Annotated in this window: 38 protein-coding genes, 1 tRNA gene and 1 other RNA gene; 17 read left to right on the top strand and 23 right to left on the bottom strand. The window is 64.7% G+C overall.

All coding sequences use genetic code 11. The features are described 5' to 3' along the window. Positions 1–173: 173 nt before the first annotated feature. The 6 genes from ACEWQZ_RS09875 (at position 174) to ACEWQZ_RS09850 (ending at position 7,033) form a co-directional block, all read left to right on the top strand. Positions 174–1,781 carry a carboxyl transferase domain-containing protein gene (locus tag ACEWQZ_RS09875; protein ID WP_476482924.1) on the top strand — a complete coding sequence of 536 codons (1,608 nt, stop codon included), beginning with the start codon at positions 174–176 and terminating at the stop codon, positions 1,779–1,781. Between the two features lie 55 nt (positions 1,782–1,836). Then, positions 1,837–2,631 carry an enoyl-CoA hydratase-related protein gene (locus ACEWQZ_RS09870; RefSeq protein ID WP_476482923.1) on the top strand — a complete coding sequence of 265 codons (795 nt, stop codon included), beginning with the start codon at positions 1,837–1,839 and terminating at the stop codon, positions 2,629–2,631. Between the two features lie 167 nt (positions 2,632–2,798). Further along, entirely contained in the window at positions 2,799–4,775 is a 1,977-nt protein-coding gene (locus ACEWQZ_RS09865; RefSeq protein ID WP_476482922.1) for an acetyl/propionyl/methylcrotonyl-CoA carboxylase subunit alpha, read from the top strand. Positions 4,776–4,850: 75 nt separating this feature from the next. Beyond that, positions 4,851–5,237 (top strand): 3D domain-containing protein, encoded by a 387-nt coding sequence (locus ACEWQZ_RS09860; protein ID WP_476482921.1) that lies wholly within the window; start codon positions 4,851–4,853, stop codon positions 5,235–5,237. A gap of 164 nt (positions 5,238–5,401) precedes the next feature. Further along, entirely contained in the window at positions 5,402–6,064 is a 663-nt protein-coding gene (locus ACEWQZ_RS09855; RefSeq protein WP_476482920.1) for a class I SAM-dependent methyltransferase, read from the top strand. Positions 6,065–6,166: 102 nt separating this feature from the next. Beyond that, complete coding sequence (locus ACEWQZ_RS09850; RefSeq protein WP_476482919.1) at positions 6,167–7,033, top strand: DUF3014 domain-containing protein; 867 nt, start codon at positions 6,167–6,169, stop codon at positions 7,031–7,033. Positions 7,034–7,042: 9 nt separating this feature from the next. Here ACEWQZ_RS09850 and parC read toward each other — a convergent pair whose 3' ends face one another. The 10 genes from parC to ACEWQZ_RS09800 form a co-directional block, all read right to left on the bottom strand. Further along, positions 7,043–9,292 carry a DNA topoisomerase IV subunit A gene (gene parC, locus ACEWQZ_RS09845; RefSeq protein ID WP_476482925.1) on the bottom strand — a complete coding sequence of 750 codons (2,250 nt, stop codon included), beginning with the start codon at positions 9,290–9,292 and terminating at the stop codon, positions 7,043–7,045. 309 nt (positions 9,293–9,601) lie between these two features. Next, positions 9,602–10,408 carry a class I SAM-dependent methyltransferase gene (locus tag ACEWQZ_RS09840; RefSeq protein ID WP_476482918.1) on the bottom strand — a complete coding sequence of 269 codons (807 nt, stop codon included), beginning with the start codon at positions 10,406–10,408 and terminating at the stop codon, positions 9,602–9,604. Continuing rightward, positions 10,386–11,063 (bottom strand): tRNA (guanine(46)-N(7))-methyltransferase TrmB, encoded by a 678-nt coding sequence (gene trmB / locus ACEWQZ_RS09835; protein ID WP_476482917.1) that lies wholly within the window; start codon positions 11,061–11,063, stop codon positions 10,386–10,388. Before trmB ends, ACEWQZ_RS09840 begins: the two co-directional genes overlap by 23 nt. A gap of 38 nt (positions 11,064–11,101) precedes the next feature. Continuing rightward, positions 11,102–11,176 (bottom strand) — tRNA-Lys (locus tag ACEWQZ_RS09830). Positions 11,177–11,229: 53 nt separating this feature from the next. Next, a complete protein-coding gene (locus tag ACEWQZ_RS09825) occupies positions 11,230–13,905 on the bottom strand; it encodes a bifunctional acetate--CoA ligase family protein/GNAT family N-acetyltransferase (protein WP_476482916.1) in 2,676 nt (891 codons plus the stop codon). A gap of 80 nt (positions 13,906–13,985) precedes the next feature. Further along, positions 13,986–14,804, bottom strand: coding sequence for a nucleoside triphosphate pyrophosphohydrolase (gene mazG / locus ACEWQZ_RS09820; RefSeq protein ID WP_476482915.1), 819 nt, complete (start codon positions 14,802–14,804; stop codon positions 13,986–13,988). Next, positions 14,801–16,171 (bottom strand): ATP-binding protein, encoded by a 1,371-nt coding sequence (locus ACEWQZ_RS09815; protein ID WP_476482914.1) that lies wholly within the window; start codon positions 16,169–16,171, stop codon positions 14,801–14,803. The genes mazG and ACEWQZ_RS09815 overlap by 4 nt, the downstream gene beginning before the upstream one ends. A gap of 9 nt (positions 16,172–16,180) precedes the next feature. Further along, entirely contained in the window at positions 16,181–16,858 is a 678-nt protein-coding gene (locus ACEWQZ_RS09810) for a response regulator transcription factor (RefSeq protein ID WP_476482913.1), read from the bottom strand. Between the two features lie 4 nt (positions 16,859–16,862). Further along, positions 16,863–17,096, bottom strand: coding sequence for a PepSY domain-containing protein (locus ACEWQZ_RS09805; RefSeq protein ID WP_476482912.1), 234 nt, complete (start codon positions 17,094–17,096; stop codon positions 16,863–16,865). A gap of 132 nt (positions 17,097–17,228) precedes the next feature. Next, positions 17,229–18,173, bottom strand: coding sequence for an arginine deiminase-related protein (locus tag ACEWQZ_RS09800; RefSeq protein ID WP_476482911.1), 945 nt, complete (start codon positions 18,171–18,173; stop codon positions 17,229–17,231). 131 nt (positions 18,174–18,304) lie between these two features. Between ACEWQZ_RS09800 and ACEWQZ_RS09795 the strand changes: the two genes are divergently transcribed. Together ACEWQZ_RS09795 and ACEWQZ_RS09790 are read left to right on the top strand one after the other, a co-directional pair. Further along, complete coding sequence (locus ACEWQZ_RS09795; protein ID WP_476482910.1) at positions 18,305–19,258, top strand: aspartyl/asparaginyl beta-hydroxylase domain-containing protein; 954 nt, start codon at positions 18,305–18,307, stop codon at positions 19,256–19,258. Between the two features lie 121 nt (positions 19,259–19,379). Continuing rightward, a complete protein-coding gene (locus ACEWQZ_RS09790; protein ID WP_476482909.1) occupies positions 19,380–20,639 on the top strand; it encodes an MFS transporter in 1,260 nt (419 codons plus the stop codon). A 21-nt stretch (positions 20,640–20,660) separates the two neighbouring features. Here the strand turns inward: ACEWQZ_RS09790 and ACEWQZ_RS09785 are convergent, their stop codons facing one another. Both ACEWQZ_RS09785 and dusA read right to left on the bottom strand, forming a co-directional pair. Further along, positions 20,661–21,623 carry a bile acid:sodium symporter family protein gene (locus tag ACEWQZ_RS09785; protein WP_476482908.1) on the bottom strand — a complete coding sequence of 321 codons (963 nt, stop codon included), beginning with the start codon at positions 21,621–21,623 and terminating at the stop codon, positions 20,661–20,663. 33 nt (positions 21,624–21,656) lie between these two features. Further along, positions 21,657–22,643 (bottom strand): tRNA dihydrouridine(20/20a) synthase DusA, encoded by a 987-nt coding sequence (gene dusA, locus ACEWQZ_RS09780; protein WP_476482907.1) that lies wholly within the window; start codon positions 22,641–22,643, stop codon positions 21,657–21,659. A 153-nt stretch (positions 22,644–22,796) separates the two neighbouring features. Here dusA and ACEWQZ_RS09775 point away from each other — a divergent pair, with 153 nt between their 5' ends. Further along, the gene (locus ACEWQZ_RS09775) at positions 22,797–23,831 is read left to right on the top strand and encodes a GGDEF domain-containing protein (RefSeq protein ID WP_476482906.1); all 1,035 of its coding nucleotides are present in this window, start codon (positions 22,797–22,799) and stop codon (positions 23,829–23,831) included. Positions 23,832–23,843: 12 nt separating this feature from the next. Here ACEWQZ_RS09775 and rpiA read toward each other — a convergent pair whose 3' ends face one another. From rpiA to ACEWQZ_RS09745, 6 genes are all read right to left on the bottom strand, one after another. Next, positions 23,844–24,497 carry a ribose-5-phosphate isomerase RpiA gene (gene rpiA / locus ACEWQZ_RS09770; RefSeq protein ID WP_476482905.1) on the bottom strand — a complete coding sequence of 218 codons (654 nt, stop codon included), beginning with the start codon at positions 24,495–24,497 and terminating at the stop codon, positions 23,844–23,846. Continuing rightward, positions 24,494–24,955 carry an EVE domain-containing protein gene (locus ACEWQZ_RS09765; protein ID WP_476482904.1) on the bottom strand — a complete coding sequence of 154 codons (462 nt, stop codon included), beginning with the start codon at positions 24,953–24,955 and terminating at the stop codon, positions 24,494–24,496. Before ACEWQZ_RS09765 ends, rpiA begins: the two co-directional genes overlap by 4 nt. Before the next feature lie 41 nt (positions 24,956–24,996). Beyond that, entirely contained in the window at positions 24,997–25,620 is a 624-nt protein-coding gene (locus ACEWQZ_RS09760; RefSeq protein ID WP_476482903.1) for a 5-formyltetrahydrofolate cyclo-ligase, read from the bottom strand. Positions 25,621–25,659: 39 nt separating this feature from the next. Continuing rightward, positions 25,660–25,844: non-coding RNA, 6S RNA (gene ssrS, locus ACEWQZ_RS09755), on the bottom strand. A gap of 13 nt (positions 25,845–25,857) precedes the next feature. Further along, a complete protein-coding gene (locus ACEWQZ_RS09750; RefSeq protein ID WP_476482902.1) occupies positions 25,858–26,157 on the bottom strand; it encodes a cell division protein ZapA in 300 nt (99 codons plus the stop codon). A 5-nt stretch (positions 26,158–26,162) separates the two neighbouring features. Further along, entirely contained in the window at positions 26,163–26,387 is a 225-nt protein-coding gene (locus tag ACEWQZ_RS09745) for a TIGR02449 family protein (protein WP_476482901.1), read from the bottom strand. Between the two features lie 128 nt (positions 26,388–26,515). Here ACEWQZ_RS09745 and ACEWQZ_RS09740 point away from each other — a divergent pair, with 128 nt between their 5' ends. The 5 genes from ACEWQZ_RS09740 to ACEWQZ_RS09720 are packed head-to-tail and all read left to right on the top strand — an operon-like array spanning position 26,516 to position 31,649. Then, entirely contained in the window at positions 26,516–27,055 is a 540-nt protein-coding gene (locus ACEWQZ_RS09740; protein WP_476482900.1) for a UPF0149 family protein, read from the top strand. A gap of 19 nt (positions 27,056–27,074) precedes the next feature. Then, positions 27,075–28,367 (top strand): aminopeptidase P N-terminal domain-containing protein, encoded by a 1,293-nt coding sequence (locus ACEWQZ_RS09735; RefSeq protein ID WP_476482899.1) that lies wholly within the window; start codon positions 27,075–27,077, stop codon positions 28,365–28,367. Then, the gene (locus ACEWQZ_RS09730) at positions 28,364–29,557 is read left to right on the top strand and encodes an FAD-dependent monooxygenase (protein WP_476482898.1); all 1,194 of its coding nucleotides are present in this window, start codon (positions 28,364–28,366) and stop codon (positions 29,555–29,557) included. The genes ACEWQZ_RS09735 and ACEWQZ_RS09730 overlap by 4 nt, the downstream gene beginning before the upstream one ends. Next, entirely contained in the window at positions 29,554–30,756 is a 1,203-nt protein-coding gene (locus ACEWQZ_RS09725) for an FAD-dependent monooxygenase (protein WP_476482897.1), read from the top strand. The genes ACEWQZ_RS09730 and ACEWQZ_RS09725 overlap by 4 nt, the downstream gene beginning before the upstream one ends. Next, positions 30,753–31,649: a DMT family transporter gene (locus ACEWQZ_RS09720; RefSeq protein ID WP_476482896.1), complete on the top strand. Its 897-nt coding sequence runs from the start codon at positions 30,753–30,755 to the stop codon at positions 31,647–31,649. Before ACEWQZ_RS09725 ends, ACEWQZ_RS09720 begins: the two co-directional genes overlap by 4 nt. Before the next feature lie 73 nt (positions 31,650–31,722). Here ACEWQZ_RS09720 and ung read toward each other — a convergent pair whose 3' ends face one another. Beyond that, positions 31,723–32,406 carry a uracil-DNA glycosylase gene (ung, locus tag ACEWQZ_RS09715; protein ID WP_476482895.1) on the bottom strand — a complete coding sequence of 228 codons (684 nt, stop codon included), beginning with the start codon at positions 32,404–32,406 and terminating at the stop codon, positions 31,723–31,725. Between the two features lie 123 nt (positions 32,407–32,529). Between ung and ACEWQZ_RS09710 the strand changes: the two genes are divergently transcribed. After that, positions 32,530–33,558 carry an NAD(P)/FAD-dependent oxidoreductase gene (locus tag ACEWQZ_RS09710; RefSeq protein WP_476482894.1) on the top strand — a complete coding sequence of 343 codons (1,029 nt, stop codon included), beginning with the start codon at positions 32,530–32,532 and terminating at the stop codon, positions 33,556–33,558. Here ACEWQZ_RS09710 and ACEWQZ_RS09705 read toward each other — a convergent pair. The 4 genes from ACEWQZ_RS09705 to ACEWQZ_RS09690 form a co-directional block, all read right to left on the bottom strand. Then, complete coding sequence (locus tag ACEWQZ_RS09705; RefSeq protein ID WP_476482893.1) at positions 33,555–34,121, bottom strand: YceI family protein; 567 nt, start codon at positions 34,119–34,121, stop codon at positions 33,555–33,557. The two genes, ACEWQZ_RS09710 and ACEWQZ_RS09705, sit on opposite strands and share 4 nt — an antisense overlap. Further along, the gene (locus tag ACEWQZ_RS09700; RefSeq protein ID WP_476482892.1) at positions 34,106–34,666 is read right to left on the bottom strand and encodes a cytochrome b; all 561 of its coding nucleotides are present in this window, start codon (positions 34,664–34,666) and stop codon (positions 34,106–34,108) included. The genes ACEWQZ_RS09705 and ACEWQZ_RS09700 overlap by 16 nt, the downstream gene beginning before the upstream one ends. A 93-nt stretch (positions 34,667–34,759) precedes the next feature. After that, entirely contained in the window at positions 34,760–35,653 is an 894-nt protein-coding gene (gene dapA, locus ACEWQZ_RS09695) for a 4-hydroxy-tetrahydrodipicolinate synthase (protein WP_476482891.1), read from the bottom strand. A 200-nt stretch (positions 35,654–35,853) separates the two neighbouring features. Continuing rightward, positions 35,854–38,736, bottom strand: a complete 2,883-nt coding sequence (locus ACEWQZ_RS09690) for a M14 family metallopeptidase (RefSeq protein ID WP_476482890.1) — start codon at positions 38,734–38,736, stop codon at positions 35,854–35,856. Positions 38,737–39,099: 363 nt separating this feature from the next. On the opposite strand from ACEWQZ_RS09690, the gene ACEWQZ_RS09685 reads away from it, so the two are divergent. Next, positions 39,100–40,344, top strand: coding sequence for an aminotransferase class I/II-fold pyridoxal phosphate-dependent enzyme (locus ACEWQZ_RS09685; RefSeq protein WP_476482889.1), 1,245 nt, complete (start codon positions 39,100–39,102; stop codon positions 40,342–40,344). Positions 40,345–40,367: 23 nt separating this feature from the next. Next, positions 40,368–42,377: M3 family metallopeptidase (locus tag ACEWQZ_RS09680; RefSeq protein WP_476482888.1), on the top strand; the 2,010-nt coding region annotated here is incomplete at its 3' end.

Here is a 42,377-nt window from a genome sequence, read left to right as displayed (position 1 = left end):
CAACCAGCCAACCAGCCAACCAGCCAACCAGCCAACCAGCCAACCAGCCAACCAGCCAACCAGCCAACCAGCCAACCAGCCAACCAGCCAACCAGCCAACCAGCCAACCAGCCAACCAGCCAACCAGCCAACCAGCAGGCTACAATAAAACGCTTTGACAAAACGGAGCCCACATGTCCCGTCTGGACAGTCAAGTCAACCGCAAGGACGCCGACTTTGTCGAGCGCGACCGGCACCACCGTCAGCTGGCCGACGAGCTGCGCAAGAAACTGGAGCGCACCGCCCTGGGCGGGCCTGAAAGATCGCGCCAGAGGCATGAAGACCGGGGCAAGCTGCTGCCGCGTGAGCGCGTTCGCACGCTGCTCGATCCGGGCAGCCCGTTTCTGGAAGTGGCCCCGCTGGCTGCCGACGGCCTGTACGAAGATGCCGCGCCGGGCGCCGGCATGATCGCCGGGATCGGTCGAGTCAACGGCAGCGAATGCATGATCGTGGCCAACGACGCCACCGTAAAAGGCGGCACCTACTATCCGATGACGGTCAAAAAGCACCTGCGGGCCCAGGAAATCGCGCTGGAAAACCACCTGGCGTGCATCTACCTGGTCGACTCCGGCGGCGCCTTCCTGCCGCTGCAGGACGAGGTCTTTCCCGACCGCGACCACTTTGGCCGCATTTTCTACAACCAGGCCCGACTGTCGGCGAAGAACATTCCGCAGATCGCGGTGGTCATGGGATCGTGCACCGCCGGCGGCGCCTACGTGCCGGCCATGTGCGACGAGGCAGTGATCGTCAGGGAACAAGGCACGATCTTTCTCGGCGGGCCACCCCTGGTCAAGGCCGCTACCGGCGAAGAAGTCGACGCCGAGACCCTGGGCGGCGCCGACGTGCACACGCGCCTGTCGGGGGTGGCCGACCACTTTGCCGAAAACGACACCCACGCCCTGGCCATCGCCCGCGACCTGGTCGGCAACCTCAATCGCCCGGCCCCGGCCTTTGGGCCGAGCACGACGCCGCAAGAACCGGCGTGGCCGGCCGCGGACATCTACGGCATTCTGCCCGACGACACGCGCCACCCTTTCGATGTCCGCGAAATCATCGCCCGCATCGTCGACGGTTCGGTGTTCGACGAATTCAAGGCGCGCTACGGCACCACCCTGGTCTGCGGCTTCGCGCGCATTCACGGCTACACCATCGGCATCGTCGCCAACAACGGCATCCTGTTTTCAGAATCGGCCCAGAAGGGCGCGCACTTCATTCAGCTTTGCAATCAGCGCAACATCCCGCTGGTGTTCCTGCAGAACATCACCGGCTTCATGGTCGGCAAGAAATACGAGCAATCGGGTATCGCCCGCGACGGCGCCAAGATGGTGACCGCCGTGGCCTGCTCGCACGTGCCCAAGTTCACGGTTGTCATCGGCGGATCCTTCGGTGCCGGCAACTACGCCATGTGCGGCCGCGCCTACCAGCCGCGCTTTTTGTGGATGTGGCCCAACGCGCGCATCTCGGTGATGGGCGGTGAACAGGCCGCCAGCGTACTGGCCACGATCAAGCGCGACTCACTGGAGGCACGCGGCGAAACCTGGCCAGAGGATGAGGAAGAGCAGTTCAAGGCTCCCATCCGCGACGAGTATGAACAACAGGGCCACCCCTACTACGCCAGCGCGCGCCTGTGGGACGACGGCATCATCGATCCCATCGACACCCGTCGCGTGCTTGGACTGGCCATCGCCGCCTCGGCCAACGCCCCGATCGAGCGCGAGCGCTTCGGCGTATTCAGGATGTAAAAAAGCAATTCTCTCCACAGATGAACACTTTCGATCTTGACTTTGAATTTCTGCCATGACTGAACTACTGAAACTCGATATTGACAACCGCGGCGTCGCCACAGTGACGCTCAACCGACCGGAGGTGCACAACGCCTTCAACGCCGAGCTCGTTGCCGGGCTGTCGGAGACGTTCGACAAGGTCGCCGGCAAGGATGCCAGGGTGATGATTCTGACCGGCGAGGGCCACAGCTTTTCCGCCGGCGCGGACCTCAACTGGATGCGCGCCATGGCCGAGGCTACCGAGTCGGAAAACCGCGACGACGCCAGGCGTCTGGCCGCGATGCTGCGCAAGCTCGACCGGATGCCCTGCCCGACCATCGCGCGGGTCAACGGCCATGCCTTCGGTGGCGGCGTCGGGCTGATCGCCTGCTGCGATCTGGCCGTGGCATTGGAGACCGCGAAATTCGGGCTCACCGAGGTCAGGCTCGGCCTGGCGCCGGCCACTATCGCACCGTTTGTCCTCCCGCGCATCGGTGTCAACAACGCCCGCCATTACATGCTCACCGGCGAGCGTATCGACGCCGAACGCGCGGTACATATCGGCCTGGTCAGCGACACCGTGCCCCCCGGGCAGCTTGATGGCCACATCAACGACCTGGTCGCCCTGCTGCTGGCCGGTGGCCCGCACGCCCAGGCCCACTGCAAAGAGCTGATTCAGGCGCTCGCAGGCGGCCGCCTTGAGGCGCCCGAGACCGATCGCCGCACCTCCGAACTGATCGCCGCCCTACGCGTCTCCGCCGAAGGCCAGGAAGGCCTCAGCGCCTTCCTCGAAAAACGCAAGCCGTCCTGGGTAACGGGCGACTCCTGAAAAACAAAGGACCACGGAAATCACGGAATGACACGGAATGAACAACAACAGCGCCTGACGCACTCGAATCGAGGCCTCCGACTTCCCTCGGACGCCGATATTCAAAAGGCTGTATCCATTTTTCCGCGTCTTCCCGGCCCTCCCGTGGTTACAGGGTTTAATTGATCATGTTCAAGACCATCCTCATTGCCAACCGCGGCGAAATTGCCTGCCGCATCATCGCCACCTGCCGCCGTCTTGGCGTGGAAACCGTGGCCGTCCATTCCGACGCCGACGCCGGTGCCCGCCACGTGCGGCTGGCCGACCGGGCCGTGCATATTGGCGCGGCGCCGGCGCGCGAGTCGTATCTCGATGGTGAGCGCATCATCGCCGCCGCCAGGGATGCGGGTGCACAAGCCATTCACCCCGGCTACGGCTTTCTGGCTGAAAACGCGGACTTCGCCCGCGCTGTGGGCCAGGCCGGCCTGACGCTGATCGGCCCCTCGCCCGAAACCATGGAGCTGATGGGCTCCAAGGCCGCGGCCAAGGAAAAGATGGCGGCCGCCGGCGTGCCGCTGATCCCCGGCTATCACGACGAAGATCAGAGCGACGACACGCTCGCCTCCGAAGCCGAGCGCGTCGGCTATCCACTGATGCTCAAGGCTGCAGCCGGCGGCGGCGGCAAGGGCATGCGCGTGGTGCATTCGGCCGATGACTTCGCCGAGGCGCTGACGGCCGCCCGGCGCGAGGCCTCGGGGGCCTTCGGTGACGAGCGCATGATCCTCGAACGCTATCTGCCCAGGCCGCGTCATATCGAAGCGCAGATCTTTGCCGACGCGCACGGCAACACCGTCCACCTGTTCGAGCGCGATTGTTCCAGCCAGCGTCGGCACCAGAAAATCATCGAGGAGGCCCCGGCCGCCGACCTCAGCGACAAGGTTCGCCGGAACCTGCTGCAAGCTGCGGTTCGCGCCGCCGAGGCGGTCGACTACGTCGGCGCCGGCACGGTGGAATTTCTGGTCGACGGCGACGACTTCTTCTTTCTGGAGATGAATACCCGCCTGCAGGTCGAGCATCCGGTCACCGAATGCATCACCGGCCTCGATCTGGTTGAGTGGCAGCTGCGCGTCGCCGCCGGTCAGGCGCTGCCGCTGGCGCAAGACGACATAAGCGCGCAGGGCCACGCCATGGAAGCGCGCATCTATGCCGAGGACCCCGATCAGGGCTTCGTGCCCTCGACCGGACGCATCGAGGCGCTGGCGCTGCCCGAATCCGGCTGGGTGCGCATCGATTCGGGCGTGGAAACCGGCGACGAGGTCAGCATGCACTACGACCCGATGATCGCCAAGCTCGTTGTTCATGACGCCAGCCGCGAAGCCTGCCTGGCACGGCTCAACCAGGCGCTGGCCGCCAGCTTTGTCGCCGGCCCCACGACCAATCTCGGCTTTCTGCAGGCTCTGGCCGGCTCCAGGGTCTTTGCGGATGCCGCCGTCGACACCGGCCTGCTTGACCGCGATCTGGCATCGATCCTGGCGGCCGGCGAGCCACCGCGCGAGGTCTTCGCCGCGGCCGCCGGATACTGGCTGCTGCAGCAGGAAGCGGCCGCGACCGGGCAGACGCCCTGGGACACCTGCGACAGCTGGCGCCTGGGTGACACCGCCACGCGCACGCTGGACATCGAGGCTGCCGGCCAGCGCATGACCGTGGAGGCCACCGGCTTTGGCGGCGACTACCAACTGCATATCGACGGCGAGATTACGCCCACGCGCGTGCGCCAGCTCACCGCCAGCGAGTTCAACCTCACGCTCAACGGGCAGGGGCGCCGCTTGCAGTTACACCTTGTCGGTGACCACGGGCTGGAAGTCTGTCTCGACAACCGTCGCTGGCCGGTCAGCCGCCATGCGCGCTTCGAGGCGGCTGTCGACAGCAGCGCCAGCGACGGTCGTCTGCTGGCGCCGATGCCGGGCAAGATCCTCGAAATCCGCGCCAAAGCCGGTCAGACAGTCGCCGCGGGCGACACCCTGATGATCATGGAAGCGATGAAGATGGAACTGACCATCAAGGCACCGATAAACGGCGAAATCGCCGCCATGGCTGTGGCAGCAGAAGATATTGTCGAAGCCGACACTTTGCTGCTCGCCATCGACCCGGCGACGGACTCCTAGCCCGTCTTGGCGCGGCTTTGCCAGGGCCTGAGGACACCGGGTTCTCGAGGCTCGCGAAAGTAGAGAGAGATCGGCATGCACAAGTTCGCGCTCGCCAGCGTGGCATGGTTGCTGACCCTGCCCGCCGCCTGCCAGGCGGAGCACTCGATGGAAGTATCTGCCAGCGCCTATACCCTGCGCGAGATTGAAACCAAGAAGGGCAACATCGGGCTGGCTGCCTGGGGCGATCAGCTCGAGCCGGGCATGAAGGCAATTGCCGTCTCGCGAGATCTGATCAGACGCGGCCTCGACCACGGCACCGAAGTGCGCATCGAAGGCCTGGAGGGCACCTACATCGTGCGCGACAAGATGAACAAGCGCTGGCGCAAGAAGATCGATATCTTCATGGGCACCGACGTCAAACGAGCCAGAAACTGGGGCCAGCGCGAGGTCACGATTCACTGGAACGTCGACGACGAGTAGCGCCTGCCCAAAACAATAGCGCAACACGAAAGTCGCGAGGCAGGGTACGAAGCGGACAAGGAAAAGAGCGAATCATGCGCGATCTTCGTGCCCTCTCCTGCCCTTCGTGTTATTCATGCAGCTGTCTGAATCGACACAAGACCAGAAGCCGGAACGACAACCCGATGACACGATCCGAAGCACTCCAGCGCATCCGTGCGCTGGACGACGACTTTCACGAGGCGGGCATCTTCGATCCAGACGCGCTCGATTACCTGATCGATCAGGCGAAAGCACGCCCGATCCGCCACTCGGCCGAGACCGGATGCGGCGTCTCGACGCTGGCGATGTCCTGGCTGAGCTCGGATCACAGCGTCTTTACCCTCTCGCACTACGGTGAGAAGACACCCTGCCGGAGCTACATAAACGTTCGCGACAGCGAGCTGCTCAAGCCCGACGTCGTGTCCTTCCAGCCGGGCCCGACGCAGTCGACGCTGCCGCGCCATGAGTTCAGGCACCCGCTCGATCTGGTCATCATCGATGGCCCGCACGGCTTTCCGTTTCCGCAGATGGAGTACTACTACTTCTATCCGCAGATGGCCGCCGGCGGGCTGCTGGTCGTCGACGACATCCACATCCCCACCGTTCGCTGGCTGCACGACTTCCTGTGCGCAGACGACATGTTCGATCTGCAGCGCTGTGTGGGCAACACCGCTTTCTTCCAGCGCACTCGGCACGAGATGTTCAACCCGCTCGGCGACGACTGGTGGAAGCAGGGCTACAACCGCAAATGGCTCCGGCAACGCCCGACATTGCGCGAGCGAGTGGCGCGGCTGTTGCGACGCTGAGGCGGCCACGGCCAGGGCCGCGCTCTTCCCAGCGGGCGCCAGGCCGCGAACCCGACGCCGACCAGACGGTCTGAAGCTGTAGGCTCGGATCGGGAATTTTCCATGCGGTGGATCGTCAGCGTCATCATCGTACTGATACTGGTCGGCGGACTGTGGTGGATGGAGCAACGGCGTCAGGCGGAGCTCGCGCCGCAACCCGACGCGAGCTCCCTGCCCCGAACCGCACCGCCAGAGCCGCGCTATCCACAGCCCGGAGCGCCGCCGTCGTCGGCCGGCACTGCCGACAAGACGCCCCGACAACCAGCGCAGGAGCAACCCGCGCTGCCGGCCGACAAGCTCGAACCGGACCACGAGCCACTGCCCCCGCTTCCGGAACTGGACGACAGCGACGCCAGCGCACTCGAGGCCATTGCCAACCTGTTTGACGGCTCGCTTGCGCGCCAGTGGATCAAGCCGGAATTCGTCATTCCCCGAACCGTGGCTATGGTCAACAGCCTCGATGGCCAGGCACCAGCACTCGAAAGCTGGCCCGTCAGCCCGGTGACCACAGCGCCCGTGGTCAACAAGCGCAAGGACAGCAAAACGCGGCTCTGGACGGAGGCCAACGCCCAACGCTATGCCGACCATGTTGCCGCACTCGGGTCGGTGCCGCCGGCACAGGCCGCGGCCGTTTACGCCCGCTACCACCCGCTCTTCCAGCAGGCCTGGCAGGAGCTGGGCGAGACCGAACCCTATTTCAACGATCGGCTGATCGATATCATCGACCACCTGCTGGCCACGCCGGAAGTCGAGCTGCCGATCGAGGTCGTACCCTGGGAGGGCCATCTGCGCTTTGCTGATCAATCGCTGCAGGATCAGTCCTGGGGGCGAAAGCTTCTGATCCGCACGGGGCCGCGACACGCCGCAACGATCAAACGCTGGCTGCGAGAGTTCAAGACCAGCATCACGGAAAGCACGCCCGGCACATAGGCGCCGGTATCACTCAGCGAGAGTCAGCCGGCTGATCTTCTGAAAGCCTCTGGGCAGCTTTCTGCCGCGCTGGGCGCGCTCGCCCCAGTAGTTTTCGGTGTCGGCCCAGCTCATGCGCAGGTAGCGCTGCCCCGCCCAGACCAGACAGTCCTCGCCGGCGGCGATGACGATCGCGCCGGCCATTTTTTCGCCAGCCTTGCTCGCCTTCGCCGGAATATTGATGAGCTTGTTGCCCTTGCCCTTGCTCAGCTCGGGCAGCTCGGTGAGGTAATAAGCCAGCAGATAGCCTTCGTTGGTAGCGCAGACGATGACGGCTTCATCATCTTCGGTAAACGGCGCAATCGGCAACACGCCAGAGCCGGCCGGCACGGTGAGCATCTGCTTGCCGGCCTTCTGGCGGGTGTGCAGGTTCTCAAGCCGGGTGATGAAGCCGTAGCCGGCGTCCGAGGCCAGCAGCACGCGATCTTCCGGCGCGCCCAGGGCCACGCTCTTGAAAACGGCATCCGGTTTCGGGCTGAATCGCCCGGTCAGCGGCTCGCCCAGGCTGCGCGCCGACGGCAGCTCGTGCGCGATCAGGGAATAGCTGCGGCCACTGGAATCGAGGAAACAGGCCGTTTGCGTGCTGCGGCCGCGGGCAGCGGCCAGGCAGGCGTCGCCGGCGCGGTAGTTGAGCTCCTCGGGCTTGATGTCATGGCCCTTGGCCGCGCGTACCCAGCCGTTTTCACTCAACACCACGGTCACCGGCTCGGACGGCACCAGGTCGGTTTCCTTCAGCGCCTGGGCGGCGGCGCGCTCGACCAGCTGTGAGCGGCGCTCGTCGCCGTATTTTTCCGCATCTTCAAGCAGCTCGTCGCGGATCAGGCGGGTGAGCCTCCTCGGCGAGCCGAGAATGGCCTCGATCTGCTGGCGCTCGGCCTCGAGCTCGTCCTTCTCGCCGTTGATCTTCATCTCCTCGAGCTTCGCCAGATGGCGCAGTTTCAGCTCGAGAATGGCTTCCGCCTGCGTCCCGGTCAGCTCGAAGCGCGTCATCAGCACCGGTTTGGGCTCGTCTTCGGTGCGGATGATCTGGATCACCTCGTCGATATTGAGATAGGCGATCAGCAGGCCGTCAAGAATATGCAGACGATCGACAACCTGATCGAGGCGGAATTCAAGCCGCCGGGTCACCGTCTGGCGGCGGAAGGCCAGCCACTCGATGAGCAGATCCTTGAGGTTGCGCACGCCCGGCCGACCGTCGAGACCGATGACGTTGAGGTTCATGCGCGCACTCTTTTCCAGATCGGTGGTCGCGAACAGGTGGTCCATCAGCTGCTCGATATCGACGCGGTTGGAGCGCGGCACGATCACCAGGCGGGTGGGGTGCTCGTGGTCGGATTCGTCGCGCAAGTCGGTAACCCAGGGCAGTTTTTTGGCCTGCATCTGCCCGGCAATCTGCTCGAGCACCTTGGCCGGCGAAACCTGGTGGGGCAGCGCGGTGATGATGATCTCCTCGCCTTCCTTCTCCCACTTCGCGCGCTGGCGAATGCCGCCCGAGCCGCTCTCGTAGAGCGCCAGCAGATCCTCGCGCGAGCTGACGATCTCGGGCCCGCCGGGAAAGTCCGGCGCGGGAATGTGCTCGCATAGCTCGGCGACCGTCGTTTTCTTCGGCGCCTCCAGCAGGCGGATACAGGCCGATACAACCTCGTTGAGGTTGTGCGGCGGGATGTCGGTGGCCATGCCCACGGCAATGCCCTGCCCGCCGTTGAGCAGCACGTTGGGCAATCTGGCCGGCAGCAGCGTCGGCTCCTTGAGCGTGCCGTCGAAGTTGGGCGCCCACTCGACCGTGCCCTGCCCCAGCTCGGCCAGCAGGGTTCTGGCATACGGTGCCAGCCGCGACTCGGTATAGCGCATGGCGGCAAACGACTTGGGGTCGTCGGCCGAACCGAAGTTGCCCTGCCCGTCGACCAGCGGATAGCGGTACGAAAACGGCTGAGCCATCAGCACCATGGCCTCGTAACAGGCCGAATCGCCGTGCGGGTGGAACTTGCCGATCACATCGCCGACCGTGCGCGCGGACTTCTTGTGCTTGGAGGCCGCGGAAAGCCCCAGCTCGCTCATGGCATAGACGATGCGCCGCTGCACGGGCTTGAGACCATCGCCGACGTGCGGCAGGGCGCGGTCGAGCACCACGTACATGGCGTAGTCGAGATAGGCGCGCTCGGCGTAGGTGCGCAAGGGTTGCTGTTCAAAATCGCCGGAAACAGGTTTGATGTCGCTCATGGCGGGGAATTGTCGCCGATGACGGGCCGTCTTGTCACAGTCATGCGCCCGCCGTGTCCATCCTGCCAGGCTCAAGCGCCCGGCAGTGGGCAGCGAGGCTGGCGCAGTGACCATGGCGCCGCTCCTTGACAGGTGCGGCGCCTGGCTTCGCCTTCAGCGCCTGAAGATTGCGCGCTCGGCGTTGTCGGGCAGGTCCCGGTACTTCGCGTTGTTTTGAGTGACTCCGATCGGGCGCTCTGCCTCATTGGGAAGGTCCCGGCTCTTCGCTTTGCTGCGGCCGGGACGCTGATTGGCTCGCGAGCGAGCCAATCAGCGCTTGATGAACCTCAGAGTGAAGCGGTCGCTTTCGCCGATCTGAAGATATTTTTCTTCGTCTTCACCCTCGGGCACGTTCAGGCTTGGCGGCAGAGTCCACACGCCGTTGGGGTGGTCGGCGCTGTCGGCGGGGTTGGCATTGATCTCGCTGGCCTCATCGAGCACGAAGCCTTCGGACTCGACCACGCCCACGACCCAGTCCTGCTTGACGTAGCCGCCGGCCATGTGCTGGTTGCCGGCGCGGTCTTCGGGCAGGCGGTGCTCGACGATACCGAAGATGCCGCCGGGCTTGAGCACCTGATAAGCAGCTTTGGCCATGGCGCGAAACCCGCCGTCGCCGGCATAGCTGTGCACGTTGCGGAACGTGAGCACCATGTCGGCAGATTCAGGCTCACCCAGGTCGGTCATTGCCGGCGGATCAAAAGCGATGATCTCGATATCGCCGAAGCGCTCGGCCGCAATGCGCTTCTTGAAAGTCGCCATGCCGGGCTCGTAATAGCCGGGCAGGTCTTCCTGGTCCATGTTCCAGTGCGCGGCGATCAGCTCGCCTTCATCGGCCAGGTAGGGGCCGAGTATTTCGGTATACCAGCCGCCGCCGGGCGAGATTTCCACCACGGTCATATCCGGCTCGATGCCGAAGAACATCAGCGTCTCGTAGGGATGGCGATACTGATCCCGCTCGGCTTCCGAAGACGGACGCTCCGAACTTTCGATCACGCCCTCGAGCTTGTCGTCGGCCAGCGCCGAAGCAGTCAGTAACAGCGCCGAAATCGCAAAACTACCTGCCTGCAGTGCTTTCATGATGTTTCCTCTGTACGTTGGCGGTGAGTTGGAACAAGCGATGCCCGCTACGCGCGTATTTGCGCTCGAACGGGCTGATCGGCTCGTCAGGCAGAAAAGATACCACGTTCACGTCTGCCACTCCGGCCAGCGCCAGCGCCCGGGCAAACTCGTCGACGTAGAGCTGGAAGTTGCTGCGCAGCTCCAGGCGACCCGCCAATGCGAGCAGATCGGGGAAAGCCGGGTGGCCATGCCAGCGCCGCTTGAGGTGCCCGGGCTTGGGCCAGGGGTTGGGATAGAGCAGATAGTGATACGCAAGCTGCCAGCCGGCCTGAACGGCCAGGCGCCAGAAATCGGCGAGTTCGGCGCGAATCAGACAGGCATTGGTTGGCAACTCAACCGGCCGGGCCAGGCGAGCGGCGCTCTTGTCGACACCGATGATCAGACTGTCAGGATGCCTGGACGCCAGCAGAGCGGTCGAAGCCCCGGTACCGCAGCCCGAGTCCAGCACCAGCGGGAGGTTGGGATCAATGGATACAGCCAGCTCGTTGAAGGCGCGGCGGCTGTAATCACGGATCGGTGACCGCCACTGGTGACGAAGATGGCGCAGCACGGTCTCCTCGAGCCGCCGGTGCGGGCCGGTCTGCGAGGTCTGCGGAATGCGTGAATCAGCCACGGGAATGACCTAGGTGGCCTGAAGGCAGGAACAAGAGATGGTGGGCCGTGAAGGACTCGAACCTTCAACCAATAGGTTAAAAGCCTACTGCTCTACCATTGAGCTAACGGCCCGTGAAAACCGAGCCGCATATAATACCCCGGGCACGGCCTGTGCTCAAGCCGCATTAATCATTTTCTTTCGCCAGCTCCAGAACAACCTCGCGGACGCCGTCTTCATCCACGGACCCGAGCCTGAAGCCCAGGTCCTCGGCCAGGCCGAGCATGCGCACATTCTGCTGCTGCACCTGGCCGACCACTTCACGCACGCCGGTTTCCCGGCAGTGCTCGATGAGCTTTTTCAGCAGGATGCGCCCGAGACCGCGGCGCTTGATGCGCGAGCGCACGACCACGGCGAACTCGGCGCGGTGGCCAGTGGAGTCCTTGGCGATACGCGCCACGCCCTGCGTGCGCTTGTCGTCGTCGGCGGCAATGAACGCCATCTCGCGCTCGTAGTCAATCTGGGTAAAACGCGCCAGCTGCGAGTGTTCAGGCTCGCGAATCACGCCGAAGAAGCGAAAGCGGACGTCGTCGGCCTCGAGACTGTTGAAGAAATCACGGTGGGCCGGCTCGTCCTCGGGACGAATTGGCCGGATCGTGATTTCACCGCCGGCGAAAGGTACGCGCTCGACCAGATGCGTGGGATAGGGTGCGATCGCCGGCTGCGGTCGCGGGCCGGCTTCAGGGGCCCGGAGTTCGATACGGGCGTCGAGGGCGACCACGCCCTCATCATCGGCCAGCAGCGGGTTGATATCGAGCGACTCGACCATGTCCAGATCGGTCATCAGGCGCGCGGCGCGAACCAGTACGTCGCAGACCAGGTCAGCGCGCGCGGCCGGCCGATGACGATAGCCGGCCAGCAGTTTCGCCACCCGCGTGCGATCGATCATCTGCCGGGCCAGGCTCATGTTCAGCGGCGGCAGACCGACGACGGTGTCGGCGACCACCTCCACCGAGGTACCGCCGCTGCCGAACAGCATGACCGGCCCGAAAACGGGATCGGTGCTGGCGCCGATGATCAATTCCACGCTGTGGGCGCGGCGAACCATCTGCTGGACCGAGAAGCCCTCCAGCTCGGCGTTGTCGTGGTCGGCCACGCGGCGGGCGATACCCTCGGCGGCCTCGCGCACGGCCTGCTCGGAGGCCAGGTCGAGCACCACGCCACCGACATCCGACTTGTGGGTAATATCGGCGGAAATCAGCTTCAGCGCCACCGGAAAACCGATCTCCGCGGCCAGCCGCGCCGCATCGTCCGGGGTCGGACTTGCCCTGCGCGTTTCCACAACCGGAATCCCATAGGCCGACAGTACGCGTTTGGCCTCGATTTCACTCAGCCAGGTGCGCTCCTCGTCACGTGCGCGCTCAAGCACCACCGCGACCGAGTCGGGATCCATTCGCTCGGAGGTGGGCATTTCCGACGGTGTTTCCATCAGCGCGACCTGGTTGGCGCGATACTCCTGCAAGGCCAGAAAGGCAGCCACCGCGTCGGTCGGCGACAGAAACCCCGGCAGGCCGGCGGCGGCAAAGGCCTCATAGGCCTCGCGGGCCGAGGCGCCGCCCAGCCAGCAGCCGAAAACCGGCCTCGACGCGGCCGCAGCGATTGGCGCCAGCCCTTCAGCGATCTCGCGGCTGCCGGCCAGGGCCGTGGGCGCATGCACCACCAGCACGGCATCGATCTCATCCGCCGCCAGCAGAATTTCCAGCGCCTTGACGTAACGCTGTGCCGATGCGTCACCGATGATGTCAACCGGATTGCCGCGCGACCAGTTGTGCGGCAACACCGCGTCGAGCTCTTCGAGCGTACCGGCATCCAGTTCAGCCAGCTGCCCGCCGCCAAGCACCAGCTCGTCCGTGGCCAGAATGCCCGGCCCCCCGCCGTTGGTCAGAATCGCCAGGCGCCCGCCCCGGTGCGGACGCACGCGGCCAAGAAACTCGGCGGCACGAAAAAGGTCCTCGATGCCGTCGACGCGCAGCGCACCGGCGCGGCGGATGGCCGCGGCGTAGACCTCGTCGCGGCCGGCCAGCGCGCCGGTGTGCGAGGCCGCGGCTTTGGCGCCTTCGGGCGCGCGCCCGGACTTGACCACCACCAGCGGCTTGTTGCGCGAAGCGGCCCGCGAGGCGGACATGAACTTGCGCCCGTCGGTCAGTGCTTCCATGTACAGCAGGATCGAGCGCGTGCGGACATCCGAGCCCAGGTAGTCAATGACGTCGCCGATGTCGACATCCAGGCAGTTGCCCATCGAGACGAACGACGAGAAGCCGATATCACGCTCGGCCGCCCAGTCGAGCACCGTGGTGGCCAGCGCGCCGGACTGGGTGACAAAGGCAACGCGTCCGGGCGCGGGCCGACCCGGTGCGAAGCTGGCGTTCAGGCCGCTGCCCGGCACCATCAACCCGACGCAGTTGGGGCCGAGAAAACGCAGCCCGTGGCGACCGGCATGCGCGAGCATTTCCGACTCGAGATCACGGCCGACGGCCTGACTGGCTTCGCTGAAGCCGGCGGTTATGACGACCGCAGCCCGCGTACCCAGCATGCCCAGCTCGTCAATGATGCCGGGGACAGTCGGCGGCGGCGTACAGATCACGCCCAGGTCGGGCGCCTCAGGCAGGTCGCGGCTGCTGCGAAAAGCACGCCGACCGGCCACCTCGCGATGATTCAGATTGAGCGGATAAAGTGCGCCCTTGAAGCCACCATCAAGCAGATTGGAAAACACCGCCTGACCGACGCTGCCGGACCGATCCGAGGCACCGAAGACCGCGATCGAGCGCGGTTGGAACATGCGGTCGAGATGGCGAATGGACATGCCCGGCTCCCTGGGAGGATTGGTTGTATCGGGGGCAGGTTAGCACGGTCGCCGCCGGGGGCGGCGCAGCGGCTGCAGGCTCAATCCCGCTCGTTGAGCCTCGCCTTGGCCGCCTTGTAGACCGCCTCGAGTTCGGGGTGGTCAAGATCAGCCAGGTCGAGCGCGCGCTCGTGCGCCAGCGATTCCATGGTCCGAAAACGCCGCTCGAACTTGTGGTTGCAGCGCCGAAGTGCCGCGCCGGGATCAACGTCGAGCTTGCGCGCCAGGTTGGTGATCACAAACAGCAGGTCGCCAACTTCTTCTTCGATATTGTCCGCGTCCTCGTTGGCGAGCGCAGCGCGCAGTTCATCGGTCTCTTCGCGCAGCTTGTCGAAGATGGGCTCGATATCCGGCCAGTCAAAACCAACGCGCGCAGCGCGCTTTTGGAGCTTGACGGCACGCCGGAGCGCCGGCAGCCCGCGTGCAACGCCGTCGAGCAGGCCGGCATCGGCCTGCCCCTTTTCGGCGCGCTCGGCCGCCTTGATCTCTTCCCAGCTGGCGACCTGCTGCGCGGCGCTGTCGAAGGATGCGTCGCTAAACACATGCGGGTGGCGGCGCACCATCTTGTCAGAGATGCTGGCAGCCACATCGCTGAAGTCGAACAGGGACTGTTCTTCAGCCATGCGGGCGTGAAAAACCACCTGAAAGAGCAGGTCGCCGAGCTCGTCGCGCAGGTCGTCGACATCCTCGCGCTCGATGGCGTCGGCCACTTCATGTGCTTCTTCGATGGTGTAGGGCGCGATGCTGCGAAAGGTCTGCTCACGGTCCCAGGGGCAGCCGCGATCTGGATCGCGCAGTTGCGCCATGATGGCGATCAGCCGCTGGATGGCGTCATCGTCGCTGGAAACCGGTTTGCTCATCGTGGCGGCAGGATAACCCGAAAGCGTGCCCCGCCGAGTGCCCCGCGGTCGACTTCCAGCCGACCACCGTTGGCCTCGACCAGCTCGCGCACGATCGACAGACCCAGCCCCTGCCCTTCGCGCTGCGCTTGCTCATCACCACGCTGGCCGCGCTCGAACAGGCGCTTGATCTCGAGGCCGGCGATGCCCGGCCCGTCATCCTCTATCTCGACGATCAAGCCGTCGTGCCTTGCACCCGGCTCGCCCGAGCGCACGGTCGCGCGCAGCCGGCCGTTGCCGTACTTGGCGGCGTTTTCCATCAGGTTGCCGCACACTTCCCAGAAGTCGCGCTCGTCCATGCGCGCAACCAGTTGTGCGTCGCCGGCGACTTCGGCGCGCAGGCCGGCATCCACGTACAGGCGCTCCAGCGAATCGGCCATGCGCTCTAGAATGGGGCGCGCTGCAACGGCACCGGGCAGCGTCCGCCGAGTGGAGCGCTGGGCGCGCTCGAGCTGGCGGCGGATGGTCTGCTCCATGTCATCGAGCTGTCGCGAGAGATCCCTGGGCTGAACCGACTCACTCGACTCCAGGCGGGCGCGCAGCACGGCCACCGGCGTTTTCAGCGCGTGGGCCAGGTCGGCCAGCGCTTCGGAATAACGTCGGGCATTGTCGCGCTCGGCGGCCAGCAGCGCGTTGAGGTTGTCGGTCAGCGGCCGCAGTTCGCGTGGATAGGCTCCCTCGATGCCCTCGCGCCGTCCCGTTTCGATGGCGGCCACTTCGGCGGCCACGCGCCGCAACGGCCTGAGAATGATCAGCAGCAACCCGGCCTGGCCGGCGATGATGAGCACCGCCGCCAGACCCAGCCAGCGCCACAGATCCTCGCGGAACCCGGCCAGCTCCATGCGCAGGCGGTTGGGGTCTTCGGCCGCCCAGATCGTGAGGTCGATGACGCGACCATCGGGCAGCTCCCAGCCCAGGCCAAGGGCGAACACGTTCCAGTTGCCGTCAGCCTCCAGGCCGCGGAACAGCTCGCTGCCGCGCTCGATACGGCGCGCCCTGGGTTGCGGCACCACGCCCACAAGCGACGGTGAACGCCACTCGCCCTGCGGCGTCATGGCGCCGCCGTGCAGGCTCGATCCCGGTCGATTGAGACGTGGCTCGGCCAGTGATTCGGGCATGCTCGGCTGCCCGCTCCGATCCACTTCGATTGTTGACAGGATCAGATAGACCACCGCTTCGAGGCGCTCGTGCATGTTGGCCTCGGCGGCATTGGTGAATACCCGGTCAATGGCGCCGCCAACGGCGGCCAGAGCGATCAGCAGGGCCAGCCCGGCACCGACCAGCAGGCGCACCAGCAGCGAGGGCGAGGCAGCGTTGCGCGCGGCCATGGCCAGCGCTCAGTCTGTGTCCTGGCGAAAACGGTAGCCGCGCCCGCGCAGCGTTTCGATCGGCTGCCATTCGCTTTCCGGATCGAGCTTCCGGCGCAGGCGGCCGATGATCACCTCGATGACGTTGCTGTCGGGATCGGCGTCCTCGTCGTAGAGATGCTCGTTGAGTTCCATCTTGGACACGACCCGATCCGGATGCAGCACGAAGTACTCCAGTACCTTGTACTCGAAGGTCGTCAGCTCCATCGGCTCACCGTCGAGGTGCACATCCTGGCTGGATAGATTGACCTGCAGCGGCCCGATGCGCACTTCCGGCGCCGCGTGGCCGGCCGAGCGGCGCAGCAGCGCGTTGACGCGCGCCATCAGCTCTTCGATACGGAAGGGCTTGGTGACGTAGTCATCGGCGCCGATCTCGAGCGCCTCGACCTTGTCCTGCCAGTCTGAACGAGCGGTCAGAATGAGAATGGGATATCTGAGCTCGCGTTCGCGCACCCGACGCACGATCTCCATGCCGCTCTCGCCCGGCAGACCAAGGTCGATGATGGCGAGATCAACCGGATATTCGGTGGCATAGTGCAAGCCGTCGATACCGTCGGCGGCCAGATCAACCGCGTGCCCCTGCCGTTTGAGCGCGCGGCCGAGCAGTTCGCGCAGCTCGGTTTCGTCCTCGACTACCAGAATACGCATGATTTCAGTCCTCGTCGGCGGGTACGCGCACCGTGCGCACCACGCCGTCGCCAGTGACAATGCGGATAACGTGCAGGCGACGCCCGTCGCGTTCGACGGTATGGGCCGAGACCACGCGGGCGTCGTATTCGTTGGCCACCTGCCGCGCGGCCTCCTCGAGCGTGATCGCCCAGACCGACGTCACCAGCGCGGCAGCCAGGATAGTGGCAATCAGGAGTTGGCGAAACAGTCGGGACATGGCGGCGCTTCGGTCAGTGGACGGGACGATTCTAGCGCGGCGCGATTAATCATTGCTGAACCCGCCGCCACAGGCTCAAGGAAGCCCGCGCGACAGCGGTCATCGCAACCGCGCGGGGCTCGGTCCGGAGCGTCAGTAAATCTCGGCAACGCAGCAGCGCAGGCTGCCGCCGGCCTTTTCGATCTCGTCGAGCTCGACGCCGTGGATGGTGAAACCCCACTCTTCCAGACGGGCGAGCTTTTCCGGCGCCAGAGCATCGATGGCGGTCTGGCTCATGAACAGATCCTCGAAGCTCAAGGCAATGACGTTGCCGGCGAAAGCGTCCTTCTCCTCGCTGCTGATCTCGAGCACCCGGTCCGGAAAGGCCTCGGCAATGGCCGCGGGCACTTCCGGGTCGGCGAAGGCCTCCGGGCAGATGATGAGCGCACGCGAGGCGAGCACGGCCATGACCACGTTGGTGTGGTATTCGCCTTCGGCGAGATCGAACTGGAACGTCAGATCCAGGCCGAAGGGTTCATGCATGGCCTCGCAGCCGGCTTCGTCAACACGCTGCGTGAGCCCGCAAAAGCCGATACGACGGGCGCGGTCGAGCACCAGAACACCGGTCAGTTCGGCAACCAGGTCCTGACCGGACAGATCGAGCGTCTCGTATTGCATCAGGTCACTGAAAAAGCCGCGAATGTCGGCCCGCTCGGCCTCGCGCTGGCGCTCGGGGTGCAGCATGGCGCCCACGATCAGGCGCCCCGGCGCGGTCGCGAAGACGTTGTTGGGAAAGACGTCATCAGGCGTCTCGGGCTTGCCCGGAAAACGCACCACCGGAATACCGCAGGCGCTGATGGCTTCGCTCAGCGCACGATGCTGATCAAGCGCGCGGCCGGGGTCGACATCCACGCCCAGATCCATGTACTCGTTATCGCGCGCCGACTGTTTCGAGAGTCGAAAAGCACTGGGTTCCACCAGAAAAACCGCCCGCGGAACCGCCGGGCCGTCGCTGTTGAGCCAGCCGTCCTGAAGCTGCTGACGAAATTCAGCCGGAGTTTTTACAATCACTGTCAGATATGCCCTGTTGATGGCCATGAATGAAAGTTCAATATGCGGATGATCGCTGCGCGGATCAACAGCCGCCCTGCAAGGCCGTCGGTTGCAACGCATCGGTGACTGCGCCTAGGCTGTAAGGTCGGCTCATTCCTGTCTGGAGGCACTCACCCTTGCTGGCTCAGCTGGTTTCGGTCAGGTTCGTTCTGGCCTACATACTGGTGGCATCGGCAACCTTTGTTCACTTTCGCGGCCAAGTAAGGCACCGCTTCCTGCGCCAGCTCACCGATCACTCGACCTTCATCGCGCCCTACAACGCGCTCATGTATCTGTTCTCACAGGCGCCGGCACAGCCGATTCTGGACCGTCGTGACTTTCCCGAGCTCGATCTTCTGAAAGACAACTGGGAGACCATTCGCGACGAGGCGCGCAGGCTCTACGAAGACGGCGACATCCGGGCCGCTGACGGGCGTAACGACCTGGCCTTCAACAGCTTTTTCAAGCGCGGCTGGACGCGCTTCTACCTCAAGTGGTACAACGATGGCTATCCGTCGGCCGAAAAGCTGTGCCCGAAGACGGTCGAACTGGTGCATCAAATCCCGACCGTTCATGCGGCCATGTTTGCCGTTCTGCCGCCGCGCGGTCGGCTGGGCGCTCATCGCGATCCCTTCGGCGGCGCGCTGCGCTACCACCTGGGACTCGACACGCCCAACTCCGACGACTGCCGCATCTACGTCGATGATCAGCGCTACGCCTGGCGCGATGGCGAGGACCTGCTTTTTGACGAGACCTACATCCACAGCGTCGAAAATGACACCGACGAGTACCGCATCATCCTGTTCTGCGACGTCGAGCGCCCCATTCGCAACCCGGTCGTACGTGCCATCAACCGCTTCATGATCAACCACGTGGTCAAGGCCTCGGCAACGCGCAACGTGCCGAGCGAAAAGGTCGGTTTCCTCAATCGCATCTTCGCCGGCGTCGATGTGCTCGGTCAGATGTTTGCCCGCATCAAGGCCTGGAATCGAACCATTTACTACACCGGGAAGTACCTGCTGATCGTGGTGTTTGTCTGGTGGCTCCTGATTCAGCCGCTGCTCAAGGCGGCTGGAGTCTGGCCATCATGACCAGAAACGCCTGCCCGAGCTGCGCTTGAGCCAGCCGGTCGCCAACCGGCGGCCGGCTCGACCACGGCTGCAACCGATGAACCGGGCCTGTCACACATGATTTCTGCCACAATCCTCGCTCATGCGCACAACCATGCATCACGTTGCCGTCGACGGCAGCACTGAGAGACCGGCACCGCAAGGCAAGAGCGGGCACGGGCCGGTTTTCGGCGTGCTCGGAGCAATCAGCTTCACGCACCTGCTCAACGACATGATCCAGTCGTTGATACTCGCCCTCTACCCGCTGCTCAAGGCCGACTTCGATCTGAGCTTTCTACAGATCGGGCTGATCACGCTGACCTATCAACTGACCGCCTCGCTGCTGCAGCCCGCAGTCGGGCTGTTGGCCGACCGGCGCGCGCTGCCCTACTCGCTGCCGGTGGGCATGAGCTTTACGCTGAGCGGACTGCTGCTGCTGGCAACCGCGCCAAGCTATCCGCTGCTGTTGCTGGCGGCTTCGCTGGTAGGCACCGGGTCATCCATCTTTCACCCGGAGTCGGCACGGGTGGCGCGCATGGCCGCCGGCGGGCGCTTCGGAATGGCGCAGTCGATATTCCAGATCGGCGGCAACGCCGGCACCTCACTCGGACCGCTGCTGGCAGCCTGGGTGGTGCTGCCCAACGGGCGCATCAGCGTGAGCTGGTTCGCGCTGGCGGCCCTGCTGGCCATTGTCGTTCTGCTGCAGGTCGGGCGCTGGTATGCACAGCAGGTTGCCGAACACCGCAGACGCCCGAGCGCTGCCACAAGGCCACCGATCGAATCGAAGGCCGCCGTCTATCGCATCATTGCCGTGCTCATGGTGCTGATTTTTTCCAAGCACCTGTATCTGGCCAGCATCAGCACCTATCTGCAGTTCTATCTGATCGAGCGCTTTGATGTGTCGGTGTTCAGCGCTCAGATCCATCTGTTCCTGTTTCTGGCGGCCGTGGCCGTCGGCACGCTGATCGGCGGCCCGATCAGCGATCGAATCGGCCGCAAGACGGTCATCTGGATCTCCATTCTGGGCGTTGCTCCATTCACCCTGCTGATGCCGCACGTTGGCCTGACCGCCACCGCGGTGCTCAGCGTGATCATCGGCATCATTCTGGCGTCGGCCTTTCCTGCGATCATCGTCTACGCCCAGGATCTGGTGCCCCATCGCATCGGCGCCATCTCCGGCATGCTTTACGGCCTGTCGTTCGGCCTCGGCGGCATTGGCGCCGGCGCGCTGGGCCTGCTGGCTGACCACACCAGCATCATCTTCGTCTACCAGGTATGCGCCTTTCTGCCGCTGCTGGGCGCGGTCGCGGCGCTGCTGCCCGACCTGCGGCCGCCCCCCGGCCCCGGCGACGCTGCAAACTGATGGCCCGCGGCTTGCCGACGCTCAGGGGCGCTCCGAGAACCGCCGCGCCAGCACTGCACAAACCATGAGCTGGATCTGGTGGAAGATCATCAGCGGCAGGATCATGGCGCCCACGGTGGCGGCAGAAAACAGGATCTGGGCCATGGGCACGCCGGTGGCCAGGCTCTTCTTGGAGCCGGCAAACAGGATCGTGATGCGGTCTTCCATATTGAAGCCCAGGCGCCTTGCCAGCCACCAGACCAGCAACAGGACGACCGCCAGCAGCAGGCAGCACACGATGGTCAAGCCCAGCAGGTCAGTGACCGGTACGGTCTGCCACAGACCTCCGATGACCGAGGCGCTGAAGGCCGCGTAGACGACCAGCAGAATGGAGCCCTGATCGACGGCTCGCACCAGGCGCGGCCGCAGGGCGATCCACACGCCGATCCAGCGACGCGCCAACTGCCCGGCCAGAAACGGCACCAGCAGCTGCATGACAATGCGCCCGGCGCTGCCCAGGTCGATCAGCTCGCTGCCCCCGATGTCCATGATCAGCATGACCAGAAGCGGGGTGACGACAATGCCGATCAGGCTCGAGGCCGCGGCACTGCACACCGCCGCCGGCACGTTGCCGCGCGCCAGCGAGGTAAAGGCAATGGCCGACTGTACGGTCGCCGGCAGCAGACACAGATAGATGACGCCGGCATACAGCGTCGCCCCGGTCAGCGGCTGCAACACCGGTTGCAGCACCAGTCCCAGAAGCGGAAACAGGAGAAAGGTGCAGGCAAAGACCACGGCGTGCAGCCGCCAGTGGCCGAGGCCGGCAATGATCGCCTGGCGTGAGAGTTTGGCGCCGTGGAGGAAGAACAGCAGAGCCACGGCACCCACCGCCAGGCCGTCGAAAAGCGGCGCGGCCGCGCCGCGCGCCGGCAGGACAATGGCCACGGCGACCACGGCCAGCAGGCCCAGCGTGAAGCGGTCGAAGAGCAGACGCAGATACTTCATCGTCTCCGGACTCGCGGGCGAAGCATGGGGGCGTCAGGGCGCGGCAACGGCCGAACGCGGCGCGGCAGGCAAGGCCTGGAGCAGCAGCTCGGCGCTGGCACCGGGCTGATGCATGTTCTCACTCAGGAAACGCCGCCATTGACGACCACGCGGCTGGCCGTGAAACAGCCCCAGCATGTGGCGAGCAACGTGATGCAGGCGCCCGCCTGAATCAATATGGCGCCGGGCGTAGGTAACCATGTGGTCGACCACATCGCGACGTGAGGGTGCAGCCGGCCAACCGAGTTCGCGGCTGAGTTCGGCGAGAATCCAGGGATTCTGATAGGCGGCGCGGCCGAGCATCACGCCGTCAGTTCGTTTCAGGTGCTCGCGCGCCGAGGCAATATCGACCACCCCGCCATTGAGCGTAACCAGCAGCTCCGGAAACCGGCGCTTGAGGGCGTACACGCGCTCGTAGCGCAGCGGCGGCACTTCCCGGTTCTCCCTGGGGCTTAGCCCCGAAAGCCAGGCCTTGCGCGCGTGAACAACAACGGTCTCGATGCCACTGGCCAGCACCTCCTCGACGAAATCAAAGAGAAAGTCCTGGTCATCAAATTCGTCGACGCCGACGCGCGTCTTGACTGTCACCGGCACCTGCACCGACTCGCGCATTGCGCTCAGACAGTCACGCACCAACTCCGGCTCTTTCATCAAGCAGGCGCCGAAGCGTCCTTTCTGAACGCGATCGGACGGGCAGCCGACGTTGAGATTGATGGCGTCGTAACCGCAGTCGGCACCAATTCGAGCGGCCTGCGCCAGTTCTCCGGGATCGCTCCCGCCCAGCTGGAGCACGACGGGGTGCTCGGCCGGGTCGAAGCCCAGCAGTCGCTCGCGGTCACCATGGATGACGGCGCCGGTGGTCACCATTTCGGTGTAGAGCACCGCCCGCGGCGCCAGCAGACGATGAAAGTACCGACAATGACGATCGGTCCAGTCCATCATCGGAGCGACGCTCAGCGTTTCATTCGGAAGGGAAAACACGCCACCAGGGACCTGCTGAAAACTCCCGATATTCTAACCGGGCAGGCCGAGCCATGGCGGCGGTCTGCTTGCTGCAAACCATGATCCTGTGGCATATTCGACGGCACCATAGCTTGATGGTCGGCGCCTGAATCGACCATCTCGGGGGTAGCCATGCTGTTCCGCAAGGGTTCCGCACAGGAGTCCAACGACGAGCCCCGGCCGACGCTCGACTGGCCGGCGGGAATGGCGCGGCGCAGCATCGAGATCACGGTGATGAACTATTGCGGCGTCACGACCATCCTGATCGTGTCGGGCTTTGTCGTCTACCGCTATCTCAGCCACGATCTCAGCGGCGCGCTGGTCAACGCCATCATCGTACTGATGCTTGCCCTGACCCTGCTGCTCGGGCGCGTGCCCGGCTTCCGGCGACGGGCCCTGATCGTCTTCGGCTTCATCATCAGCCTGTCGTGCCTGCTCAGCGCCACGCTGGTGAGCCCCAACGGTCTGCTGTGGGCCTACCTGGTGCTGTGGATCAACTTTCTGGTGCTGCCGCGCCATCTCGCGATTCTCTGCAATCTGGTCATTATCGTCACCCTGGCAACCCACCTTGCCCTGTTCAGCTCCCCGCTGCACCAGATCAGCTGGGCGACCGTTGCGGTGCTGATCTCCGGTTCCGGCCTGGTGTTCACCAACCGCATGCGTGAGCAGCGGCGAATGCTGTCCAAGCTGGCCACGCTCGACCCCCTGACCGGCGCGGGAAACCGCCGACTGATGCAGCACGATCTGGAGCAAGTCACTGCCGAGCACAAGCGCAGTCGCCGGCCTGCAGTCCTGGTCGTACTCGATCTTGATCACTTCAAGAACATCAACGACGAATTCGGCCACGAAGCCGGTGACAAGGTCCTGGAACGATTCGTGACCATGTTGCGTGATGCGCTGCGAACCGAGGATGGCCTGTATCGCCTGGGCGGCGAGGAGTTTGTCGTCCTGCTGCGCAATATCGAAGTTGAAACCACCGCGCCCAGCCTGAACCAGCTGCACGGGCGCTTGAGCGGCAAGGTGCAGTGCCCGGGCAGCCCCCTGCACTTCTCGGCCGGCGCGGCGATACTCAGAGAAGGGGAAAACTGGTCGCAATGGCTGGCGCGAGCCGATCAGGCGCTTTACGAAGCCAAGCGTAACGGACGCAATCGCTTGATCATCGCCTGAGCGAACAGGGGTCTATTTCTGCTCGATTCCGCTTTCCGTGGCCACCAGAACGGTATCGGCGCCGCGCGCGGCAAACAGTCCGCAGGTCACGACCCCCGGAATCTGGTTGATTTCATTTTCGACCCGGACCGGATCGACCAGGTCGAGATGGCGCACGTCCAGGATCGGGTTGCCATTATCGGTGATGAAGTCCGCGCGCAGCTCGGGACGCCCCCCCATGCCAACGAGTTTGCGCGCGATCATCGCGCGCGCCATCGGGATCACCTCGATTGGCAGGGGAAACTCGCCGAGCACGTCAACGCACTTGGAAGCATCGACGATGCAAATGAAGCGACGGCTGGCCGCGGCGATGATTTTTTCGCGCGTGAGCGCACCACCGCCGCCCTTGATCAAACGTTTGTGTTCGTCCACCTCGTCGGCGCCGTCGATATAGAGCTCGAGAGAGCCGGCCTGATTGAGATCGACCACGTTCACCCCGGCTGCCTGCAGACGCTGCGTTGTTTCCTCCGACGACGACACCGCACCGTCGAGCCGGATGCCCGAAGCGGCCAGCTCGTCGATGAAGGCGTTGACGGTGCTGCCCGAACCCACGCCCAGAGTCATGCCGTCCTCGACCTGCTTCAGTGCGGCGCGCGCCACTTCGATCTTGAGTCGCTGCTGGCTCATTGCTTTTCCATTCCCATGATGTAGTCCCAGTGTTGCCGGTCGATGGGCATCACCGACAGGCGATTGCCACGCTTGATCAGCTGCAGGCCCTCGAGCGCATCGGCGTGCTGCTTGATCTCGCGCAGCGAAATCGTGCGTTGAGTGTGGCGCTTGTAGCGCACATCGACCAGCATCCAGCGCGGGTCGTCCGGATCGCTTTTGGGATCGTAGTAATTCGAATCCGGATCGAACTGCGTCGGGTCCGGGTAAGGTTTGCTGGCGACTTCAGCAATGCCGACAATGCCCGGCACCTTGCAGTTGGAATGATAGAAGAACACCGCATCCCCGATCTTCATGTCGTCGCGCATGAAGTTGCGCGCCTGGTAGTTGCGCACGCCGTCCCAGGGCTCAGTGCCGACGCGCTCGAGATCGTCGATCCCGAACTCGTTGGGCTCGGTTTTCATCAGCCAGTAATTCATTGCGCCTCACAATTCTCCAGGGTGATATTCAGCCGTGCGATTCAGTCCCTGCCCAGCGCAGGTCCGGGGCCGGCTTCCCGGCTTCGGGAAAACCATCGCAAACCATTCTCGGTAACAACGCCATCGAGCGGCACATCCCATCTGTCCACCGAAAGCGATTCCACCTCTTGCACCGAGTAGGCCACGCCCACCAGGTGCGGTGCGGCATCGGGGCGGTCGTGGCGATACTCGAACACGCGATCGTAAAACCCGGCTCCCATGCCCAGGCGCGCACCGTCGGCAGCAAAGCCGACCAGCGGCATCAACACCAGATCGATCTGTGCAGGCGCGAGTTCTTCCGGGCCCACGGGCTCGAGAATGCCGAAACGATTGGCTTGCATGGCCGCCTCCGGCCGCCAGCGACGAAAATGCATGGCACGATCACGCACCACCGGCAGCAGCACGATCCGCTCGTTGGCTGCGAGCCATTCGAGCACGGGCATCAGGTCGGGTTCTCCCCGGTGGGCCATGAAAGCGGCCACGCTGCGGGCTCGGGTCTGCTCGACCAGCTCGCGCAAGGCGTTGGCAATCGCGGTATTGGCCCGCTGGCGTGGGCCGGCGTCGAGCTCCAGACGGCGCCGGATCAACTCACGGCGCTGCTTGCTCTTACGCTCACTGATGGTCATGGCGGTTGCAAACCGGGTGGGGAAATCATTCAAAGAGCGGCGCTCTCCGCCCATGCCGCTGCAGGGCCGTGACCTTGAACCAGAGGTTCAGGTGGGTTGGCTCCTTCAGCCTTCAGGCAATTCGCGTCGAGCGGACTGCACACCAGCTGAAAAGTCGCCATCCCGAGGTCGATAAGCAGGGACAAGGTATATTACGTTCCTGCTGGCGAACACCGCAGAGAGCGCCTGACTCACAGTCTAGTCCCGCTCCAGGGCACGATCAAGCCGATCCGCCAAATCGTCCACCCGGGCGTCGATTCGCTCGTGTCGATCGTCGTTGTGCTGTCGCAGTCTCAGCACTTCCTCAGCCAGGTTGAGTGCCGCCATCACCGCAATCTTGTCCATCGACGACACCTTTCCGGAGTCGCGAATGTCACGCATTTTCTGATCCAGAAACAGGGCGGACTCCATCAGCGTGCGGCGCTGATCCGGCGTGCACATGACGCGATATTCCCGGTCGACGATGCGTACCGTGACCGGATCGGGAGACTGACTCATGCGCTCTACCCCGTGCTTTCCAGCGCCTTGAGACGCTCGATCATGGCCTCGACCCGCGTACGGGCCTCTTCATTGCGCTGCACCAGCGTGGCGCGCTCGGCGACCAGCGACTCCTGACGTGCAAGCAATGAGCTGTTCTCGTCCTCCAGACGCTCCAGACGCTCGAACAGCTCGGAAAAACGCTGTTCGAGCCTGTCGACGTTGCGAGCGGTGTGTTCCAGCGAATCCATGGGTGGCCATCCATTCCGAAATCTATCAAAGGCTTAATCATAGAACCTGTCAAGCGGCTTCACAACTGCCCGGTCAGGCCCACGCCCCGATGATAAACTTGAAAATCCGTTTTCAGGCATTTCAATCGATGACGAGCGAACAGGAATCAAGGCTGGCCTGGCTTCTGGCCGTGGCCGCCGACAGCGCGCCCGAAACCGTCGCGGAAACTCATGCCGTGGTCGCCGGGCTTTTATGCGGCAAGCCTGACCAGGACGAGAACGAGCTGGCCACGCACCTGGCCGCCCTGCAGGTGGGCGACTGGACCTCCGAGCGCATTCTCGACCAGCTGGGTCCGGCGCTGAACCAGCTGCGCAACGAGCTGGCCTCCGAAAACATGGATTTTCAGCTGCTGTTGCCGACCGAGGACCGACCGCTGGCCGAGCGCACGCGCTGCCTGGCGCACTGGTGCTCGGGTTTTCTGACCGGCTTTGGGGCCGCCGGCCCGACGATTCGCTCCGACGATGCCGGCGACGCGCTGCGCATGATCGAACAGATCGCGCGGGCGGCCACCGACCCGGAATCCGACCAGGAAGCAGAAGAGGGCGCCTATACCGAGCTGGTCGAGTTCGTGCGCATGGCCATCCTGATGCTGCGCGAGGAATGCCGGGTCGGCGCGACCAAACACTGACCAGGGACCTTCTCGATCGATGATCCGAAATGCGGAATTCTTGCGCCGCCGACAGCGGCTGATGGAAGAAGTCGGCCGCGAGGCTGTGGTGATTCTCGCGGCTGCACCGGAGCGCCTGCGCAACGGCGATGCCTTTCATCCCTATCGCCAGGACAGCGATTTTCTCTACCTGACCGGCCTGAGCGAGCCCGATGCGGTACTGGCACTGCGCCCGGGCAGAGACAGCGCGGAGCAGGTGCTGTTCTTGCGCCAGCGTGACCCTGAGCGTGAACGCTGGGACGGCCCGCGCCTGGGCCTGAACGGGGCGGTCGAGCAGCTGGGCGTGGACGATGCCTTTCCGATCAGCGATCTCGACGACATTCTGCCCGGCATGATGGAGGGCTGTGAGCGCATCTACCACCTGGTCGGCAAGGACGCGCAGCTCGATCAGCGCATCATCGACTGGCGCAACCGCCTGCGCGCTGAACAGCACGGCAGCGGCGAAATCGTCGCCCTCGAGCCGGTGTTGCACGAGCAGCGCCTGATCAAATCGCGCGACGAGATCCGCTGCATGCAGCGCGCGGCAAGGATCTCGGCCACGGCGATCACGCGCGCGATGCAGGCCTGCCGGCCGGGCATGAACGAAACCGAAATCATGGCCGAGCTGCACTACGAATACACTCGCAACGGCTGTCCCGCAGCGTATCTGCCCATTGTCGCCGGCGGCGCCAACGCCTGCATTCTGCACTACATCCAGAACAACCAGCCGCTGCCCGACGACGGTCTGCTGTTGATCGACGCCGGCTGCGAATTCCACGGCTATGCGGCCGACATCTCGCGCACCTTCCCGGTCAGCGGTCGTTTCTCCAGTGCTCAGCGCGACCTCTACGACGTGGTGCTTGCCGCCCAGCGAGCGGCGATCGACCAGGTACGGCCGGGCCGCGCCTTCGAGGCATTTCACGATGCCGCGGCAAAGACGCTCACCCGCGGCCTGATCGACCTGGGCCTGCTTGGCGGCAGTCTTGACGAGAACCTGGAACAGGGTCATTATCGCCGCTTCTACATGCACAAGACCGGCCACTGGCTTGGCCTGGATGTGCACGATGTCGGCGACTACCGCATCGACGAACAGTCACGCGTGCTCGAAAAGAACATGGTCACCACCGTCGAGCCCGGGCTCTACATCGACGATGGCGACGATATCCCGGCGCACTTTCGCAACATCGGAATTCGCATCGAAGACGATATTCGCGTCACCGACGACGCGCCCGAGAACCTGACCCGGGCCGTGCCCAGCGACCCTGACGAGATCGAGGCATTGATGCAATCATGAGCGATTTCGACGCCATCATCGTCGGCGGCGGCCTGGCCGGATCAGCGCTGGCCGTCGGGCTGGCGCAGGCCGGCAAGCGCATCGCCCTGATCGAAGCCTTCGCCCCGCGCACAGACTCGCGGCCGAGCTTCGACGACCGCACGCTGGTGGTCAACGCCGCCTCGCTCAACGTTCTGGCCCGCCTGGGCATCCTCGACGACACCCTGACCACCTGCCCGTTGCGGCGTATCGAGATCAGCCGTGCCGGCGCACCCGGACACCTTTCGCTGCGCGCGGCCGAGCACGGCGTCGACCACTTCGGCGCAGTCATCGTCGCCCGCGAGCTGGGCGCGGCAATGTTGCGCCGGCTCGAAAACACCGCCGGCATCGACACCTTCTGCCCGGAGCGGCTGGCGTCGCTGGATGTGACCGACGAGGGTGTCGCCGTCGAGCTCGAAAGCGGGACCCGGCTGAACGGCCGGCTGCTGGTGGGTGCCGACGGCAGCAGCTCCACCGTCCGCCGCCAGGCCGGCATCGACAGCCACCGTCATGACTACGGGCAGTCCGCCATGGTGTTCAACATCCGCTGCCCCGAACGCCCCGTCGACACCGCCCGAGAGCGCTTCACGCCGGTCGGCCCCCTGGCTTTCCTGCCGCAGCCCGACGAGCGCCTGGGCGTGGTCTGGATCGATCGCGGCGAGGCCATCGATGCCGCACTGAACCTGAGCGACGCCGAACTCGTCGACCAACTGGCAGCGCGCAGCGGCGGCCGGCCCGGCGACTTTGCCTCACCGGGCAAGCGCGTGAGCTATCCGCTGGCACTGACCCGAACGCCGCGGCCCTTTTCCCGACGCGTTGTTGTTGTGGGCAACGCCGCCAACACCGTGCACCCGGTCTCGGCGCAGGGCTTCAACCTGGGTCTGCGCGACGTCGCCAGCCTGATCGACCACGTCGGCAAAGCCGAAGACTGCGGTCGGCCCGGAGTCCTCAACGCCTGGTTCAACGACCGCAGCGCTGATCAGGCGGCCACGGTGCGCTACACCGACACCCTGGCGCGCGCTTTTTCCAACCCGTCGACCCTCATGCGGCTGGGCACCGGCCTGGGCCTTTTCGCTCATGCCGCCGTGCCGTCGCTGTCGCGGCGGCTGGTGCGCGCTGCCATGGGCTTTCGCGAGCCGGTCAGTTCGCTGGCCGCAGAGCGCGCACGATGAAGGTCGACCACGACATCGTCGTCACCGGCGGCGGCGTGGCCGGCGCTACGGCCGCGGCCCTGCTGGCCCGGGCAGGTCATCGCGTCGCCCTGATCGATCTGCGCCGACCGCCAATGCCCGAGCCGTCCGCCGACATCAATCCGCGCGTGGTCGCCATTGCACCCGGCTCGGCCGCCGTGCTCGCCGCCGCCGGCGTCTGGAACCACCTGCCCGATGACCGCATCGGCCCCTATGACCGCATGCAGGTCCACGCCGACGGCGGCCAGATCCACTTCCGCGCCTCCGAGCACGGCCTGACCAAATTGGGCTGGATCGTCGAAGTGCCCCGGCTGCAGGCCTGCTGCTGGCAGGTGCTGGAGACCCTTGAAAATGCCGACCTGATGGCCCCCGCCAGCGTGACCACGATCGAGCAGCGCGAGACCCATATCCGCCTGCAGCTCGAAGACGGCCGGACCCTTCGCAGCCGCCTCGTGATCGCCGCCGATGGCGCGCGCAGCCGTCTGCGACAGCTGGCTGGCATCACCACCGATCTGTGGCACTACAACCAGCAGGCGCTGGTCACGCACGTGACCACAGAAAAGCCCAACGACGGCCTGGCCTGGCAGCGCTTTACCGAACACGGCCCGCTCGCGCTGCTGCCGCTGGCCGACGGGCGCTCCTCGATCGTATGGTCGCAGCCCGACGGTCGCGTACAGGCGTTGAAGGCGCTCGATGAGGAGGAATTCCTGACCGAGCTCAACGCCTGCCAGGACAGCCCCTTCGGCCAGGCCACCGCGGCAACAGACCGCTACGCTTTCCCCTTGATCCGGCGGCAGGCGAAAAGCCTCGTTTCCGGTCGCCTGGCCCTGCTGGGCGATGCTGCCCGCAACGTGCACCCGCTGGCCGGTCAGGGCCTCAATCTGGGGCTGATGGATGCCGCAGCCCTGGCCGAAGCACTGAGCAGCTGGCGTGCAGGCGACAACCCGACGCGTGCGCTGGGGCATTACGAACGCTGGCGCTTGAGCAGCGGCAGCCTGCTGGCCGGCGGCAACCACGCCATCAACGAGCTCACGCGCGCCGGGGCCGCGCGCTCGCTGGCGGGGCTGGGCTTTGCGCTGGCCGCCCGCCTGTGGCCGCTGCGCGAGGCATTCGTCGAGCGCGCCTGTGGCCTCGACAGCGACAGCCCGAAACTGGCCCGCAACGCACGCCTGACCCAATGAACCAGCCCACCACCCCCCTCAAGGCCGCACTGCTGGTGCTGGCCGGCGCCATCATGCTCAGCTTTGCCGCGATTTTTGCGCGCCTGACGGGCATGCCGCCGACCACCTCGGGCTTCTACCGCATGGTCTTCGGCACGCTCGCCTTCGCCGGCCTGCTGGCGCTGCGGCCGGAAATGCGCGTCGGCTGGCGCGACAACTGGGCCGGCTCCTTCGTGATCGGGGCCTTCTTCGCCGCTGATATCTGGTTCTGGCACCGCGCCATCGACTACATCGGCCCCGGGCTGGCAACCCTGCTGGGTAACTTCCAGGTCTTTCTGCTGACCGCAATCGGCGTGCTCTGGATGCGTGAACGCGTCGGCTGGCGCTTCGCCTCCGGCCTGGGCCTGGCCATGGCCGGCCTGTGGCTGCTGTTCGGCCGCGACTGGGCCAATCTGTCGGCGGACTATCGAATGGGCGTGATCCTCGGCCTGCTCACCGCCCTGGCCTACGCTCTCTATCTGCTCAGCCTGCGCGGCCTGCAGATCCGTCACGGGCACATCCGGCCCGAAGCCAGACTGTTGCAATCAACCTTCTTCTGCGGCCTGATTCTGGGCGCGGCCAATCTCGTCGAAGGCAACGGTTTCGACATTCCCAGCTGGCAGGCGCTGGCCGCACTCATCAGTCTGGGCCTGATCTGCCAGGTGCTGGGCTGGCTGTCGATCACCCGCGGCATGCCGTTTCTGCCGGCCGGGCTGGTCGGCCTGCTGCTGCTCATCCAGCCGGCCTCATCGGTGCTGTGGGACTACATCATCTTCGGCCTGCGCCTGGACGCCTGGCAGCTCACCGGCATCGCTCTGGCCCTGGTCGGCATCTATCTGGGTCTGCGTGCGGCATCGCGGCGGAAGCTGAGTTAGCAAGCGACTGGGGCGATTCCCTTATCGCAAGTGAAACCGCAGACAAGCAGAGTTCGCAAAGGCAGCCTGCCCCTCAAAGGCTCCAGTCGATCGGCGCCACGCCCCGACTCTGGAGCCACGCATTGGCTTTCGAGAAGTGCCGGCAGCCGAAGAAGCCGCGATAGGCGGACAAGGGCGACGGGTGCGGGGCTTCGAGCACCAGGTGACGCTGGCGGTCAATTCCGGCGCCTTTTTTTCTGGCCGGAGCGCCCCAGAGTAGAAAAACAACGTTTTCGCGCTGTGCATTGACGGCGCGGATGACCGCGTCGGTAAACTGCTCCCAGCCCTTGCCTTGATGGGCACCGGCTTGGCCGCGCTCGACGGTGAGCACCGCGTTGAGCAGCAGCACGCCGCGCTGTGCCCAGGCCTGCAGATAGCCGTGATCGGGTGCCGGAGCACCCAGGTCGGACTCGATTTCCTTGAAGATATTGACCAGCGACGGCGGCGTGCGCACGCCCTTTTGCACCGAAAAGCAAAGGCCGTGCGCCTGCCCGGGCCCGTGGTAGGGATCCTGGCCGAGGATCACGGCCTTGACCGCGGACAGCGGTGTGGAATCCAGGGCACTGAAAATCTGCGGGCCCGGCGGATAGATCGTGGCACCGGCGCGACTGCGCTCGAGCAGAAAGGCGCGCAGGCGCTGCATGTAGTCGCGCTCGAATTCGCCGCCGAGGACTTCGAGCCATTCGGGGTGGAGCTGGATGTCGCGTTGGTCTGACATGGGGTTGGTTGGCTGGTGGGTGCAACTAGCTAACCAGCAAACCAGCTAACCAGTCAACACCTCGACCCGGTTATCATAAGACAACACTCGTCTGAACCCACCGCTACACCTCCGGAGTCACCCATGTCCATCCAGACCGATGCGGTCATCGTCGGCGCCGGGCCCGTCGGCCTGTTTCAGGTTTTCGAGCTCGGGCTGCTGGGCCTGAAAGCCGAGCTGGTCGACAGCCTGCCCCAGGTGGGCGGCCAGTGCGCCGAACTGTATCCCGAAAAGCCGATCTACGACATTCCTGCCTGGCCGGTGATCGGCGCCCAGGAGTTGATCGACAAACTGATGCAGCAGATCAAGCCCTTCAACGCCGGCATTCATCTGGGCCAGAGGGTGGAAAAGTTCGAAAAGCGCGAAGACGGCCGCTTCACGGTGGTGACCTCTGCCGGCACGGAATTCGACGCCGGCACCGTCATCATTGCCGCCGGACTGGGCGCCTTCCAGGCCCGAAAGCTCAGGGCAAAAGGCATCGACGAGATTACCAGCGACCAGATTCACTACAAGGTCACCAACCGCGAACGCTTTCGCGACAAGCGCCTGCTGATTCTCGGCGGCGGCGACTCGGCGCTGGACTGGTGCATGGACCTGGCCGACATCGCCAGCTCGGTCGAGCTGATCCACCGCCGCCATGAATACCGCGGCGCGGCCGCATCCGTGGAGAAGGTCCGCGCCCTGGCCGGTGAGGGCAAGGTGCGCGAGCGCCAGGGCATCGTCACGCAGGTCAACAGCAAGGAAGGTCGTTTCGTCAGCTTTGACATGGTGGACCTGGAGCGCAACAAGTTCACCGTCGAGGGCGACGAAGTGCTGGTCTTCTGGGGCCTGGCGCCGGATCTGGGTCCGATCGCCGACTGGGGCCTGGAGCTGGAGAAAAAGCAGATTCCGGTCGATACCGAAAAATTTCAGACATCCATCGAGGGTGTGTTCGCCATCGGCGACGTCAACACCTACCCCGGCAAGAAGAAGTTCATCCTGTCGGGCTTCCACGAGTCCGCGCTGGCGGCTTTCGGCGTGCAGAAATACATCTACCCCGATGCGCGACAGTTCGTGCAGTACACCACCACCTCGCCGATCATGCACAAGCGCCTGGGGGTGGCCGACGACTAGCCTTCGGAATAAGGCTGCAGCTGGAGCTCGAACTCCAGATCGACGCGGTTGCGGATGAAGTCGGTGTCTTCGAAGTCCGGATCGTTGCTGCCCACGTTCCAGTCCAGACGCATGATTTCGGCGCTGCCCGAGAGCACGGGCGTCTCGCCGTTGCTCAGGCTCAGGCGAACCGGCTGCGCTGCGGTAACGCCGCGAAGGGTCAGCTTGCCGTCCGCCACGAATCCATCATCGCTTGCGCGGACATCCGTGCTCTCCCAGACGGCCCGCGGATGGTTCTCGACGTCAAAGAAGTGCGGGCCGAGCATTTCGCTGTCGCGCTGACGGCTGCCGGTATCGGCCGAGCCGGTCTCGATTGCGACCTCGATGCCGGCGGTTGCCAGGTCACGGCCGTCCATGCAGACCGAAACCTCGAACTGGCCGAAATGGCCGCTGAAGGCGCGGCCTTCGGCCACGCCGGTAAACCCGATCTGGCCGTCATTCCCGTCGGCACGGAAACAGTCGGCCAGCGCCAGGCCCGGCAACACCAGTAGCGCCAGCGCCGCAATATTCAGTTCTTTTGCCATGTCGGCAGCATCCTTTTCAGTATGTTGTCTTTCAGCCAGAAGTGGTGGCGCAGTGCAGCCAGCGCGTGGCCGCCGGCAACCAGAGCCAGGGTCGTGGTCAACCATTCGTGTGTTTTTCCGAACAGGCTCTCCAGCTGCTCGCTGTCGGAGACGATGGCGGGGAAATCGACAGGCCCCCACCAATAGTCGCCAAAACCGGCAGCCGAGGAGTAGGCCCAGCCCGACAGCGGAATGATCAGGATCAGCCCGTACAGCATCCAGTGACCCGCGCGGGCCAGGTTTTGTTCCCAGCGAGGCATCTGCGCAGGCAGCGGCGGCGGCCGGTTGAACAGACGCCAGATCAGGCGCAAGGCGGCCAGAATCAGAATGCTTATACCGAAGGTCTTGTGCTGCGTCACCAGATCGAACCGAGCACGCAGCCCATCGGCCTGGTCGATGCGCCAGGCCCAGATGAACTGGACGATGATCAAAGCCGCAACCAGCCAGTGGAACAGCTGACTGACGAGGCCGTAAGCACTCTCGGTATTACGAATCGGCAGGCTCACAGGGCGCCCTTGTCGAGATGGTCTGCGCAGACTATAGCGCCCTTTGCGAAAAAACGGTGGCTGCCGTCTCAGGCGGCAACCGTTTCGGGCATTTCAGTCAATCAGCCGCATCGTCTTGAGCGTTTCTGTCAGTTGCTGCTGGCTGCGCTCGGTCAGCGGCGCCAGCGGGCTGCGCACGCCGCCCACGCTCAAGCCACACAGGTTCATCGCTGCCTTGATCGGCGCTGGATTGGACTCGATGAAGCTCGCTCTGAACAGCGGCAGCAGCTCGAAGTGGATATCGCGCGCGGTTTCGAAATCACCCGCCTGAACCGCATTGACCAGCGCCACCATGCGGTCGGGCACCAGGTTGCCGACAACGGAAATCACGCCGTGCCCGCCGATGCTCATCAGCGGCAGCGTCAGGGCGTCGTCGCCGGAGAGCACCCAGAAAGGATCGTCGGCGCGGCGGCAGATCGATTCGATCACCTCGCCCATCTGGCCGATATCGCCCGACGCCTCCTTGACGGCGATGACGTTGGGAATCTTCGCGATCTCGACCAGCGTGTCGGTTTCCACGTTGACCGCCGTGCGGCCCTTGATGTTGTAGACGATGAGCGGCAGATCGGTGGATTCGGCAATTTCGCAAAAGTACCGCTGCAGACCGGCCTGGGAAGGCTTGCTGTAGTAGGGCGTGACCAGCAGTGCACCGTCAGCGCCCGAGGCCTCGGCCTGGCGGGTGGTGCGAATGGCCTGCTCGGTATTGTTCGACCCCGTGCCGGCCCAGACCTGCACGCGTCCAGCCACTTTCTCGACGATGTAGCGAACCACTTCGTCGTGTTCGGCATTGAACATCGTTGGCGACTCGCCGGTGGTGCCCATCGGCACCACGCCGCTGACGCCGGCGGCAACCTGTTTTTCCAGCAGCTCGCCGAGCACGTTGTAATCAACTTCGCCCGACTCATCGAAGGGCGTGATCAGAGCTGTGTAGACGCCTTTTACCTGCACGATTCGACTCCATGGATGTTGTGGACTGAACAGTTATCCCAGTATAGTGCCATAGCGTCGCTCATGTCTTTTCGGCAAGGCCAATAACAAATAGTTCTTGGAGCCGCAGATCAGCGCAGCGCTTCCGCCCAGCCTGCCGGCTGCGGCGAGCGTCAGGCGGCGCAATCTGCGGCTCCAGAACCAGTCATCAGACGGCGTGCTCAGGGCAACTCGACGGCCTGATTCGCACCCAGACCGGGGCCCATGATCAGCGCATTTTCCAGAATCCGCATGGCGCCAAGCTGTACCGCACGGAAGGCCGGCGGATGCGCGAACAGGATCACCTGCCCCTGCCCCACCGACTCACGCGTGAGCCAGGCACCGTTGGCAATGCGCTCACGCGCTTCGGGCCACAGCAGGCCGCCGGCACGGATACGAAGCGCCTTGCCTGCAGGCACTGCGCCCCAGCCAACCAGGCCGGCCTCGGTATCGGCATCGGTGTGCACACCAACCCGCAGCGGGGCCTGCACCGGCGGCTTGCTCATGAGCACCGGCGAGTTGGAAAACAGCGCCATCAGATAATCACCCGTGCCCGCTGCCAGCCAATGTTCAGCGTCCGCTCGCGCGGCAATCAGCGCACCGGAAGGCATGAACAGCTTCTGCCAGGCATCGCGGCGCTCACGCTCCTCGGTTGACGGCAGCGTGTCGGCAAGTCCTGCCCAAGGATAGTCGCTGCCGTCACCGGCACCGTAACCCCAGATATCTTTCGGCAGGGGGTTGTTGGCTGCCAGCCACTCGCGATGCAGAGCGTCCTGGTAGCCGGAAAGATCGTCGCCGGCTATCTGCGAGAGCGTGCGGGTCGAAACCAGCGGATCCTCGCCGTCGGTGAGCGACCGCACGGCGCTGCCGGCAGCGATCAGCGTGCCGCCAGCTTCCACCCAGTCAGCCAGCTTGTCTTGCAGGCCCTCGGGCAGCTTGCCGCCCCAGCGATCCGGCAGGTAAATAACGTTGTAGCGACGCAGGTCGGTTTGCGCGGCCCGGTTTTCGTCCAGATGGCTGTGGCGAATGCCAATACGGTGGTCGAGCAGGTACCAGACCGCCCCGAAATCGAGCATATTGGTGCTGCCGCGGCTCATCAGCGCAATGCTGGGCTGCTTGAGCAGCTGCCAGTAACCGCCGCCCAGATCAGCCTTTTCGCCCGGCGCGCGGCCGTGCCCGATGGCCTGTACCGTCAGGCCCAGCTCGTTGGCGGCTGCGGCAACGGTCTTTTGCCAGTCCTTGACCTGGCGGTTGTCGTCGCGGGTAATTGCAATCGAGCCCACCGGCAGCGAAATGCCGTCCAGCTGAGATTCGCGAGTGTTGGCACGCACGTGCAGGCCGCGCTCCATGGCCCGGGCTGCCAGGGCCACGGTACGGTCGTCGTGACCTGAGGCAATCAGGGCAATGGCATCGGCACGCGTTTGTACCGAACCATTCTGGGCCGCCGGCTCGATGAGCTCGAGCGAACGGGTCAGATGTTCGGGCACGCTGAAGGCTTCCAGGTCGAACATCATCGGCAGGTTCCAGCCGGTGGTGTCGTAGAGCGTGCTGCTGCCGTCCTTGAGCACGCTCTCACGCTCGGCCTTGAGCGCCGATTCGCTGATATGCGGGTCGAACTCGAACATCGCCGCCACCAGCCGTGCTTCGGGCTGGCGATTGCGCACGACAATGCTGCCCGCCGGCAGGGTCACGTTACGACGCTCCTGACCGAGGCGATTGGTGGCGCGTGAGACGCGCACGCTTTCGGTCAGGCGGTGGGTCTCGACCGCCTGGATGGCGAGCAGCTCGAGCAGATCATTCATCCGCCCCTGGTTGTCGCCGGACGGAATGACGAAGCTGCGATCGCCGTAGGGCTCGCCGGATGTCACCAGCGAGGCCTTGTCTTCGGCAAAGGCTGCGAGCATCTCACCCCGATTGTTGCGCAGGGTGTTCAGGTTGGCAAAGGTCGAGAGCACCTGATGGTGCACTGATTGACGATAGCTGAGAAGGTTGGTGGGGCGCTGTACAGCGTCATCGGCAATGCGGGCCTGCTCGTAGAGGATGCCGTGCGCACCGCGCAGCGACGCCCAGGCGTCGGAATAACCGGGAAACCAGTTCTCGTTCCACTCACCCGAGTAATACGGGTAGCCATACTCATCAAAGGCGGCAGCCTGATCGTCGGCAAAGCGGTTGCCCATGTCACTGCCCTGGTGCGGCAGATGCGGATTGTAGGGCTCGCGCGGCGGCGAGAACAGGTAGCTGTCCTGCGAACCCATCTCGTGGATGTCGACAAACAGCAGCGGCTTCCAGTCGATGACGTGCGGAACACGGCCGCGGGTTTCGGGGTGGCGCGCGTACAGCCAGTCGCGGTTGAGGTCGAACAGATAGTGATTGCCGCGGCCGAAGGGCCAGTAGCCGGTGTGCACCAGCGACTGATCGTCGACATTGGGCTGCGCACCGCGACCCTGGTGAACGCCGTTGACAAAGCGCATGCGCCCGTCCGGATTCTGGTTGGGGTCGATGATCATGACCACGTCTTCGAGCAGGTCAGCGGTGGCCTGCGAACGGTCGGCGGCCAGGTGATAGAGAACGGCCAGTGCCGCATCCGACCCCGAGCTTTCATTGCCGTGGATCGAGTAGCCGAACCAGCCGACGGCGGGCAGCTCCTTGACCAGGCGCTCACGCTCGGCCGAGGAAGATTCGCGGGCATCACCCAGCGCCGCCATGCCGGCCTGGATCTCGTCACGCCGTGCCACATTCTCCGGCGTCGACACGATCAGATAGACCAGCGGTCGGCCCTCGAAAGTCCGGCCGTATTCCACCAGCTCGACGCGATCCGACGCTTCGGCAACCTTCCGGGCGTACTCCACAATCTGCTCGGAGGTGGCGACTTGTTCGCCGACCTCGAAACCGAGCACGGTTTCGGGCCGCGGGATGGCCGAGTCATGATCAGCGCCTTCGGGGAACAGCGAGTGCGGGTACTCAAGGCCCGCCAGCGCTGAGGGCTTGGGTTCGGGGTAAGGTGTCGCGGCCTGCGCCAGCGCCAGCGGCACCAGCAAGGTGAAAATCAGAGAAAATCGGGACATGAATCTTCCTTTTTCGGGGGCATTCGAATGGATCCAACCCGTGAGATTAACGCATATGCGCAGCCAGGATTCACACCGGCCTGTCGCCAGATAGCGGAATGCCCCGGACACCGCGGCGCGATTCTTTTTTTGCGCGCGGTTGTGTTAACTGCATCTCCAAACCGAAGTTGCGACGATGGGCCGAGATGCCTGCGAAGAGCCGGGCGAGCCTCAGCCGGCGGCAGCGGTTGCCCCGCGGGTGGCCGCCGCCAAACCCCTTGGGGAACAGGCGCAAGGCTTCATTTTTCAGTCGGCGCCTCGGGTAGCGGCCGAATGCCTCGATACGCCCGCGACTCAAGCCTTGAAAAAGGTATGATGACGGGCATGAAACCGCCGTTCCAGACCGCCAGCAGGCTCGGGGCCGTACGCTACGAGATTCGCGGCGCTCTGGCCCGGCGCGCCCGCGAGCTCGAGCAGCAGGGCAACGATATCCTGCACCTGAACATCGGCAACCCCGGCGCGTTCGGCTTTCGCACGCCCGAGTCGATGCGCCGGGCGGTGATCCGCAATCTGCCCTACTCCGAGGGCTACGGCCACCAGGCCGGTATCTTTCCGGCGCGCGAGGCGGTAGCCATGCAATTCCAGGCGCGCGGGCTGACCGAGACGCGCCACGATCAGGTGCAGATCGGCAACGGCGTGTCCGAGCTGGTCGACCTGACGCTGCGCTCGCTGCTCGAAGACGGCGACGAGGTTCTGGTGCCGGCACCGGACTACCCCCTGTGGACGGCCGCGGTCGTGCTCAACGGCGGCAAGGCGGTGCACTATCTTTGTCGACAATCCGACGGCTTCCTGCCCGACGTGGCCAGCATCGAGAAGCTGATCACGCCGAGAACGCGCGCCATCGTGGTGATCAACCCCAACAACCCCACCGGCGCGGTCTACCCGGAAGAAACGCTCGTGGCGCTGGCCGAACTGGCCACGCGGCACGATCTGATCATCTTTGCCGACGAGATCTACGACAGCATCTGCTTTGATGACGCCCGCTTCGTGCCGATGGCGCCGCTTGCGCCCGACACCCTGTGCGTGAGCTTCGGTGGCCTGTCAAAGGTCTATCGCGCCTGCGGCTGGCGCGTGGGCTGGGCGGTCTTCACCGGCGCCATCGAGCGCGCCGAAGACTATCGACTGGCGGTCGAAAAGCTGGCCGCGCTCCGGCTCTCGGCCAACGTGCCGGGCCAGTGGGCGGTGCAGACCGCGCTCGGCGGCTACCAGTCGATTGCCGATCTGATCGGCCGCGGCGGTCGGCTGTTCGAGTCCCGCCAGGCGGTGATCACCGCCTGCGAAAACAGCCGCTTTCTCGACCTGGTCACGCCGATGGGGGCCATGTACGCTTTCCCTTCGGTGCGCAGCGATATCTTCGGCCAGTTCGACGACCATCGTTTCGCCGCCGAACTGCTCGAGCACAAGCACATCCTGATCGTGCCCGGATCGAGCTTCAACATTCCCGAACGCAATCATTTCCGGATCACCCTGCTGCCCGAAGCCGAGCAGCTCGGCGACGCCTTCGAGCGCATCGAAGATCTGCTTGAAGAACTGGCCGACGAGCCGCAGCGGATCCGGGCCATCAACTAACCCCCGAAAGAACAAGAGAGATCATGGACAATCCCCTGCTGGCCAGCGGCCTGCCGCCCTTTTCCGCCATTCGCCCCGAGCACGCCCTGCCCGCCGTCGAGCAGCGCCTGGTCGAGTATCGCGCCGTCATCGAGAAGATCGAAGCGCTGGGCGATGCGGTCGACTACGCCAGCGTGGTCGAGGCCGAGACGCTGGCCGACAACGCCCTGGCCAACACCTTCTCGACCATCTCGCATCTGCATTCGGTGATCAATACCGGCGAATGGCGCCGGGCATACGAGTCCTGCATCGAGCCGATGACGCGCTTTTCAACCGAGCGTGGCCACAACCGCCAATTGTGGGCCGCCTACAAGGCGCTGGCCGAGCGCCCGGACTTTGCCGAACAGGAAGCCGGGCTGAGGGCGACCATCGAGCACGAGCTGCGCGACTTCCATCTGGCCGGCGTCGACCTGCCCACCGATCAGCGCAAGCGCTTTGGCGACATCAGCCTGGCGCTGTCGGAGCTGGGCAACCGCTTTGGCAACCACGTGCTCGACGCCACCGAGGCCTACAGCGAGACCTTCGACGATACCCGGCAGCTGGCCGGCCTCCCACAGGCGGAACTGGACCTGCTCGCCGGCATGGCCAAAGACGCGGGTAAAAGCGGCTGGATGGCCAACCTGAGCTTTCCGGCCTTTCGCGCCATCATCACCTTTGCCGACGACCGCGAGCTGCGCGAGCGCTTCCACCGCGCCTTCGCCACGCGCGCGTCCGATGCCGGCCCCAACGCCGGCGAGTTCGACAACGGCCCGATCATGCGCGAGATGCTCGCTCTGCGAGACGAACAGGCGAAGCTGCTGGATTTCGAGCATCATGGCGCCATGCGGCTTGCCACGCGCATGGCCGACAGCGCACAGCAGGTGGAAGACTTCCTCCGCGACCTGGCCGGACGCGCCCGGCCGCAGGCGCAGGACCAGCTCGACGAGCTCAACGAGTTTGCCGCCGGGCTTGGCGCCCAGACCCCACTGGCGCCCTGGGATATCGCCTACTACAGCGAAAAACTGCGCGAGAAGAAGCTCGGCATCAGCGAATCGATGCTCAAACCCTTCTTCGAGCTTCAGCGCGTTTTCGACGGCTTGTTCACCACCGCCGGCCAGCTGTTCGGACTGCGTTTCGAGGCCGACGATTCAGTCGACACCTGGCACACGGACGTGCATTTCTTCAAGGTGATCGATGGCCAAGGCCGCCAGGTCGCCGGTCTTTATCTCGACCTCTACAGCCGACCGAGAAAGTCCGGTGGCGCCTGGATGGACGTGTGTCGCGCGCGCATGCGCGTGGCCGGCGTCGAGCAGCTGCCGGTGGCCTATCTGACCTGCAACTTCGCGCCGCCAGCGAAAGACCACCCGAGCCTGTTGACCCACGACGACGTGGTCACGCTCTTCCACGAGTTCGGCCACTGCCTGCACCATCTGCTCACGCAAGTCGACCTGCCCGGCGTGGCCGGCATCAACGGTGTCGAATGGGACGCAGTCGAGCTGCCCAGCCAGCTGCTGGAAGGCTGGGCCTGGGAGGCCGAGTCGCTCGCGCGCTACGCGCGCCACGTCGACAGCGGCGAGCCCTTGCCGGAAAAGCTGCTCACCGGGCTCAAGGCCGATCAGGAATTCCAGGGTGCCATGGCGCTGGTGCGCCAGATTGAATTTGCCCTGAGCGATATGGCGCTGCACACCCGCCCCGGCGCGGACCCGATCGAGATCATGCACGAAATCCACGACCAGGTTGCCGTGCTGCCTATGCCCGACTACAACCGCTTTTTGATGAGCTTCACCCATCTGTTCGACGGCGGCTACGCGGCCGGCTACTACAGCTACCTCTGGGCCGAGCAGCTCGCCCGCGACGCCTTCGAGCTGTTTCGGGAAACCGGGCTGTTCAATACCGAAACCGGCGGCCGGCTGGCGCGCGAAATCCTGGAAGTCGGCTCAAGCCGTCCGATTCAGGAATCCTGGCTGGCTTTCAGGGGTCGCGAACCGGCGCTGGAGCCGTTGCTGGCTTCTTAC

The sequence above is a fragment of the Wenzhouxiangella sp. YN1 genome, assembly GCF_056324145.1.
This window is presented reverse-complemented; position numbering and strand designations above follow the sequence as displayed.

Bases quoted from the DNA above. Each gene is read 5' to 3' on its own strand.
- ACEWQZ_RS09875 (WP_476482924.1), top strand. From the start codon at position 174: ATGTCCCGTCTGGACAGTCAAGTCAACCGCAAGGACGCCGACTTTGTC.
- ACEWQZ_RS09870 (WP_476482923.1), top strand. From the start codon at position 1,837: ATGACTGAACTACTGAAACTCGATATTGACAACCGCGGCGTCGCCACA.
- ACEWQZ_RS09865 (WP_476482922.1), top strand. From the start codon at position 2,799: ATGTTCAAGACCATCCTCATTGCCAACCGCGGCGAAATTGCCTGCCGC.
- ACEWQZ_RS09860 (WP_476482921.1), top strand. From the start codon at position 4,851: ATGCACAAGTTCGCGCTCGCCAGCGTGGCATGGTTGCTGACCCTGCCC.
- ACEWQZ_RS09855 (WP_476482920.1), top strand. From the start codon at position 5,402: ATGACACGATCCGAAGCACTCCAGCGCATCCGTGCGCTGGACGACGAC.
- ACEWQZ_RS09850 (WP_476482919.1), top strand. From the start codon at position 6,167: ATGCGGTGGATCGTCAGCGTCATCATCGTACTGATACTGGTCGGCGGA.
- parC (WP_476482925.1), bottom strand. From the start codon at position 9,292: ATGAGCGACATCAAACCTGTTTCCGGCGATTTTGAACAGCAACCCTTG.
- ACEWQZ_RS09840 (WP_476482918.1), bottom strand. From the start codon at position 10,408: ATGAAAGCACTGCAGGCAGGTAGTTTTGCGATTTCGGCGCTGTTACTG.
- ACEWQZ_RS09825 (WP_476482916.1), bottom strand. From the start codon at position 13,905: ATGTCCATTCGCCATCTCGACCGCATGTTCCAACCGCGCTCGATCGCG.
- mazG (WP_476482915.1), bottom strand. From the start codon at position 14,804: ATGAGCAAACCGGTTTCCAGCGACGATGACGCCATCCAGCGGCTGATC.
- ACEWQZ_RS09815 (WP_476482914.1), bottom strand. From the start codon at position 16,171: ATGGCCGCGCGCAACGCTGCCTCGCCCTCGCTGCTGGTGCGCCTGCTG.
- ACEWQZ_RS09810 (WP_476482913.1), bottom strand. From the start codon at position 16,858: ATGCGTATTCTGGTAGTCGAGGACGAAACCGAGCTGCGCGAACTGCTC.
- ACEWQZ_RS09805 (WP_476482912.1), bottom strand. From the start codon at position 17,096: ATGTCCCGACTGTTTCGCCAACTCCTGATTGCCACTATCCTGGCTGCC.
- ACEWQZ_RS09800 (WP_476482911.1), bottom strand. From the start codon at position 18,173: ATGGCCATCAACAGGGCATATCTGACAGTGATTGTAAAAACTCCGGCT.
- ACEWQZ_RS09790 (WP_476482909.1), top strand. From the start codon at position 19,380: ATGCGCACAACCATGCATCACGTTGCCGTCGACGGCAGCACTGAGAGA.
- ACEWQZ_RS09785 (WP_476482908.1), bottom strand. From the start codon at position 21,623: ATGAAGTATCTGCGTCTGCTCTTCGACCGCTTCACGCTGGGCCTGCTG.
- ACEWQZ_RS09775 (WP_476482906.1), top strand. From the start codon at position 22,797: ATGCTGTTCCGCAAGGGTTCCGCACAGGAGTCCAACGACGAGCCCCGG.
- rpiA (WP_476482905.1), bottom strand. From the start codon at position 24,497: ATGAGCCAGCAGCGACTCAAGATCGAAGTGGCGCGCGCCGCACTGAAG.
- ACEWQZ_RS09765 (WP_476482904.1), bottom strand. From the start codon at position 24,955: ATGAATTACTGGCTGATGAAAACCGAGCCCAACGAGTTCGGGATCGAC.
- ACEWQZ_RS09760 (WP_476482903.1), bottom strand. From the start codon at position 25,620: ATGACCATCAGTGAGCGTAAGAGCAAGCAGCGCCGTGAGTTGATCCGG.
- ACEWQZ_RS09750 (WP_476482902.1), bottom strand. From the start codon at position 26,157: ATGAGTCAGTCTCCCGATCCGGTCACGGTACGCATCGTCGACCGGGAA.
- ACEWQZ_RS09745 (WP_476482901.1), bottom strand. From the start codon at position 26,387: ATGGATTCGCTGGAACACACCGCTCGCAACGTCGACAGGCTCGAACAG.
- ACEWQZ_RS09740 (WP_476482900.1), top strand. From the start codon at position 26,516: ATGACGAGCGAACAGGAATCAAGGCTGGCCTGGCTTCTGGCCGTGGCC.
- ACEWQZ_RS09735 (WP_476482899.1), top strand. From the start codon at position 27,075: ATGATCCGAAATGCGGAATTCTTGCGCCGCCGACAGCGGCTGATGGAA.
- ACEWQZ_RS09730 (WP_476482898.1), top strand. From the start codon at position 28,364: ATGAGCGATTTCGACGCCATCATCGTCGGCGGCGGCCTGGCCGGATCA.
- ACEWQZ_RS09725 (WP_476482897.1), top strand. From the start codon at position 29,554: ATGAAGGTCGACCACGACATCGTCGTCACCGGCGGCGGCGTGGCCGGC.
- ACEWQZ_RS09720 (WP_476482896.1), top strand. From the start codon at position 30,753: ATGAACCAGCCCACCACCCCCCTCAAGGCCGCACTGCTGGTGCTGGCC.
- ung (WP_476482895.1), bottom strand. From the start codon at position 32,406: ATGTCAGACCAACGCGACATCCAGCTCCACCCCGAATGGCTCGAAGTC.
- ACEWQZ_RS09710 (WP_476482894.1), top strand. From the start codon at position 32,530: ATGTCCATCCAGACCGATGCGGTCATCGTCGGCGCCGGGCCCGTCGGC.
- ACEWQZ_RS09705 (WP_476482893.1), bottom strand. From the start codon at position 34,121: ATGGCAAAAGAACTGAATATTGCGGCGCTGGCGCTACTGGTGTTGCCG.
- ACEWQZ_RS09690 (WP_476482890.1), bottom strand. From the start codon at position 38,736: ATGTCCCGATTTTCTCTGATTTTCACCTTGCTGGTGCCGCTGGCGCTG.
- ACEWQZ_RS09685 (WP_476482889.1), top strand. From the start codon at position 39,100: ATGAAACCGCCGTTCCAGACCGCCAGCAGGCTCGGGGCCGTACGCTAC.